The sequence below is a fragment of the Winogradskyella sp. A2 genome (assembly GCF_046762865.1).
GTDB lineage: Bacteria > Bacteroidota > Bacteroidia > Flavobacteriales > Flavobacteriaceae > Winogradskyella.
This window is the reverse complement of record NZ_JBKQXM010000004.1, coordinates 288,357-341,658: the sequence shown is the minus strand read 5'-3', so window position 1 is coordinate 341,658 and position 53,302 is coordinate 288,357. Positions and strand designations below refer to the sequence as shown.

The following is a 53,302-nucleotide window of genomic DNA, read 5'->3' as shown; positions in this document are numbered from 1 at the left end:
ACTGAGAGAACAAAGAGCTAAAGAAGAAGCCGAAGCACAAGCAAAAGCATTGGTAGAACAAAGAGCTAAAGAAGAAGCTGAAGCACAGGCAGCAGTATTGGCTGAACAAAGAGCTAAAGAAGAAGCTGAAGCACAGGCATCAGTATTGGCTGAACAAAGAGTTAAGGAAGAAGCTGATGCAGAAAAGGACTTAATCACAAATCCTCAGGACGAGTTTGGAAAAACCATGCTAGGAATGGATACCATAGTAGAAGCATCCAAAAAAGAACAGGACAAACTTTTAAATGAATATACTTCGATTATAAATATTAAGGATGAAGATTTAAAAGCCTTAAAAGAGGAAAACGATTTAAGCGAACAAGGTATAGCGGTAGTACCAAGACCATTTAAAAGTGTAACTGCAGAAAACAATAAACTAAGAGCTATTAAAGCCGATTTAGATAGAGTTATTGATGAACAAAATGAAAAAATAGAGGAATTAAAAAACCTTTATGAAGAACAAACAATAATTGGAGATACACTTACAAATGAGACGGTATTATTATTTTATAGAAAGAAGATAAAACGATTAGAAGCAGAACAATTACAGGCGCTTCAGGCAAAAGCTCAATTAGAATCTAGATTAGAAACCATTAGAGTTGCAACTGAGTTTGAAAAAAGAAGGCGAATTGTTAGAGCGGCCTATGATAATCAAGAAGAACGCTATCAGCAAGATAGAGCAACACTTCAGTCAATAAAGAAAACAACGTCGTTATCTGACACACCTTATTCTGAAAGTGATTTTGATTTTGGAGAAGAACAAGGAAGCAACATTAAAATACTTAAGAATATAAATAATGTTGATAATGGCTTCTACATGATTCTTGCAGTACATAGTAATATTGCCAAACGTAATGACTTTGTAACAAAAGTAGTTGCTTCAGGAAGACAAGATGTCAATTTCTTTTATGATGTGAGTACGAGTAAATATTACATCTATACCAATAAATTTAATAGCCTTCAAGAAGCAAATGAAGCACTAAATAAAAAAGGAACGAGACCATATAATGTAAAAATGTCCCTCATGAAAATAGAAAACTAAATAGTTAAGCAATGCTTTGAAACATTCTGAGCCCTTAAGAAAGTTGTGAAGCGTAAAAAGAATAACCATGAAAAGACCTACATTTTCAAGAATTATAATTCTAATTACAACGATTGTAATAGGGCTTCAATCATATGCCCAGAATTATGAACCGTTTACACCGAGATTTAACCAAGATTTAAAAGGGGACATTTTATTGATTGGAAATAATATTCTTGGGCCTGATAATAATCCATTTAATGATCTAAATATTTACAACCACAATGTTGATATGCAATATATTGATATTGATGGAGACGCAACGACATTTAGTTCGTCTAGTGCTGACTTAGAAATACCAAATCCAAATTGTTATAGAATTATATATGCGGGACTTTATTGGGGTGCAGTAAACCCTGGAAGTGAACCTATTACAGAAGTTAAATTTATGGGTCCTGAAGGTGGTTATAATGATATTACCGGAACCATAATATATGACGCAAATGGAACAACAGTAGATGGTGGAGATAGTTTTTCTTATGCCTGTTTTGCTGATGTAACTGATATTGTTACTGGTTTTACAAATGATCTAGGAACTTATACTGTAGCTAATGTATCTTCTGCTACTGGAGAAACTGCTACATTCAATCCATATAACGGTACTGGTCAATCTGCAGGTTGGTCATTATTTGTAGTATATGAAGATCCTACATTACCAGGAAAATCAATTACAAGTTTTGATGGTTTTAGTGCCATTAGTGTTCCTGGTGGGAATCCAACATTAGATATACCAGTAGATGGTTTTAGAACTGTCCCTGCTCCTGCTCCTGTTAGAGCAAACTTCGCATTTGCTACACTTGAAGGTGACAGTCCTATTTTAGGTGATCGCTTAAGATTAAATGGTGTTAGTTTATCTACAGCAGATCGTCCTGTTGCAAATTTCTTTAACAGTTCTGTTACTAGATTAGACGCAACACCAGTTACCAATAGAGTACCAAATAGTGCCAATACTTTAGGATTTGATACTGGTACTATCACCATTCCGAATCCAGGGAATTCAGTAATAGCAAATGATGCAACTTCGGGAACCATTAGATTAGAGACTAGTGGTGATACGTATTTTCCTTATTTCTTTGCATTCGCTGTGGAAATTATCGAACCCAATATTGTTCTAACAAAAATTGTTGAGGATGATTTAGGAAATGATATTGGTGGTGAACTCGTTGATTTAGGTGCGCCACTTAATTATGTTATTGGTTTTCAAAATACAGGAAATGATAATGCAACCAATTTTCAAATTAGAGATATACTGCCTATCAATATCATATTTAATTACCCAACCGATTTAATTTTGCCACCAGGTGTTACCGTTGCAAGTTATAATCCTGTAACACGTGAAATCATCTTTAATATTGATAATAGCCTTGTAGAGGAAAATGATCCTGTATATGAAATTAGGATTGAAGTTCAGGTTGTTGATACATGTAGCGACCTTGCTGATGCCTGTTCTAATATTATTAATAATCAGGCTTACGCGACATATAACGGCTTTTTTAACCCAACTTTTCAAATTACAGATGACCCAAGTATAAATAGCAATACAGGTTGTCTATTTACACCACAGGCTACTAATTTCTTAGCTGATTTAGATTGTGAATTTATCGAGGAAGTTATTTTATGTGGTGACACGGTTGAGCTTACGGCAGCAAATGGATATGATTCATATTCTTGGTCAACGAGTTCAACTGGTACACCTGTTATTGGTAACACACAGACAATAACAGTTGATGCTTCAGGAACTTATTATTCATTTAATCTTGCTATTGCACCTTGTCAATCTATTGAGCAACAGTTTCAGGTACAATTGTTTGGTGGAGATGTTGAGAACCCTGTTATTCCTTATGCAGATGAAGTTGTAACCTGTCCTAACGACGGTAAGCTTTTACCAAATATTTTCTTATGTGGTGCAGGTGATTCAAGATTTATAGAGACTAACATTGCAAATACTACCTCAATAATTTGGGAACAATTAGATGAATCTAGTTGTGATGCAGTGACAAATCAAGATTGTGCTAATGAAGATAATTCTTGTGTTTGGAATGAAGTGACTACAGGTCCTGATTTTCTGGCCGATACTGCAGGTCAATTTAGACTTACCATAAATTACCCAGGTGGATGTTTTAATCAGTTTTACTTTAATGTTTATGAAAACATACTTAACCCAACTGTAGAATCTAATGATATTATTTGTGCAACACCAGGTAATATCATAGTTAATGATGTACCTAATGGTTATGAATACAGTTTGGATGGTGTAAACTATCAAACAAGTAACTTATTCTCAGTTAATACTCCTGGAACATATACAGTTTATATAAGACAAGTAGGAATACCAACTAATCCATGTATATTCTCGGTTCCAGATGTATTGATAAGAGATAGAGATTTTTCAGGAAGTACAACTGTTATCCAACCTATATGTAATGGTGAACAAGGAAGTATTTTACTAGCGGCTAACGATATCGATCCTCAATACTCCTATTCTATTTATAATGGCGCAACCTTAGTTAACAGTGTTGGTCCTATTATAGAAAATACCTATAATTTCGAAAACTTAAATGCAGGTACTTATACTGTAACTGTTGAATCTGAGAACGGTTGTTTGTATAGCGAAGATGTAACAATTATAGAGCCTCCATTACTAACAGTTACAGCAGCAATTACTACACCTTTATCTTGTACTGATGGGGAAATTACAGTGTATCCTGTTGGTGGAACACCTCCTTATTTTTATTATGTAAATAGTACTACAGATTTTCAAACTGTACCAGAAATAACTGTTACTGCTGCTGGGACTTTCGATATAACAGTATTAGATTCAAACAACTGTAGTGCAAGCACGACAATTACTGTTGACCCAATTCCAGAACCAGTTTTTAATATTACAACAACAGACATACTTTGTGGTGGCACTGGTGATACAGGGACTATTACTATTAACGTCACAAATCCAAATGGAAATAGTATACAATACAGCATAGATGGTGGTACAACATTCGCAAATTCAAATGTATTTACCGGACTAATTGCCGGTGATTATGATGTTGTCATTCAGTACACATCTGGGTCTGCAATTTGTAATACCAATTCCCAAACAGTAACAATTTCGGAAAATATAGCAATTTCCGCAACTGCAGAACTTTCCACAACATTCTCATGTGTTGGTGACGGATCAATTACAGTTACTTCTGTTACTGGTGGCACACCGCCTTATAGCTATAGTATCGATGGTGTCAATTTTCAAGCAAGTAATGTATTTAACAATTTAACACCTGGTACTTACACAGTAACAATAAGTGATACTAACATTTGTACATATGCAGCAAATACAATTACTATTGATCCTATTGATCCACCTACTGATATGGATTTTGATAGCACACCTATTACATGTCCAACAAATACAAGTACAATAACTATTACAAATACCACTGGCGGAACCGGTCTTCTTGAATATCAAATAGTGGCACCTGCAACATTTGCCACACCTTACCAAAGTTCAAATAGCTTCAGTGGATTAGAAGCAGGAACATATACCTTCCAAGTACGTGATGAAAACGGATGTACATATATTGAATCCTTTACACTAGACCCAATCCCTTCTCCTACTGTGAATGTTATTCTCACACAAGACCTTAATTGTACTGCAAGTCCTGATGCTATATTAACAGGCACAATAACTGGTCCTGCTCCATATACTTATTCAGTTTCAGTTAATGGTGGAGCTTATGCGCCTTTGGGTAGTACAGGTGTTACATTTAATTATTCAACTTCAATGGACGGAACCTACCAATTTGAAATTACTGATGGAAACGGATGTACAGCAGAATCTTCTATAATTACAATAAATCCATTGTCTACACCAGATATTAGCTTTGTCGCACAAAGTCAGGATATTCTTTGTAATGGCGACTCAAATGGTTCATTAGATATTACAATTGATACTTCTGTTGGAACACCACCATTTACACTGAATGTTTTCAATGATACTTTGGGAGCTGATTTTGGTACTCAAACTTCTAGTTTGCCTGCAGGTTCTTACACTGTAACTCTAACTGACGCTAATTCTTGTACAGATACCGAAACTGTTATTATTGGCGAACCAGATGCAATTAATGTTAACTATAGTACTGTAGATATAACGTGTGGCACTGGTGGAATTTCACAAGGTTCTGTGATTATTAATTCTGTATCAGGCGGTACATCACCTTATAATTATTTTGTTACTGGAACAAATGGATACTCAAACTCAGAACTAAATGCTACAGGATCAACTTCAGTTAGTTTTGATGTTGTTGATTTTGGTTTATATGAAATAAATGTCGTTGATGCTAATGGATGTTCTGTACTTGTACAAGATGTACTTGTAGCATCTCCTCCAACCGATTTAGATATTAATATTGATACTTCAGTTAATTGTGCTACAGGCGGAGAAGCAACGGTAAGCATTGGAACGACTTTAGTTAGTAGTGGTCCATTCTTTTTCAGCATTTACCAAGGACCAATTTCAGTATATCCTAATCCACCAGGATCTTGGATTCCTGAGGATGCTCCAGGAAGTCAATCAGCAACGTTTACAGGTTTAACACCTGGTGTTACTTATACATTCATAGTATACGACCAATCAACCAACTGTAGTTACTATGAACCAGCTACAGCTCCAATCCCAACAAGTTCAACACTTACGTTAAGTGCAGTTGGATCTAATAACATTACATGTACAGGAAGTGCAGATGGTAATGTATCCTTCACCATTAATAGTATTTATGGCAGTGCTGTAGATGTTAATTATGAAATATTCGATTCTCTTACACTTGTAAGCGCAGGAATTTCTGGAACTGGCACAGTGAATGCAAACGGATCACTAACAGTTACAGATTTAGGACCATTAGATTTTGGTAATTATTATGTATGGATCAGTGAAACTTCTGGACCAAATGCAGGTTGTGGAGTGGTTACTGTACCTTTTAATATTTCAGAATCTGCATTCCCATTAGAGTTAACTGTTAATATTGATCAAAATGCCAATTGTAATATTAATTCTGGTGTGATCAGTGCATTTGGTGAAAATGGTACGGCACCTTATGAATATCAAATAACAACAACTGCTACTGCACCGCTAGCAACAGATGCTGGGTGGTCTTCTACTAGTACGTTTAATAGAGATGCGGGTAATTATTATGTGCATGTTTTAGATGCATATGGATGTGTCGTTTCAAGTCCTGTTGTTATATTACCTCAAGATGATTCACCTGTTATATCAGCTTTAGTAGTTGATGATTGTTTAATCACAGATGGTAATTTTGAAATAGATGTAAACTTAGATACTGCCGGAATACCACCTTATAGTATTAGTATTGATGGTGGTGCTTTCCAAACACAAACTTTCCCATATACCATTTCAAATATATTTTCAGGAACACATACTATTGAAATTCAAGATTTAAATGGTTGTGGAAACTTAGTAACAGTAGACGTTTATGTACCACTCGAGCTCAATGCATATCTAACGGCGATGCCTTCATGTAATAATGATGATGGAGTTATTACAGTAAATGCTTCTCAAGGCTCTGGAAATTTCAGCTATGTTATAAGTCCAAATCCAGCAACAATAACTTTAGCTGGTAATATATATTCTGGAGTACCAGCAGGACTATACACTATTACAGTTACTGACAATACAACCTTATGTACTGAAGATATTACTATTGCTGTACCAGAAGCCACACCTCCAACGATAACAACTACACCATACTTGGTATCATGTTTTGGAGATAATTCTGGAAGTTTTGATTTACTAGTTAATGGTTATAGTGGTGCATATACCTACGAAGTGTTTGATAGTACCAATACCTCTGTTTTTGGTACTGTAAATGCAAATACAACAACAAACCCTATAACTATTAATGGATTATTAGGTGGCTCATATACAGTGGTTATTACTGAAACGAATGTTCCTTTTTGTGATGCAACTACAGATATTATAATTCCTTCACCATTAGATAATCTTACAGTTACGGCTTCTGAAACTTCAAATGTTACTTGTGATAATAACCAAGGTACCATTGTAGCTGTTGCTGAAGGAGGTTGGGGAGATTATGAATACGAACTTACTGGAGACGCCAATGTGCCATTTTCAAGCAACGGTACTTTTACAGACTTATCAGCTGGAAACTATACTATAAACGTTAGAGATGCTGAAAATTGTATTGCTTCAACAAGTATTGTATTGGTAGAACCAATTCCTATAACAGCAAACTTCACTCCTAATACGTCACTATTATCTTGTTTTGGAGATCAAAACGGAACTATTACAATAGATAACGTAACTGGTGGACAAGGAAGTAATTATACATATACGCTGAATACAATTTTACCAACACCAAGCTTTTCAGGTCCACAAACATCAAATGTATTTACTGATTTAGGAGCTGGTACATATTCGGTTACTATTGAAGATGGTTTTAATTGTACAATGACATCTACAAATATTGTCATATCAGAACCAACACCAATTGATGCTAGTTTGGTCGTTAATTCTACACAGACATGTAGTAATGATACCACACTTACTTTAAGCGCAAATGGCGGAACTGGTGCTTATACATATAGCGATGACGCTAATTTTACCAATATATTAGGCACATTTACAACATCAACAACTTTTACTGTGAATCCTGGCACCTACGCATACTATGTTAGAGATGCTAACAATTGTATTGCTTCAATTTCTAATGAAATTACAATAGACACATTACCAGAACTAACTGTCGTTTTAGATTCAACAAATCCAACTATTAACTGTGCTGGAGATAACAATGGGTCGATTACCGCAACAGCTCAAGGTGGCTTAGGAGATTATCTATACACCTTACAAGATGGAAATGGTAATGACATAGCGGCAACACAAGATTTACCTGGATACTTTACAGGATTGGTTGCTGGTGATTATGTAGTTTATGTTGAAAGTCAGGATTGTTCGGTGACATCGGCTCCAATTTCAATTACTGAACCAACAACAGCTCTTGATGCTACAATAGCCATCACTGATGTTTCTTGTACAGGAACTGAAAATGGCGCTGTAGAAATAACGGCAACAGGCGGTACTGGTATAATTAAATATGCTATTTCACCGCAATTAAACCAATTTTTTGAAACTAATATTTTTGAAAATTTAGCATCTGGAGATTATGATTTAATTGTTCAAGATGAATTAGGATGTTATTTAACATTCAACTTTACGATTTCTGAGCCAGAGCAAGTTATTCTTAGTATAGTACCAGATTCATTTTACCCTGAAGTTTGTCAAGGTGATAGCAATGGTGAATTTAGTATTGATATTACAGGTGGTAATCTGCCATATAGTGTAAGTCTAGACAACTATGATGGTCCTTATACAACTGGACTTCCAACACAAACACAATTTGATTTTAGCGATTTAGGTGGTGGTGATCATGTTGTATTTGTACGTGATGCTGAAGGCTGTGAATCAGAATGGAATATTACCTTCCCTGAACCTGTTGTTATTAATCCGGAATTAGTAGTAGAATATGTTTGTCAAGACAACTCACAAGGAAATATAGTGACTGTATCTATCGATGATTCTAATACAGATCTTACGGAGTTCGATTATTCATTGGATGGTGGACCATACCAAGCAAGTAACATTTTTACAGATGTTCCTGTTGGGCCTGAGCATTTTATTGAGGTAAGACATACAAATGGTTGTATCCAAACCACTCCACTATTTGATATTGAAGGATTTGAACCTGTTGAACTGCAATTGTCAGAAGGTGAAATAAATGAAATTATTGCCAATGCTTCAGGCGGTTCGGGTGAATACACATATTACATGAATGGTGAAGATTATGGAGATGAAACCTCTTTCATCATTACGGAATCTGGTATATATACTATTACTGCTGTTGACGCAAGTGGATGTATGGCAGAAGCACAAATCGAATTAGAATTTATAGATATATGTATTCCAAATTGGTTTACACCAAATGGAGATGGTGAATTCGATACTTGGTCACCAGGTTGTACGGAAAATTATCCAAACCTGTCCTTCGATATTTTTGATCGTTATGGTAGAATGGTTGCGACGTATCAAGTTGGTGAAGTTTGGGACGGTAGATATAACGGACAAGAATTGCCAACAGGTGATTACTGGTTTGTTGTTAAAACTAATGACCCTAATGTCGATAAAGAGTTTGTTGGACATTTTACACTATACAGGTAAGCCCTCTAAAATTATATGATGAATAAGATGAAAAAAATTACACTTTATATATGTTTCTTGATGTTATCCTTTGGGTATGGCCAAGAATTGAATTTACCTGTTTGGACACAATATTTGGCGGATAACGATTTTGTTATTTCACCGACTTATGCAGGTATTGGTGACAATCTAAAAATTAGGGCCAATGGATTAACACAGTGGGTTGGCATTAAAAACGCACCAGATAATCAGTCTATATATGCAGATTTTAGATTTGCTAACCGGTCTGGTATTGGAGTTTCAGCTTATAATGACAAGAATGGAAACACAAGGCAAAAAGGATTTAAAATTTCATATGCGCATCATCTTACATTAGATTATAAGTCAAAGCAGTATTTATCTTTCGGAATCTCATATAACGTAAATAGCTTTAGAATTGATATTGAGAATTTTAATACTACTTACGAAATACCAATTATCGATCCAAGTATTACCGATGATAGGTCTATAAACAATAATAATTTTGATGCCGGTATTTTATATCGCTGGAAAAACTTTTTTGTAAGCCTAAATGCCAACAATTTAATAGAAAAAGATATCGATGATTTTACCGGAGTTGAGCCTAACCAACTTTTAAATTTTCAACTTTATTCTGGTTTGGTACTCAGAAGTAAAACAAACAAAGATGTTGAATTTGAACCTTCAGTATTCTTTCAGTTATTTGATAGTGATAATCGTTCCGCAACAGATATAAACTTTAAATACAGAAAATTCAATAGAGATAGAAATTATTATTGGATTGGTGCTTCATATCGATTCTTAAATGATCAATTTTTAGATCCGCTCAATCTTGGCCCAATGGCTGGTATAATGCACAATGGCTTATACTTTGCCTACAGTTATCAAATTACCATGAATGACTTATCAGGTTTCAATTCAGGTACTCATATGGTGACTATTGGACTAGACTTATTCCAAGGTGCTAGTAATTGTGCCTGTACAAGAGGTACAAGTCAGAGTTATTATAGGTTATAATATCACTAAGCTATTTATGTCTTCCTCTTAGAACTTCAACTACATTCTCTAGTTTGTAGCCTTTTGCTTGTAAGAGCATTAAGTAGTGAAACAACAGATCCGCACTTTCCTCAAGGAATAACCCGTCATTATTGTCTTTAGCTTCAATAACAACTTCCACGGCTTCCTCTCCTACTTTTTGAGCCACTTTGTTTATCCCTTTTGCGAATAAGGATGCTACATAAGACTTTTGTGAATCAGCATTTTCAATTCTTGATGTGATTGTATCTTCCAGTTTTGAAATAAATCCAAAGGATTGCTCATTAGTTTCATTCCAGCAAGTGTCGGTTCCTTTATGGCATGTTGGGCCTTTTGGATTTACTGTAATTAATAAGGAATCACTATCACAATCTAATTTAATATCCACGAGATTTAATACATTTCCACTTTCCTCACCTTTAGTCCAAAGGCGTTGCTTTGTACGACTATAAAATGTTACTGATTTTGATTCAATGGTTTGCTGTAAAGCCTCTGAATTCATGTAACCCAACATGAGCACCTTTTGCGTTATTGCATCTTGTATAATAGCTGGTACTAATCCGTCCGGACTTTTATTGAAATCTACATTCATAATCGTACTTCTATATTCTGTTTTCTTAATTCTTTTTTTAATTCTATAATAGGTATTTCTCCAAAATGAAAAACACTTGCAGCCAAAGCGGCATCAGCCTTTCCAATCGTAAAGGTATCTGCAAAGTGTTGTATGGTACCTGCACCTCCAGATGCAATAATTGGAATATTGACCAAATTTGAAAGTTGAGCTAAAGCCACATTTGCAAATCCTGCTTTTGTCCCATCATGATTCATAGAGGTAAATAAAATTTCACCAGCACCACGTTCTTCAACTTCTTTTGCCCATTCAAATAGTTTTATGTCTGTTGGAATCGTACCTCCAGCTAAATGTACAAACCACTCCTCACCTATTTTTTTTGCATCAATAGCCACGACAACACATTGACTACCAAATTTTTGAGATAATTCATTAATTAATTCAGGACGTTTCACAGCAGACGAATTTATAGATACCTTATCTGCACCACAATGCAATAAATCATCTACATCTTCAACTGAGGAAATTCCACCACCAACAGTAAATGGAATGTTAACGTGTTCAGCAACTTTCAAAACCATATCGTGCATGGTTCTACGTTTCTCTTGAGTTGCAGAAATATCTAAAAACACCAATTCATCTGCACCTAATTCGGCGTATTGTTTCGCCAATTCAACAGGGTCACCTGCATCTCGTAAATCTACAAAGTTGACGCCTTTTACAGTACGACCATCTTTGATATCTAAACAGGGAACAATTCTTTTTGTGAGCATATTATAGCAATTGTTCTAATTCTTTTAAACTAATTCTATTCTCGTAAATGGCTTTGCCTATAATTACACCTTCACAACCAATTCTTTCAAGATCTTCTAAATCCTTAAAGCAAGAAACTCCACCTGAAGCTATAAGTTTAATGGATTGAACACCACTACTATTACTGCATTCTTTTATTATGGTCTTGTACAAATCAATAGATGGTCCTTCTAGCATGCCATCTTTTGAAATATCTGTGCAGATAACGTACTTAATACGTTTTCTCTGATAATCTTTAATAAATGAAATAACTTCTTCTTGGCTATTATCTTGCCAACCATTAATTGCAATTTTTCCTTCATTACTATCTGCCCCTAAAATAATTTTTTGAGGTCCATACTTAGATAACCAACCCTCAAATGTTTCCCTATCATTAACAGCTATACTTCCTCCTGTAATTTGTTTAGCACCACAATTAAAAGCAATATTTAAATCTTCATTAGATTTTAAACCACCACCAAAGTCAATTTTTAATTTTGTCTTAGATGCTATCTGTTCTAAAACCTTGTAATTTACTATATGTTTAGCCTTGGCACCATCTAAATCAACCAAATGCAAGTACTCAATACCTGAAGCTTCAAAAACCTTTGCCACTTCTAGTGGGTTTTCATTGTAGACTTTCTTAGTATCGTAATCACCTTTGGTAAGTCTTACGCACTTTCCTTCTATGATATCTATGGCTGGTATAATTCTCATTTTATAAGTCTAAAAAGTTCTTTAATAATTGCTCTCCAACTTTTCCGCTTTTTTCTGGGTGAAACTGAACTCCAAAAAAATTATCGTTCTCTAGAGCAGAAGCATAAACTATTTCATAATCTGAGGTAGCAATGGTTTCGTCGCAATTCTCTGCATAATAACTATGCACAAGGTACATGTATTCTTGTTCATCAATGCCTTTAAACAAATCTGATTTAAGATTCTCGATTGTATTCCAGCCCATTTGAGGCACTTTTACACCATTAGAAAAGCGTTTTACATTGGTATTAAATATACCAAGTCCTTTTGTATCGCCTTCTTCCGTATAGTTACACATTAATTGCATCCCTAAGCAAATCCCTAATACTGGTTGATTTAATTTTGGAATAAGACTGTCTAAACCACTTTCTTTAAGCATTTTCATAGCAGAACTCGCTTCTCCTACACCAGGAAAAATCACTTTATCAGCCTCTACTAATTCTTCTGGTATATCAGATAATTTGGCTTCATAACCCAAACGCTGAAAAGCAAATTGAATGCTTTTTATATTACCTGCTCCGTAATTAACTATTCTAAGATCCATTATAACATACCTTTGGTTGATGGTAAAATCATTTTATCCACATCCTGTTTTACTGCCATTTTAATAGCCTTAGCGAAAGATTTAAAAATTGCTTCAATTTTGTGGTGCTCATTAGTCCCTTCAACTTTAATGTTTAAGTTACACTTAGCTCCATCTGTAAAGGATTTAAAAAAGTGATAAAACATTTCAGTTGGCATTTTACCTATCATTTCACGTTTAAACTCGGCATCCCAAACTAACCAATTTCGACCACCAAAATCAATAGCTACTTGAGCTAAACAGTCATCCATTGGTAAACAAAATCCGTAACGTTCTATTCCTAGTTTATCCCCTAAAGTTTTAGCAAAAACTTCACCTAAAGCAATAGCTGTGTCTTCAATGGTGTGGTGTTCGTCTACATCTAAATCACCATCAACTTTAATATTTAAATCTATTTGTCCATGACGTGCAATCTGGTCTAACATATGGTCAAAGAAAGCAATTCCTGTATGTATGTTACTCATACCTGTTCCATCCAAGTTAAGATCAATCTTAATCTTGGTTTCATTAGTGTTACGCTCAATTGTGCCAACACGTTCTGTTGTTTTTAGGAATCTATAAATAGCTTTCCAGTCATTAGTTTCAATAGCAATGTAAGCTTCTAGTTCACCATTGCTTAAGGTAACTTCATCTGTACCAAGATTGGTATTATCATTAATGAAAATACCTTTTGATCCTAAGTTTTTAGCTAATTCAATATCTGTAAGCCGATCACCAATAACAAATGAATTTGCTAAGTCATAGTCCTCAGAAAAGTACTTAGTCAATAGACCCGTATTTGGTTTACGTGTTGCAGCATTATCTTTAGCGAATGTTCTGTCGATAAACTGTTCTTTAAATACAATACCTTCTGCTTCAAATGTTTTAATTAAAAAATTGTGAACTGGCCAAAACGTATCTTCAGGATAAACTTCTGTCCCTAAACCATCCTGATTGGTAATCATGACGATTTCAAAATTCAACTCCTTTGCTATTTTGCTTAAGTATTGAAATACTTTTGGATAGAACTCTAGCTTTTCAAATGAATCTATTTGCTCATCAGCTGGTTCTTTTATTAATGTTCCATCTCTATCTATAAATAATACTGGTTTCATGATAGTTGGTTTAATGTCTTAATTAATGTTTCGTTCTCCTCCTGCGTTCCTACTGTGAATCTTAGACAATTTTCACACGATGGTTGTGTCGTTCTATTTCTTACAACAACGCCTTTGTCTATCAATTGCTTATAACGTAAGTTAGCGCTATCTACTTTGACTAAAATAAAATTCGCATCCGAAGGATATATCTTTTTAATAAATGATATTTCTAATACTTGTTTAACAAGTAATTCGCGTTCATTCAATATAGATTCAACTTCTTTCTTCACTTGATCTAAACGTGTCAATCGTTCCAAAGCCTTATCTTGAGTTAATTGATTAACATTATAAGGTGGCTTAATTTTATTTAATACTGATATAATAAATTCCGAAGCATAACAGATTCCTAATCTAATTCCTGCTAAACCATAGGCTTTAGACAAGGTTTGTGTTACAATAAGATTTGGAAATTCATCTAATCTACTCAACCAACTGTCTTGAGATGAAAAATCTATATAAGCTTCATCAATAACAACAATTCCATTAAAACTCTTTATCAGTTCTTCAACTTTGCTAGCGTTAAAACTATTAGCTGTGGGATTGTTTGGTGAACATAAAAACAAGACTTTTGAATTCACGTTTTGAGCTGTAAGAATTTCTGATACTTTTGGCTCAAAATTGGCATCTAATCCAACAGATATTATATCAATCGCATTTAAATCAGCTAATACCTTATACATGCCATATGTTGGTGGCAACGTAATAACATTATCTTGTCTAGGTTCGCAGAAAGCTCTAAACAACAAATCTAAAACTTCATCACTACCATTTCCAAGAAGTATTTTAGATGTCGCAATGCCCTTAATCTCTGCCAATCGTTCTTTTACCTTACTCTGCTGAGGGTCTGGATAGCGATTTACATTAGACTGAAACGGATTCTCATTAGCATCAATAAAAACCATATCTGCTGAAGCATCTTTATACTCATCTCTCGCCGACGAGTATGCTTTTATGGATTTAATATTATCACGTAAAAGATTTTCTATGTTCATGATTCTAAATCTTTTAAACGTAATGTTACTGCATTTTTATGAGCTTGAAGCCCTTCAGCTTCTGCCATTAATTCAATTGCTGGGCCAATATTTTTTATACCTTTTTGAGATATTTTCTGAAAGGTCATACTCTTCTGAAAACTATCAAGATTAACACCAGAATATGCTTTAGAAAAACCGTTTGTTGGTAGAGTATGATTAGTGCCAGATGCATAATCACCTGCGCTTTCAGGTGTGTAATCACCAATAAAAACAGAACCTGCATTACCTATGTTTTTCACAAAAAAGTCATTGTCATTTGTTGCGACGATAAAATGCTCTGGTCCATATTCATCGATTAAATCTAATGCTGTTTTAAAATCCTTTACAACAATTGATTTTGAATTGTTAATGGCATCTGAAGCCATCTCTTTTCTTGGTAATTCCTCAAGTTGTGAAATAACTTCTTCATTAACTTGTTCTGCAAATTTCTTTGAAGTGGTCACTAAAATCACCTGGCTATCAGAACCATGTTCAGCCTGACTCAATAAATCTGACGCTACATAAGCCGGATTAGCAGATTCATCTGCCATAACCAATAATTCACTTGGGCCAGCCGGCATATCTATAGCCACTCCATATTTAGTTGCTAATTGCTTTGCAACAGTAACATATTGATTTCCTGGGCCAAATATTTTATAGACTCGAGGAATACTATCAGTTCCAAACGTCAACCCTGCTATTGCCTGTATACCGCCAACTTTGATAATTTTAGTTACACCACAAAGTTTTGCTGTATATAAAATCTCATCAGCTATTTTGCCTTCACTATTTGGTGGTGAACACAAAACAACTTCATTACAACCAGCTATTTTTGCAGGTACGGCAAGCATTAATACTGTTGAAAATAACGGTGCTGTCCCACCTGGGATATAGAGTCCTACTTTTTGAATAGGTCTTTTTTCTTGCCAACATTTAACTCCACGCATTGTCTTTAAAAAGACTTGTTCAGTCTGCTGAGCTTCATGGAATTTTTTAATATTATTCTGTGCTAGTTTAATGGCTTTTTTGAGTGCTTTTGATACCCTTTTTGATGCCGTTTTGATTTCTTGATCACTAACAATGGAGTTCTCTAATTCAACACCATCAAACTTAAAGGTATAGTCTTTGATAGTATTATCACCATTCGTCTTTATGTTTGTAAATACTTCATTTACAATAGACTCAATTTCTTCTACGGTCTGTGTAGGCCGTTTTAAAATCGTTGCCCAATCTTTTTTCTTTGGATTTTCTATCAATTTCATATTACAAGACCATATTTTCAATTGGACATACCAATATGCCTTCTGCTCCATTGGTTTTGAGTTCATCAATAACATTCCAAAAATCATTCTTGTTGATTACTGAGTGTAACGAACTCCAACCATCTTTAGCTAATGGCAAAATTGTTGGACTGTTCATTCCTGGCAAAATATTTACAATTACATCTAACTTATCATTAGGAGCGTTAAGAAGCACATATTTATTTTCTCTTCCTCTCAGTACAGATTTTAATCTGAATTGTATCTTATTAATTATAGCTTGATTCTCTTCAGAAATTTTTGGTGATGTTGCTAATACAGCTTCTGATTTTAAAAGCACTTCAATCTCTTTTAAACCGTTTTTAAATAATGTACTACCACTTGAAACTATATCGCATATACCATCTGCCAATCCTATATTAGGCGCGATTTCAACTGAACCATTAATAATATGCAGATTAGCATTGACACTTTCTTTGGCTAAGAATTGATTAACAGTATTAGGATAGGAAGTTGCAATACGTTTACCTTCTAGATCCTTCAAAGAAGTTGCATCAGAAGATTTTGGCACAGCTATCGACACTCGGCATTTTGAAAAACCTAGTTTTTCAACAATAGTAATATCTTTTCCTTTTTCAATTAAAACGTTTTCGCCTATTATGGCTGCATCTACTACTCCGTCCTTCAAATATTGAGGGATATCTCCATTTCTAAGATAAAAGACCTCAAGCGGAAAATTACGTGCTGATGCCTTTAATTGATCCTTACCATTATCAATTGAAATACCTATTTGCTTTAATATTTTAAGAGAATCTACATTAAGTCTTCCTGACTTCTGAACCGCAATTTTTAATTTATTCATTTTAAGTTTTGGTTAGTTTAAAAACACCATAAGCTTTAAACAAAAAACCCATTTGATGTTCTCAAACGGGTTTTAAAATTTATGTTGACAATAATCAATACATCTTTACCTCGCTTGAGCGATTATATGTAAATGATGATGTAAATGATTAAAATTCATTTCTTATATATCTGAAGCAAAGTTTGTAAAATTTATTCTAAAATTCCAAAGCTTTAACAAAAATTTTTATTGATTCCCTAATATAATTGGCATACCACTATCACCAGAACCAATTACTATGACTTTACTGTTTGGTGATTCTGATAATTTCACTGTAGCTTCAATACCTTTATCTTGAAGAATCTTATCTGTCAATGAAGCACTTAATATGCGGTTAGCGTCTGCTTTACCTTGGGCTTCAATAATTACTTTCTCAGCCTCTTTTTCTGCAGTAACTAATCTAAATTCATATTCTAAAGATTCTTGTTCTTGCTTTAATTTACGTTCAATCGCTTCTTTGATTGTTGGAGGTAAGGTTACATCCCTTACTAACACTTCATTTAATTGAACATATTGTTTATCAAGTATTTTCTTGGTTTCTTGAAAAATTTCAACTTGAATAGCATCACGTTTAGTTGAATACAAATCGTCTGGTGTATAACGCCCAATAACACTCCTAGCTGCACTACGTATTGCAGGCTGAATAACGCGCTGCAAATAGCCTTGTCCAATAGACTGGTGCAAATTCCCTAACTCGTTATAAACAGGTTCATACCAAGCAGAAGCATCAATTTGAATTTCCAAACCATTTGATGATAATACTTTCATTTTTTCGAACAACTCTTGCTGACGTACTTCGTAAACGTATACTTTATTCCAAGGTGCAACAATATGAAAACCTTCTCCCATTGGTGGTTCATCAACAACAACTCCTTCCCCAAAGGTTTTAAATAATACGCCTGCTTCACCAGAATCAATAGTCACAGCCGATTTAGCTACAACAATTACTAAAATAATTATTCCTATTAAAATCGGTAATCCAATTTTTGGTAATTTTTCCATTTCAAATTATATTTAAATTAAACCGTTATATTTTCTTAAAAACCACTCGGCAAATAAGCATATTGCTATAATACCAAGAAGATATTTCCAATCCACCAAAGGTACGATATTTTTAGTGCTTTTTTGAATTGTGGTATATCTAATATCGTTTAATAATTCCTGAATTAATGAGCTACTTTTTGTTGCAAAAAAAGCTTGTCCTTGACTATTCTCAGCAATTGAATTGAGTTTATTAATATCTGCATTTAAGAATTGTTGTTCTACATTATAGTCCAATATTCTGAATTGACCTGAAGATGATATTGACTCAGAACTATGTTTTATCTTAAAATCATATTCGCCTGCATCGATACCGCTTAGATCTACGGTATAATTTGAACCATTCAACAATAAAGGGATTTCCTTTAACTCATCTGTTTCTTTGTTTTTAAATTCAATATTTAAGGATGCCTTTACATCAAACTCGAAGCTTTCATTAAAATATTGTGCAGATATAATTACATCATCATTACCATTATAAAACGACTCATAATCTACATTTAGTCTATTACGTTTTTTATTTGAGCTCAAATACTGAATCAGCTTTCCAATAAAATTATCAAAATCCGTAAAGCTCTCTGTATCTAAATAAGATTGTGCTCTCCATCGCCAAATACCTTCTCCGACTAAAACAGCGTGTTTCATATTATCAAATGCATATGTTGCTAACATAGCATCGCCAGTATTTATTCCATTTACTTTCTTATATAAAATAACATCTGCTGGCACTAAAAAGTTAAATCCTCCAAATTCAGATTTTAATGGTGGGTAATCCTCAAAAGTTATGTTATCTATTATGAAGGTATTATAATTTCTATTTAATTCTGGCTGAAAATCTTCAGTTTGATTTGATATTTCCCATAACACTTTTAGATGTGTACTATTTATAAATTCATAATCTGTTCCTGATCCTGTAATTATAAAAGTATTTAAATTCTGTTTCTTTATTTCATTAAGAATTGAATTAAAGTTATTATTTGGTTGATACAATATAACTAATTGAAAATCATTGATTTGATTAAAATATTCAATTGGTTTTAAAATGCTTACACTTCGTTGCTCATTGCTTTCAATAGCCTTCTTTAATGCACCTAAATCTGGATGTAATTGATCGTATACTATTGCAATATTTGTCTTTTGATCAATAACTTCAACACCAAAATTTTTATAATTATTTATTTTATTTTTTTCTTGACTTAAAGGAATTAATTCTACACGATAAGTTTTTATACCTACACTACTAGCCAGTAATGTGGTATTAACAATTTCAGAAGATTTAGAATTATCGAATTGGACTTGTTTTCTATAAACAACAGAATTTCCTCTCCATATTTTTAGTTCGGTATTTACAGGTTCCTCACCTGTGTAATTTAAAATGATTTCTACTGGAAATTTATTCTTTAAAAATGTATATCGATTGACGTTTAGTTGTTTTATCCTTAAGTCAGAATAAACCGTTGAATCTCCTAATATTACTGGATAAATGGGCTGATTTAATGATTTTGATAAATAACTATAATCAGTCCCTAAGGTTTGATTTCCATCAGAGATTAGAACTATTGGAGCAGTTTTATTTTTATAAACTTCATCTAGTTGTATGAGAGCACCTGAAATATTTGATTGTCCTTTGGTATATGAGATACTATCTAAACCACTAATTTCTTTACCAAAACTGTATTGGTCTATATTAAAACGTTGTTGAATCTCTGGAGTTTCGATAATCTTATTAAAGATATCTGAGGCTATAGAATCTTGTTCAAGATATTTAATCGATTCTGAGTTGTCCGCAACAATAACCAAAGTTGGTTTTTCATTGAAGTAAGTGACCGCTTCAAATTTTGGATTAATTAATAATAGTAATATACCAAATATTGCAAAAGCTCTTAATCCAAATAATATATTCCTTAGATAGCCCTTTATTTTCGACTTATATAAATACTGAAACAGCGCTAATAAAAGCGCTGCTATCCCAGCAATAATAATATATAAAATCGTTTCTGTTTGCATAGTATTGTAGTCATAACAATCTGACTACTCAAAATATATTATGTTAGCATACCTCCATCTACATTCAGAGTTTGACCTGTTACATAAGAACTAAGGTCACTACCCAAATAAACGCATGCATTTGCTATATCCGCTGGTGTACCTCCTCTTTTTAATGGTATGGCTGCACGCCAACCTTTTACTGTTTCCTCATCAAGTTTAGCAGTCATTTCCGTTTCAATAAAACCTGGTGCAATAACATTACTTCTAATATTACGTGAGCCTAGTTCTAAAGCAACCGATTTTGAAAATCCTATTATACCAGCTTTTGATGCTGCATAATTTGTCTGACCAGCATTTCCTTTTACACCAACAACAGAACTCATATTAATTATCGATCCTTTGCGCTGTTTAAGCATAGTACGTTGCACGGCTTTTGTCATATTAAAAACGGATTTAAGATTAACCTCAATAACCTTATCAAAATCTTCCTCTCCCATACGCATTAATAAATTATCCTTTGTTATACCTGCATTATTTACGAGTATATCAATGGATCCAAATTCTGCTAATACATCTTCAGCCAATTTTTGAGCTTCATCAAAACTTGCGGCATTACTCTGATAACCTTTAGCTTTTATTCCTTTGGCATTTAAATCCATTTCTAATGCCTTTGCGGCATCTACAGACGAACTGTATGTAAATGCTACATTAGCACCATGATCTGCAAAAACTTCTGCAATACCTTTACCAATCCCTCGACTAGCACCAGTGACTATAGCAGTTTTTCCTTCTAATAATTTCATCTTAGTTATATGATTAGTTAGTTTGTTATTGATTAATTGCTTCTCTCAAATATAATAATTACAAATTGCAAGAAATAAAAAAACCTCACAAGATTTTGTAAGGTTTTTAACTTTTATAATTCGTTATAAATTACAGTACTTCTGCTACTTTTTTCCCAATTTCTGCAGGTGAATCAACCACGTGAATCCCACATGCTTTCATAATTTTCTTCTTAGCCTGAGCTGTATCATCACTACCACCAACTATCGCACCAGCATGTCCCATGGTTCTTCCAGCAGGAGCAGTTTCACCAGCAATGAATCCAACCACTGGTTTTTTACTACCACTTTCTTTATACCATTGAGCAGCGTCAGCTTCTAATTGACCTCCAATTTCACCAATCATTACAACTGCTTCAGTTTCAGGATCATTTATCAGTAACTCAACCGCTTCTTTAGTTGTTGTACCAATAATCGGATCTCCACCAATACCTATAGCCGTAGTGATTCCTAGCCCTTGTTTAACAACTTGGTCTGCAGCTTCGTAGGTTAAAGTACCAGATTTTGACACTATACCTACCTTACCTTTTTTGAAAACAAAACCAGGCATAATACCTACTTTTGCTTCTTCTGGTGTAATTACGCCAGGACAATTAGGACCAACTAAACGGCTTCCCTTATCTTTAATATAATCGGCTGCCTTAATCATATCTGCTACTGGAATTCCTTCAGTTATTGTTATAATTACTTTGATACCCGCATCTGCCGCTTCCATTATTGCATCTGCAGCAAATGCTGGAGGTACAAAAATAATTGTCGTATCTGCACCGGCTTTTTCCACTGCTTCTGATACAGTATTAAAAACAGGTCTATCTAAATGCGTTTGTCCTCCTTTACCTGGTGTAACGCCTCCTACAACATTTGTTCCATATTCGATCATTTGACCAGCATGGAAAGTACCTTCACTTCCAGTAAATCCTTGTACAATAATCTTTGAATCTTTATTAACTAATACGCTCATTAGATATTTATTTAGTTTTATTAAATATGGGTGCAAAAATAATTCTTCTTTAGTTAAATATAAAGTGAATCAATTACTATTTTTTTTAATGAATTCTAATATTTCAGGTATCTTTTTAATATAGGCCATTTCCTTAAAAAATGTTCGTGCTTCTTTTGCTGGAGAACCAAAATAAGTCTTGCCGCCTATTGTAGTGTGTCCTAATCCAGACTGAGCATAAAGAACGGTTCCTTCAGAAATAGTAATCCCGCTTTTTACACCCACTTGGCCCCAAATAGTAACATTGTCTTCAACTATAACACAACCTGCTATTCCTGTCTGAGAAGCAATTAAACATTTTTTACCTATCAAGGTGTCATGTCCAATCTGTATTTGGTTGTCTAATTTAGAACCTTCACCTATTGTTGTGTCACCAGTAACACCTCTATCAATAGTACATAAGGCACCAATATCAACATTGTCTTCGATAATTACACGACCACCGGAAATTAATTGATCATATCCTTCCGGTCTGTTTTTGTAATAAAATGCCGATGCACCCAACACAGTACCAGCATGTATTGTTACATTATCACCAATGACAGTATCATCATAAATACTTACATTAGAATGAATCACACAATTTTTGCCAATTGACACATTGTTGCCTATAAAACAATTTGGTTGGATAACAGTACCCTCACCAATATTAGCATCTACGGCAATTGCAACATTTGCCGATTTAAATGGTTTGAAGTGAAGTGTTAATTTATTAAAATCCCTGAAAGGATCATCTGAAATTAAAAGTGCTTTACCTTCTGGACATTCTACTCTTTTATTTATCAAAACTATGGTAGCATCAGATTCTAATGCTTTATTGTAGTATTTTGGATGGTCTACAAATACTATATCTCCTGGTTCTACAACATGTATCTCATTTATTCCATATATAGGAAAATCAGCATCACCTACAAATTTGCAAGAAATTAATTCTGCAATTTGTTCTAAGGTATATACTTTAGGAAATTTCATTTATTCTTTGATACGTTCTTTATAAGTGCCCTTTTCTGTTTCGATTTTAATTTTGTCGCCTTCATTGATAAATAAAGGAACATTTACTGAAGCACCTGTTTCAACAGTTGCAGGTTTTGTAGCGTTTGTTGCTGTATTTCCTTTTACGCCTGGCTCAGTTGCAGTAACTTCTAAAATAACAGTAGCTGGCATATCAACTAATAATGGCATGTTATCTTCCGTGTTAATTAGAATGGTAACAACTTCTCCTTCCTTCATTAAATCAGGTCTATCTAAAGTTGCTTCTAACAAGCGAATTTGAGTATAATCAGCTTCATTCATAAAATGATAAAATTCACCATCATTATATAAATATTGAAATTTATGTGTTTCGACACGTACATCCTCAATCTTATGACCTGCAGAAAATGTATTATCAATTACTTTACCAGTGGTAACACTTTTAAGTTTAGTTCTCACAAAAGCTGGACCTTTTCCTGGTTTAACATGCAAAAACTCAATGATTTTGTATATATCGTGATTGTATTTAATGCATAATCCGTTTCGGATGTCTGATGTACTTGCCATAAATAAATGATCTTATTTCTATTAATTTGATTTAAAATACCCTTTCATAATTCCTCGATGCGAATTCTTTATGAACTGTAGAATTTCATCACGCTCTGTTGTAGCTTCCATTTCAGCTTCAATTATTTCTGATGCTTGAGTATTATTATAATTCTTTTGATAAAGTATTCTATAAATATTTTGAATCTCTCTAATTTTGTCTGTACTAAATCCTCTACGTCTTAATCCTACAGAATTAATACCTACATAAGATAAAGGCTCTCTAGCTGCCTTAACAAAAGGCGGAACATCTTTTCTTACTAAAGATCCGCCTGTAACAAAAGCATGACTGCCAATGGAGCAAAACTGATGCACCGCTGTCATACCTGCTAATACCACATGGTCTCCTACCGTAATGTGTCCAGCTAACGTACTATTATTTGAAAAGATACAATTCTTACCTACCACACAATCATGTGCAATGTGACAATATGCCATAATAAGGCAGTTATCACCAATTACAGTTTTCATTTTATCTGTTGTACCACGATTTATAGTAACACATTCTCTTATCGTTACATTGTTACCTATTTCAACAGTTGTATCTTCATCATTATATTTAAGATCTTGGGGTACTGCAGAAATTACGGCTCCTGGAAAAATATTACAATTTTTGCCAATTCTTGCGCCTTCCATAATGGTAACATTACTTCCAATCCAAGTCCCTTCACCTATTTTTACATTGTTATGTATTGTTGTAAATGGCTCAATTACAACATTCTTTGCAATTTTGGCTCCAGGATGTACGTATGCTAGTGGTTGGTTCATTTTATTTTACTTTAGATATTTGGGCCATTAATTCAGCTTCAGCACACAGTTTGCCATTGGCGTAGGCATAACCTTGCATATGACAAATACCTCTTCTTATAGCCGTTATCAAGGAGCATTTAAAAATTAAAGTGTCTCCTGGTACAACTTTTTGTTTAAACTTAACATTATCCATTTTCATGAAGAAAGTCAAATAGTTTTCAGGATCAGGAACAGTACTTAAAACTAATATTCCACCTGTTTGAGCCATAGCTTCAACTATTAAAACACCCGGCATTACAGGTGCTCCAGGGAAATGACCTTTAAAGAATTCTTCATTCATGGTCACATTCTTCATGCCAATAACATGGTTTTCCGTTAATTCATAAACCTTATCAAGTAATAAAAATGGTTGTCTATGTGGTAACATATTCATAATTTGATTGACATCCATGAGTGGAGGTGCATTCAAATCTACTTGAGGTACATTGTTACGTCTTTCGTTCTTTATTAATTTAGATATTTTTTTTGCAAACTGTGTGTTAACAAAATGCCCAGGCTTATTTGCAATCACCTTACCTCTTATTCTTGTTCCGATAAGTGCCAAATCACCAACAACATCTAATAATTTATGACGCGCTGCTTCGTTAGGGTAATGAAGCGTAAGATTATCTAATATTCCATTAGGTTTTACTGCAATACTATCTTTCTTAAAGGCTATTTTAAGTTTCTCCATTGTTTCTTCAGATAATTCTTTATCCACATAAACAATAGCATTATTAAGGTCACCACCTTTAATTAATCCATGTTCTAAAAGCATTTCTATTTCATGAAGAAAACTAAAAGTTCTTGCATCGGCTATTTCAGTTTTAAACTCGGAAACATCATTCAAAGTCGCATTTTGAGTGCCTAATACTTTTGTACCAAAATCTACCATTGTGGTAACTTGATATGTTTTTGATGGCATTAGGATAATTTCGCTACCAGATTCTTCGTCTGAATATGATACAACTTGCTTTACTTCATACTCTTCTCTAACTGAATCTTGCTCAACAATTCCAGCCTTTTCAATTGCTTCAACAAAAAACTTTGAAGAACCGTCCATTATTGGAGGTTCTGAAGCATTAAGTTCTATAATTGCATTATCAATATCTAGCCCAACTAAAGCTGCTAAAACATGCTCACAAGTCTGGATAGTTACACCATTTTTCTCTAAACATGTACCACGTTGCGTATTAGTAACATAGTTGGCATCTGCTTCTATTTTAGGACAACCCTCTAAATCAACACGCTCAAAAATGAAACCCGAATTTTCGAGACCTGGTTTAAAAACCAATTTTACATCAGTACCTGTATGTAGGCCAACACCCTCAAGTGACACCTTCTCTTTAATGGTCTTTTGCTTCGTTTCAGTTTTAATTATTGCCATCGACTTTCTTTTCTAAATCGTTTATATTTTTTACAATCTTTGGTAAGTTTTTGAAATAGACATATGATTTATTGTAGTCACCATAAGTTAAGGCTGGCGATCCTTGTAATACCTCATTATCTTTTACATGTCTACCAATACCTGATTGTGCTTGAATTTTTACATTATTACCAATAGTGATGTGCCCAACAATACCAACCTGTCCTCCTATTTGACAGTTTTCACCAATTTTAGTAGAGCCTGCTACACCTGTTTGAGCAGCGATTACAGTGTTTTTACCAATTTCAACATTATGAGCAATTTGAATTTGATTATCTAATTTAACACCTCTTCTAATAATTGTAGATCCTAAGGTAGCTCTGTCTATTGTTGTTCCGGCACCAATATCAACGAAATCCTCTAAGATTACATTTCCGATTTGAGGAACCTTTGAATATTCTCCCTTTTCATTTGGCGCAAAACCAAAACCATCAGCTCCAATAATTGCACCGGAGTTAATTACACAACTCTCACCAATAACACACTCAGAATATATTTTTGCACCGGAAAAGACAATGGAATTATCATCAATTGTGACATTATCACCTACATACGTACTAGGATAAATCTTTACATTATTACCTAATTTTACGTTGTCACCTATATATGAAAATGCTCCAACGTAACAATTCTCTCCCAACTTGGCAGAATCCGAAATATAACTTGGTTGTTCTATTCCGGACTTATTAAGCTTGATTTGATTGTAATACTCTAATAACTTGGTAAAAGCGCCATAAGCATCATCTACTTTTATTAAGGTTGTAGTAAGTTCTTCTTCGGGCTCAAAATCCGCATTTACAATGGTAATTGAGGCCTTTGTAGAATATATATACGGTCTATACTTTGGATTTGCTAGAAACGTTAATGATCCTTCTTTACCTTCTTCAATTTTTGCGAGTTCTGAAACCTCTACAGTTGGATCACCAACCACATTTCCTTCTAATATACCTGCTATTTGCTCTGCTGTAAATTTCAATTAATTGATTTTAGTTTGCCGGTTTCCCGCAAAAATAGAAAAAATGTATCACATTTTCTTCTTAGGATAGCACATATAATGTTTAGTAACGGGTTTACTTAGTGCTTTGAGATTAAGCTGATCCGTTGCTTTGACGATATCTTTGATTTTCCCGGTCTTATATAGTATATCTATGTTCTCCTTTTTTTGTTGATATGCTTGGTTAGTTATCTTACCCTTAAACACAAAATAATCTGCCTCCGATTCAGAGATTTTATATTGATTCATTAAATCTTTCTTGTGCTCTACTAACTCAGAAACTTTAATACTTTTATTCTTTATCTGAATTTTCAACAAGTCCCTATTTATAATCATATCACATAGGTTACTGAGCACAAAATCATTATGATATTGCCATTCCTTTATTGCCGAGATAATATCGTAATCATCAAGTTTGGCAAATACCTGCAAGGTAGAATCCTCAAAATTAGATTTATTAATTTCTACACTCAAGAAATGGTTAAGTGCATGACTACAAGACAAATTTTCTCCCTCTATGGCTAATTCTTTAGCACGCTTCAAGATTCTAGTTAATAGTTGTTCTGCTACCAAACCGGTTTTATGCAAGTACACTTGCCAATACATAAATCGTCTGGCAATTAAGAACTTTTCAACACTATAAATACCTTTTTCTTCAATAACCAGATGTTCATCAACTACATTTAACATTGTTATTAAACGTTCGCTATTTATATTTCCTTCGGCTACACCGGTATAAAAACTATCTCGCTTCAAATAATCAGCTCTATCCATATCAATCTGACTAGAAATTAACTGACACATAAATTTTCGTGGATACTCACCTATAAATATAGAGATGGCTAAAGTTAAACTTCCGTTAAACTCTTCATTTAAAGCCTCCATAAAATAGAGCGATATTTCTTCATGTGTAATGTCTGTCACAAGGCTATGTTCCATAGCATGAGAAAACGGTCCATGACCAATATCATGTAATAAAATGGCTATTAACAAACCATTTTCTTCATCTTCAGCAATGCTAACTCCTTTAAAACGAAGCACATTGATAGCTTGTTGCATTAAATGCATGCTACCTAATGCATGATGAAATCTTGTATGATGGGCACCTGGATAAACCAAATAGGACATCCCCATTTGAGTAATTCGTCTTAACCTTTGGAAGTATTTATGCTCTATTAAGTCAAAAATTAAAGAATTCGGAATAGTAATAAATCCGTAAATTGGATCGTTAAATATTTTGAGCTTATTCTTGATAGGCAAAATGTTTAAATTCATTAATTAAGAAACAAATATACACCAACATGATTAATATTCTTTGGGTTGACGATGAAATAGATTTACTTAAACCACATATACTATTTTTAGAGCAAAAGCAATACGAAGTAACTACTTGCCAGAGTGGTACAGAGGCACTAGAAATTATTGACGATACTAACTTTGATATTGTTTTCCTCGATGAAAATATGCCAGGTTTAACAGGCCTTGAAACTCTGAATGAAATTAAAGAGCGTCGTGCCAATCTTCCTGTTGTTATGATTACCAAAAGTGAAGAAGAATATATTATGGAAGAAGCGATTGGTAGTAAAATTGCCGATTATTTAATTAAGCCTGTTAATCCAAATCAAATATTATTGAGTTTAAAAAAGAATTTGGATCATTCGCGCCTAGTTTCAGAAAAGACAACATCCAACTACCAACAGGAATTTAGAAAAATAGCTATGGACCTATCTATGGTGAATTCTTATGAAGAATGGATAGAGTTATATCAAAAACTTATTTATTGGGAAATACAACTCGAAGATATTGAAGATGTGGGAATGACAGATATCTTAGAGTCACAAAAAACCGAAGCAAATTCACAGTTTGGTAAGTTCATTGAAAAAAATTATTCAGATTGGTTTGAACCAAATATTGATGCACCAATAATGTCACACACTTTATTTAAAGAAAAAGTAGTGCCTGAATTAAGTGATAAACAGCCTACGTTGATGGTAGTTATAGATAATTTACGTTATGACCAGTGGAAAGCATTTGAACCTATAGTCAATAATTATTATAAGAAGACTTCAGAACTGCCGTTTTATAGTATTCTGCCAACAGCTACACAATATGCTAGAAATGCAATTTTCTCTGGTTTGATGCCTGCTGATATGGAGAAGTTGTTTCCACAATATTGGAAAAATGATACGGATGAAGGTGGTAAAAATATGCATGAAGCTGATTTTTTAAGGGAACAAATAAAGCGCCTAGGATTAAACCACCTTAAATATGAATACTACAAGATTACAAACCTAAAATTGGGTAAAAAACTAGTTGAAAACTTCAGATCATTAAAAGACAATGACCTCATTGTTGTAGTCTACAACTTTGTTGATATGTTGTCACATTCTAAAACGGAAATGGAAGTGGTTAAGGAATTGGCTTCAAATGATAAAGCCTATCGATCACTTACTGTAAGTTGGTTTAAAAATTCACCTTTATTAGAAATGATTCAATTATCTCAACAACTCGGATTTAAATTGATTTTAACTACAGATCATGGCACCATAAATGTTAATGCGCCAACTAAGGTAATTGGAGATAGAGATACAAGTCTAAACCTACGGTATAAGACTGGTAGGAGTCTTACGTATCAAGATAAAGACGTATTAGCTATCAAAGATCCTAAAAGTATCCATTTACCTGCTCTAACCATGAGCAGTTCTTTTATTTTCGCAAAGGGAGACTTGTTCTTAGCATACCCAAATAACTTTAATCATTATGTAAGTTATTACAGAAACACTTACCAGCATGGTGGCGTTTCCCTCGAGGAAATGATAATTCCATTTGTCGTTTTAGACCCTAAATAAATCCGTAAAAAGCATAAATATCCGATGAAATACACTTTTTCTTAGGTTTTCTCAATAATTATCTCTATTATTGTGCTTGGTAATAAGAGTAAGAACATTGAATAATATTCAATTTAAATATCATTTAGAAAATATTGATTCTGTTGCAAAACAGATTTTAGAGCATTTAGATTCCAAAGTCCTTTTGTTTAATGGTACTATGGGTTCTGGAAAAACAACCTTAATTAATGCAATGCTAAAGGCAATGAACAGTTCTGATGTTGCAACAAGTCCAACATTTTCTATAGTTAATGAATATCAACTACCAGATGACAAAGTTTATCATTTCGACTTTTATAGAGTTGAAAGTATAGAAGAAGCCTATAATTTTGGTATTGAAGATTATCTTACATCCAATCATTGGATTTTTATAGAGTGGCCAGAACGAATTTCTGAAATATTACCTAAAGAATCTCAAACCATTACCATCACTGAATTAGAAGACAGTCAAAGATCCCTCAAATTGACCATAAATAAAAGAAGTTTAACCGAAAATAACGCCATGACAGTACCAAAATTTTAATAGAATTTTGACAATATTTCTAAAAGATTAGCAATCAGGTTACGGAAAAACCGTAACTGAATACGCCATAATTCTTGGATTTTAACATTCTTACATTTTAAACAGGTCCAATCCTAGTTTAACTTTGTAGTAATTAATTAATTAAATCCCTAGAAATTATGAAGACTAAAAAACTAGTTTTAGCGATTGCAATCTTTGGAGGAATGTTATTCACTGTTCAGGCAGCTAACATTATTGACATAGATGAGCAAGTTACAACACAAGTTGACAAAAGAAAACTTAAAGTTCCACCAGCAGGATAAAAAGTCCTACGGTAGGAAAATTTTAACAGGGAGTATCGTTGCAACCATAGTTGCCGCTACTCCCTTTTTATTTTATTTATATGAATATGTACCGGATACTCAGGAATGGGATACAATTTTTGGTAAATATTATAGTATAGAATATGAAAGTGCGAATGTTGCCATGTGGGTTCTGGCAATGAAATTTGTCCCTCTTTTACTTTCTCTCATTTGGTTTTTTACCTGTAAGCATTGGTGGTATCATGCTCTTTTAGTACCAATTGCTATGTTTTCATATCAATGCGTAGTTTCACTAAACTTTGACGCAAGATATTTAGATGTTGCTGATATTATTTGGTTCGTACCTATAATGGCAATCGTTTTCCCATCAATTTATTTAATCAGGGCAAAAATGTTTGATAAAATAAATGACCACGATAAAACCATGGAAGAGCTTGAGGAGGAATTTATGATAAAACCAAAATCAGTTTGGGGGAAAATCAGCCAATACTTTTAGATAAACTTTTTAAATAGAGCGTTTTAATAATTGACGATTCAAAAAATTCATACATTTAAGTGAGTTTCACTATCTTGCAATAAGGATTTAGAAACTTACTTAAATGAGCAAATCATTAACGCCTTTTACCAAGGCTCAATTACTGCCTCAAGAGGAAACCTTAGAGATTTTAAAACAAAAAGGTGAACTATTTATTGGTATACCAAAAGAAACACATTTTCAAGAGAAACGTGTATGCTTAACACCAGATGCAATATCTGCATTAACAGCAAATGGACATCGCGTTTTATTAGAATCCGGTGCTGGTGAAGGTGCAAAATTCAAAGACAAAGATTATAGCGAAGCTGGTGCAGAAGTAACTAAAGACAAATCTAAAGTCTACTCCTGCCCCATTATTCTTAAGGTTGAACCGCCAGCATTAGATGAAATAGAATTGATTAACCCTCAAACTATTTTAATTTCTGCACTTCAAATTAAAACCCAGAGTAAGACATATTTTGAGGCTCTTGCCAAAAAAAGAATCACTGCGCTCGCATTTGAATTTATTAAAGATGAAGATGGAGCATACCCTGCAGTACGATCACTAAGTGAAATAGCAGGAACAGCGTCTATTTTAGTTGCTTCAGAGTTATTATCTAATGTAAATGGTGGTAACGGATTAATGATGGGCAATATAAATGGTGTGCCACCAACAGAAGTTGTCATCCTAGGTGCTGGTACTGTGGGTGAATTTGCTGCTCGTTCTGCTATTGGTTTAGGGGCAAATGTTAAGATTTTTGACAGCTCAATCACCAAGCTTCGATGTATACAGACTAGTCTAGGTCAAAATGTATATACATCTACCATGCAACCTAAAAACCTCATAAAAGCTTTAAAACGATGCGATGTAGCTATTGGTGCGGTAAGAGGAAGTAATAGATCCCCAGTTGTAGTAACTGAGACCATGGTAGAACATATGAAAAATGGATCGGTAATAATTGATGTGAGTATTGATATGGGTGGTTGCTTTGAAACAAGCGAAGTCACAACTCATGATCACCCTACTTTTGAGCATAATGGTGTAATTCATTATTGTGTGCCAAACATACCAGCTCGTTATTCTAGAACAGCTTCAGTTTCAATCAGTAATATTTTTACTCCATATCTTTTACAAATAGGCGAACATGGTGGCATAGAAAATGCCTTGCGTTTTGATAGAGGATTAAAAAATGGGTTGTACCTTTACCACGGAATTTTGACAAACAAATCAGTTGCAGATTGGTACGATTTAGACTATAATGATGCTAATCTCTTAATTTTCTAAACTAAATTATTTAATGAAATTTGTTCAACGCTTAGGATACTACCTTGGTGGTTTTGCTATTGGTTTAATAATTCTAATGTTTTTTTTGAATGGAAAGAAAGCATCTTGTGATTATGGGCCTAACGCTCGCACTGTTAAGAATATTAGTTCTAAAACAATAGTCTATTCTGAAAATGTGCAATTATTCATGAATAATAATGGATTAGACTCCACAATAGTTAAAAACTTAATTAAATTTGGAGATGTTGATTTTGCCAAAAGTAATACCAAATTAGATTCTTGCAATATTTACTATATTGATAATATATATAAAGAAAAACCAATCAAATTGTCTGTAAAAAACTGTAATTCATTTTCTAAAATAATAGACATGAGTTACATTAACGAATAAATTCACATTTTCAAAGTATAATTATCAATCATAAAATTTTAATTTTAATCTTTGAGTTTTAAACTTAAATCTACCTTTTAAATGAAAATTCTCGTAACCGGAGCCGCGGGATTTATTGGCTTTTTTACTTCAAAAGTTTTAGCGGAGAAAGGCCATAATGTTATTGGACTAGATAACATTAATGATTATTATGACATTAACCTAAAATACTCCAGACTAAAAGAATTAGGAATTAAAAGAGAAAGTGCAGAAAAGTTCAATAAATTATCATTAAGTGATAAATTGAATTTTTCTTTTGTAAGAATGAACTTGGAAGATCGTGAAGCTCTTCCTAGACTATTCGAGAATGAAAAATTTGATGTAGTTTGTAACCTTGCGGCCCAAGCAGGAGTTAGATATAGTTTGGAAAACCCAAACACTTATGTCGACTCAAACCTAGTGGGGTTTGTAAATGTTTTAGAATGTTGCAGACATTATGATATTAAGCATTTAGTTTATGCTAGTAGTTCTAGTGTATATGGTCTAAATGAAAAAATACCATTCTCAACAAATGATAATGTAGATCATCCTATAAGTCTATATGCTGCTACTAAAAAGAGCAATGAGTTAATGGCGCATACTTATAGTCATTTGTTCAAAATTCCAACAACAGGACTTCGATTTTTCACAGTATATGGCCCATGGGGAAGACCAGATATGGCCATGTTCTTATTTACTGACGCCATAATAAATGATAGACCAATAAAGGTTTTTAATCATGGTAAAATGGAAAGAGACTTCACTTATATTGATGATATTGTTGAGGGTGTTGTGAGAATATGTGAAAAATCAACTACTGAGAGGAAAAATCAAAAATCAGTTTATAAAATATACAATATTGGTAATAATAACTCAGTAAAATTGATGGATTTTATTGAGGAAATAGAATTGAGTCTAAACAAAGTTGCCAAGAAGGAAATGTTACCAATCCAACCTGGTGACGTTGAAAGAACTTGGGCCGATGTTGATGAACTAATATCAGATTTCGATTATAGGCCCGATACATCAATTAAAGATGGAGTTAGATCTTTTATTGATTGGTTTAAAAATTATTACAATTAAAATTCATTCAACGGTAGAATTGGTTTTTCTATTGTTAAAATTGAATTTAATCGTTAAAACAGTACTTTAATATAGAATATTATAAAAATTAGAATATTTAATTCACATTTGCTTCAATTAAAAATTAACCCAAGTCAAATTAGTCAAAGACTATGAAAATCAATAAAATATGTTGTATCGGTGCTGGTTACGTAGGTGGTCCAACAATGGCTGTAATCGCCAAAAAAAATCCAAATATCCAAGTTACTATTGTAGACATTAATCAAGAAAGAATTGATGCCTGGAATGATGAAGATGTCTCAAAATTACCTATTTATGAGCCTGGTCTAGCAGAAATCATCGAAGAAACGAGAGGTGACAATCTACATTTTTCTACAGAAATTGACAAAGCAATAGATGAATCTGAAATGATTTTTATTTCTGTGAATACTCCGACCAAAACATATGGTAAAGGAAAAGGTATGGCAGCCGATTTGAAATATGTTGAGCTATGTGCAAGAAATATTGCCGATGTTGCTACCACTGACAAGATTGTAGTAGAAAAATCCACATTACCTGTTAGGACAGCACAAGCCATTAAGAGTATTTTAGATAACACAGGTAGTGATGTTAAGTTTGACATACTTTCTAATCCTGAATTTTTGGCAGAAGGTACTGCAATTCAAGATTTATTGAAACCAGACCGCGTTTTAATAGGTGGTGAATCTGAGGAAGCAATTGATGCTTTAGCAAATATTTATGGTAGCTGGGTGCCACAAAAACAAATACTAAGAACAAATGTTTGGTCCTCAGAATTATCAAAATTGACGGCAAACGCATTTTTGGCTCAACGTATTTCTTCTATCAATGCAATATCAGAGCTTTGTGAACATACTGAAGCCAATGTAAATGAAGTGGCAAGAGCAATTGGTATGGATTCTAGAATTGGCCCAAAATTCCTTAATGCTTCAATTGGTTTTGGAGGATCTTGCTTTCAAAAAGATATTTTAAATTTAGTCTATATAGCCAGGAGTTATGGTTTAAACGAGGTAGCTGATTATTGGGAACAAGTAATAGTGTTGAATGATCATCAAAAAAGAAGATTCTCAGACAAATTGATTAGTACTTTATATAATACTGTTTCTGGTAAAAAAATTGCTATGCTCGGTTGGGCTTTTAAAAAGGACACCAACGATACTCGTGAGTCAGCTGCTATTTATGTCGCAGATCATTTACTTAGTGAACTCGCTAATATGGCAGTGTACGACCCAAAAGTAGAAAAGTCAAGGATTTTATCTGATTTAAATTATCTCAATACAAGATCCGAGCAAAAGAACGAAGAGCTTGTAGAAGTTTTTGACAATCCATACGATGCAATTAAAGATGCACACGCAATTGCCATTATGACTGAATGGGATGAATTCAAATCCTATGACTGGTCTAAAATATACGATACTATGAAAAAACCAGCATTTATCTTTGATGGACGCAACATTTTAAATAAAGAGGAAATTGAATCTATCGGTTTTAAATATTATACTATCGGACAATAAGCTTTTTAGTCAATTCATTACCACTTCCATCAATTAATTTAACAAAATAAATGCCATTTGATAATGTTCTTAATTCTATTCTAGAATTAGTTTCTGGAAGTTGATTCTCATTTTCAATTTTAGTCTGTTGCACAATTTTACCAGTAAAATCATAAATAAGAACATCAGAAACTTCCGAAGCTCCGTTTAATCTAACATTAACGTAACTATAGGCAGGATTTGGGTATATATTGAAGGAAACATCGTCAGACAGATCATCGTTTTGATTCTCCGTGCTTTCATCACAATTACCTTGAACAGTTACTCTCACGGTAGCTTCATCAAAATCCAATGCATTAAATACTGTTACGGTATAATCTGTAGTTATAAATGGAGAAACTTGTATTGATTGTGTTATTTCACCAGTACTCCATAAAAACTGATCACCACCAGTTGCCGTTAATGTTACAACTTCATTCAAACAGATATTAACATCTTCTCCGGCGTATGCTTGAACAGGTTCAAATACATTTACTGTCACTTGTTGTTCATCAAAACAATCATTTATGTAACCGCGTACCTCATATGTAGTGGTTACCGATGGACTCACGGCTATATTTGGCTGTGTTGCGCCATTATTCCATTCGTATGAATTTGCACCTGACGCAGATAATGTAATAAAATCACCATTTAGTATATCGACAGAATCGCCATTTAATATCACGACATTTGGATTAGGGTCTACAAATACAGTAACTTCATCCGAGTCTTCATATACACCACTACTTACTGTAACAGTGTATGTTGTAGTAGAAATTGGGCTCACCGATATACTTTGAGAGGTCTCACCAGTACTCCATAAATAGGAATCTCCGCTATTAGCTGATAATGTAACAACATCTCCACTACCATCACAAATTCGCTCATCATCACCTGCAAATGCTTCAAACAATTCCTCCACAGTAACTGTAACTTGAACTTGTACCTCACAAGCACCATTTGTTCCTGTTACCGTATAAGTAGTTGTAACATCGGGACTGACAGTAATTGTATTGGTTGTTTGACCAGTATTCCAAAGGTATTCATTGGCACCTTCAACTGTAAGTGTCACACTTTCTCCTTCTATTATTTCTACATCGTCTGAAATCGTTAAATCTGGCAAATTATCAACAAAAACAGTTACGCTATCTTCCAGAGAATTACCATTATTATCCGAAACTGTAACTGTATAGGTTGTTGTAATTTGAGGTGCCACAGTAATTACAGATGTAGTTTCACCAGTGCTCCACAAATAATTAGGTCCACCTGAGGCAGTCAACTGAACGGTTTCTCCTTCACAAATTGACTGATCGTCTCCAGCATTTGCAATTAACTCTGAGTAAAATGTAATAGAAAAAGTGTCACTAGCAATTATATTACCTTGAGCTGCATTTTGAGCATAGTAAATTATTTCAAAATCGTATGTTCCCTCTTGTACGACATATCCAACTAAATCAGGACCGTCATTTTGGTGAGGTAATCCCCAATAAATAGCTTCATTTTCATAGTAGGTTCCTGATGTTGGGCCTGACCAATTTGTTTGTATACTTCCAACAATCTGATTGCCATCGCCTCCTTCGGGTATGCTTCTGAAATTAATTTCAGTACTAGAATTTTCTAAATTAATACTTGTATCACCAACGATATTTTGTAGCATTTCATCCGAAATTGTATTATAGAATTCATAAGTTCCAAAAAAGGTATCTACTACTGTTACGTCTATAGAATCTGAAAGTCCAGAAATATCGGCTACAAATTGTATTTGTGCTGTCCCGACAGAAATAGGATTTACATTTCCATTTTCATCAACCATTGCAATAGATGTGTCACTACTACTCCAAATTCCAGATGTTTGTGTAGAATTTGATGGTATGAAATTCAAGAATAACTGAGCTTCATCTTCTAGTTCCAAAGTCAAATCTTGTGGGGAAATAGCTACCGATTCTAACGGAATAATTATATTGGTTACAGTTATTTCCGTTGTATCTGTAAAACTTCCATCATTTGATACAAATCTAATTTCGACTACACCTTCTGAAACTGAGGTCACTAGACCATTAGAATCAACAGTTGCAATAGATTCATTTTCTGAAGTCCAAACACCAGATTGATTGGTAGTATTTGCAGGTGTAAATTGCACGTCCAAATCTATAGTTTCCGGAACATTTAAAGTAGCCATGTCTGGTGTTATGTTTAATCCTGTGGCTTCTACGTTTCCCGCTGCACCAATATCTACCATATTTAAATATTCTTCCAACCATGTATAGCCACTTGGAGCTAAATCATTATGATCCTGTCCTTGTGGAACATTTGCTTGAAACCAATCTTCAGGTATATGAGGATTCGTAATATAAAAACCTGCTAATCTTGTGTTATTTGGTACTCCAACTGCTTGAGTGCCATATTCAGATTGATAATTAAGCATACTTACATTACTGTCATTTTCAAAATATCCAATGTATGTTGATTGTAAATTATCTAAATATTCTCCTACTGAACCATCTGCATTTAAATAGTGTCTAGCGCCAACATTATCTATTAAATACGGCTTCACTTCATTACTTGATAAAATTGGAACAGCAACACCATTAAGAGTAAAAGCACCATTTACAAATACAGATGGGTTTATAGAACCATTTTCAACATAACCAGACCATCCTAATGTATTATCGTTGTCATAATTTGTTATTCCTAATGCTGATGCATGACTGCTTTCTAAATAATTTCCACTTGTATAAATTCTATACGTATTGGTACTAAGTCTAACCTTGTTTAAACCATCGGCAGTATTTATGTTTGTTGTAGAATTTGTACCACTTTGATAATAATTACCAATTTCATTTAGTTCAAAAGCAAATCCATCAAATCGCATTGCTCTCCATTTCCAATTGTGAAGTCCATTGTTAATAACATCAACCCTACCTTCACCTGCATATTTTGGGAACCGGTGAGAAACATTAACAAACATATTTCTAAGTACAGAAACAGGTTGGTAACTTGGGTTACTACCGTCGTTTTCAGCTATTCCCATTATAAGGCCAGTCTTGTTTTCGCAAAATAAGCTATTTTGAACTGTTACATTGCCGTCGTTTGGGTCTGTTTTATCACTAGTATCCAATCCCTCGTCTGTACCATACCAAAATTCACAATGGTCTATAATATAATTATCCGACTGAAATACCCTTAAAGAATCCCATTCACCACCTGCTGAACCACCCCGAGCTTTTATATATCGAATTATGATATTACTCATGTTCTGTAATATAAACGTTCCGTTAGCAAGTGTAATACCACCTTCTGGTGCAGTTTGACCTGCAATTGTTAAATCTCCATATTGAGGGCCATTGATAAATTCTCTCGTACCACCTAAATCGATAGTTCCAGATACATCAAATACAATTGTTCTAGGATAAGCTTGTTTTAGAGCCCATCTCAATGAACCAGGACTATTGCTATTAGAAAGATTAGTTACATGAATAACCGTACCTCCCCTACCTCCACTGACATTAGCACCTGCGCCATAGGCATTTGGAAAAGCTTTTATCTGCGCATTAGTATCGGTTGATACAAAAAATAAAATTATTAGTATATAAAGACAATGATAGCAATTTGCTATTGTTTTTTCTAAGGGGGCCATAATAAGTAGGTATTATTTAAATCAAATAAATTCAGCGGCAAATTAATAAACAACAAAATAAAATCGGATTAATATCTTATTTTTTCGATATAATGCATTTAATTGTAGTATTATTCTTAACGACTGTAAACAATTTTATTTAAATACGCAGTTAATAACTGTTTAGACGTCCATTAAAAAATATTTAACATATCAAAGAAAACTCTGATAAGATTTATATTAATTCAGTAATTTTTGACCAAAACAAACTTGTAATCAGAATAATATATTTGTTTTATCGTAAAATTGAGCATTTAGAAAGATATATTAGTGTTTTAAATCTATTTAATACATTTTTGTTTCTAATAATTAACCAAATCAATAAAACCAAATCTATATACTCTTATTAGGACTTATTACATAAATTAGACCTTTAAGAAAAACTAAACCTAATGCTATTATTTCTTTATAACGCTGAATCCTCAGCGCAAGATAAAACCTAGTCAGAATAATGGACCGTTTAAAAAACGACATAATAAGTATAGTTGTGCCTGTATATAATGCAGAAAGGTATTTAAGGCGTTGTTTGAATAGCATTATAAACCAATCTTATGATAACCTTGAAATAATTTTAGTAAATGATGGTAGTACAGATAACAGTTTAATAATCTGTAATGAATATGCCAAGAAGGACCAACGTATTCAAGTTTTAAATATTTCTAACAGTGGCTCAAGTGTTGCAAGAAATAAAGGCTTGGATATGGTTAAAGGAAAGTATTTGTCTTTTGTTGATGCAGACGATTATCTATATTTAGATATGTATAAAATACTCATGCAATATATGCATGATAACGATTTAGATTTTATAGAAATAGAGCCTCATGATCAAGTTAAAAACTTTCAATATGATGGATTATTTTCAGTTGAAAGCCCAATTGAATGTACAAAAAGAATACTAAGAAGAACTAGTTTTGCAGTATGGAGGCGACTTTACAGAACGTCATTGATAGAAGACATGCGCTTCATTCCCGGAATAATACATCAAGACGTATTTTATACAATGGATTTGCTTAAAAGATCTACTAGAAATGGCTATTTAAATAAACCGTTATACTTTTATAATACCGATAGTATTGGAATAATTAGGGGTAAATATTCATTGAATAAAATAGAAACTGCAATTAAAGCTACAGAATACATTATTAATAATGTTATTGATAATAAGCTGCTGAAAAAGGACATAGATCAATACGTTCTTTACTATTACACTGATCATTTTTACCTATTGAATAAAAATTCAACAGTAGATCCTAATAGATTATTTCGTAAAAAACTCAAGAAAATAATCAAAGAGAAAATTAATATATCTAATTTAAAATTAAGATTTTTAGTAGTTCTAATGGTCCCAATTTTTTTAATAGAGAAACTATTCTCAATTTTTAATAAAAATAATAATTAAATTATAATGGATGTCTAGAGTCTCAATGACATTAAGAAATGCATGGGTAGCAGCTTTATTCTTCCTTGTTTATATAATAGTACAATTCTATTCTAGAAATATTTTTTTGGATAAACTCGGAGATGAATTTATTGGCATTGTGGGAACACTTAAGAGCATCCTCCAATTCCTAAATCTATCTGAATTAGGCATTGGAGTAGCTGTTGGATTTAGTCTTTACAAACCAATTTATGATGATAATAAGGAGAAAATAATTGAAATAATTGGTTATCTAGGTTTTCTTTACAAAAGAATTGGACTTTTTGTTCTGATTGCTTCACTTCTATTACTCACATTTTTTCCTCATATATTCGATGATGTAGAAACAAATATTGGTGTTATAATTTTTTTATTTGCATCCTTGGTAGTTAGTAATTTATTAAGTTATTTTTTCGCTTATCATGCATTTCTTTTAGATGCTGACCAGAAGTCATATGTAAATATTACTATAAATCAATCAATATTTATTCTAAGACTCATATTGCAATGTCTTGTTCTAATCTATTTCGAAAACTTGATATATTGGATTTTGTTAGAATTACTTACCCCTTTTCTTTATATCTATATATTAAGAAAACGTATAAGAGTCATGTATCCATGGTTAGTTTTTAAATTCAAAATCTCAAAAGAGATTCGACTTAAACACAAAAATTTACTTAAAAAAATTAAACAAATTAGTTTTCATAAACTTGGAACATTCATTACAAATGGAACTGACAACATAATAATTTTTTCCTTTATTAATCCTACAATGGTTGCCTTTGTTGGTAATTATCAACTAATAATGAATAATGTAAACACTTTGGTTAACCAGTTTTTTAACGGAACAAATGCGAGTGTTGGAAATTTGGTTGCTGAAAATGACCAACAAAATATTCACAAGGTTTTTTGGGAGATGATGGCCTTAAGATTTTTCTTTGCTGGTTGTGGGACTGTATTATTATTCATAGGATTTGATGACCTAATAACAATTTGGATTGGTACGAAATATATTATGGATGGTAATATCCTTATTGCTCTTATTTTAATATTTTTTATTCTTCAAGTTAGACAACCTGTAGATAGTTACATTCAAGCATATGGATTGTATTCAGATATTTGGGCACCTGTTGTACAAAGTTCAATTAATCTTGTTTTTTCCATAGTTTTTGTAAAAATGTATGGTGTAATAGGAGTATTTATTGGAACAATAATAAGTCAAGTGTCTATTGTAATGCTATGGCGGCCCTATTTCCTGTTTAGTAGTGGGTTCAGATCTTCGATTTTGAAATACATAAGTGGATTTTTCAGCCATTTGCTGTATTTACTTATATCATACTTGATTTTTTATTGCATTTTTGATTGGTTTAATAATAAGCCAAGTTCAAATTTGTTCTTGTTAATTTTAAGTTTGTTTAAAAATGGAGTGGTTTTTTCAGGTATTTATTTCACTGTTTTAATTGTCCTGAGTAATGGCTTTAAAGATTTATTCAAACGAGTTAAAAATTTAATAAAAGAAAAAATATCTAAGAAAGGTAAAACTAATTAACATTTAATTCATGAAATATATTTTGGGTATTCTAATCATATTATTTGCAACTTATGCAGATATATTCTTGTTTAGAATTGGTATAGTCCCTTTGGAGCCAGCTTTATTTCTGATACCATTATTTATTGTGGTATCTGTAATTAAATATCCTGTAATAGATTACTTGAGTGTTTTTAAATCACATAGTTTTAAATTATTGGCTTTCGTTCTTTTTATGTCCATGATTTATTCAGCTTTTTCAAATGCTAGTTCAGAGGTGATAATTCAAAAAATATCATTGAATTTAATTACTTTGTTACTCTACTTGTATATCGTTCACTTTTTCCGAACTGAAAATAAACAATTAGTTGTTGCTGTGGCCGTAATAGGTACATTTGTTTTAGGTGGAAGTATATTATACGATTTCTTTTATGGACTGCCCAAGCATAATATTGATTTGGCTATGAGTGTCAGAAAAGGAGGATTCGGTGAAAACCCAAACCAAGCTGCTTCTGGAGTAAAGTTTTTAGCCTTGGCTTCTTTAGTCTATTTGACTAAATCCAAAACTTTGAAATACATTGTAATAGCATTTATGTGCCTTACTGTATTCATGACTTTTTCAAGAAGCGGTCTTGTATCCATAATTCTGATTCTAGCCTTTGGTGCGTTAAATAATTGGAACTTTAATTTTCAACAAGAAATCTCAGTATTATTTCAACGATTTTTTAAATTGTTTTTACTATTTGCCATTTTATATGTGTCTTTAATTGCACTTGCAGACGTTATCCGAGAAAACTTTCCCGAATTTACCAGAGGTGAAGCTGGAGAAAGACTTGATTTATTAACTGGTAAATCTAAATCTAGAAATATGCATCAAGGAGCAATTGAAGGAGGTCGTGCAGAACTTTTAATTGATTACATAGACAAATTTGTTAAGAATCCTCTTGGCTATGGAACAGGTTATAGTTCTGATAAGAGAGTAAATGGAGGCATGCTTAATACTCACAACTATTATATTTACTTAGCAGTGAATCTGAGTTTTTTGACATTAGTGGCATTCTTAGTTTATGTTTATTACAATTTTAAACTAGCCTTTCAATACAACCAGTTTTACTACTTTTTATTTGCAGTAATGTTTTTTCTAGAAGGCTTTTTTACCCATAACTTATTTTATGAAAGGTCAGTTTTGGTATGTGTTGCTTTTTTTGATAGTTGTATTTATAAAAAATCAGCCTAGTTGAAAGATATTTAAAACCAGAGCAAAATGTGTGGAATATACGGAAGTACAAAAATATATAGAGAACAACAAGTTAAAGATAAATTAGAAAGAACTGGATATAGAGGCCCTGATATGATGGGTTGGCAATATTACGAATATGATGATTGTCATCTTGTATTTGGGCACAACAGACTTGCTATAATTGACTTAGATTCTAGGTCAAATCAACCATTCACATACCATAATAAAGTTGAGATTGTATTTAACGGTGAGATTTATAATTTTCGGAATATACGGTCAGCACTATCTAAAAAAGGATACACCTTTCATACTTTAAGTGATACTGAAGTTATATGTGCAGCATACCTAGAATACGGCACAGACTGCGTCAAGCACTTTAACGGTATGTTTGCCTTTGTGATTTTTGATATAGAAAACAGAAAATTGTTTGGTGCAAGAGACCGATTGGGTCAAAAACCCTTTTACTATTACCATAACGGTCTACATTTTGAATTTGCTAGCCAAATTTCTTCAATTCAATTACATAACCAAAACCTCAGTGTATCAAGAAGATCAATCGAAGCCTACCTCACCTGGGACTATATTCCTGACCCCTATTCAATTTTTAATGAAATAAAAAAATTAAAACCTGGTCATACTTTTACATATAATATTGCCAATGGCCAAATGCATTCCGAGTGTTACTGGGATATAGACTTTAAAAATGAAAGACCATTTTTAGGGGATTACAACCAAGCTAAATCTGAACTTAAGTCATTACTAAGTGATGCTGTTAAAATGAGATTATTTGCAGATGTTCCAGTGGGTGTTTTTCTCTCTGGAGGTGTAGATTCTTCTTTGATAGCTGCATTGGCAACCCAAACCTCTGATGTAATGGTAAAAACATTTTCTGTGAAGTTTAATGAGGCTGGTTTTGATGAAAGCTCTTATGCCCAAAAGGTTGCTGATCATCTAGGAACCGATCATAATGTAATTGAATGTAATTATGACGAAGGGTTAAGCCTAATTGAGAATTTCCACCATTATTATGATGAACCATTTGCTGATTCATCTGCAATTCCTTCAATGCTACTCTCTAAACATACAAAAGATTATGTTACCGTCGCTTTGTCTGGTGATGCTGGTGATGAAAGCTTCCTAGGATATGGAAGATATCATTGGGCAAATACTCAAAGCAGAATATATAAAATCCCACTTCCCTTGAGACGTGCTCTTTCAAAACTCCTTATGTTGTCTAAAAATTACAAAGCCAATGTGATTTCGAAGGCATTAGAAATTAAGGACGTAAATAGTGGTTATATGAGCGTTTTAAACGGTGTTGATCAATCATGGATAAATTCGCAATCCAATCACAATTTAGTTGAAGAGCTAAAATACCTTGATCATAATAACAAAAACCTATTAGAAAGAATAAGCGATTTTGATATTAAAACATATCTAAATTGGGATATAAACACTAAGGTAGATAGAGCTTCAATGGCTTTTTCTCTTGAAGTTAGAGCACCATTAATGGACTATAGAGTTGTTGATTTTGCTAGATCGATTCCGACAGATTTTAAATTTAATGGCAATAATCAAAAAAGAATTCTTAAAGATGTGCTTTATGATTATGTTCCTTCTCAAATATTTGATAGGCCAAAAGCTGGATTTACAATGCCATTTTCGGTTTGGTTTAGAACAAATCTTAAAGATTATGTAATGTCTGAATTAGATGATAAAGGCCTTGAAAAAATACCCGGAATAGATATAGAAAAGGTGAAATTTAGAATCAAACAGCATATGGATGGTGATTGGGATAGATATCCGCTAATATGGAAATTATTAGTGCTAAAACAATGGCTAAATCACAATGCAAAACATTTATCTGTAAAATAATATAAAATGTGCGGGATATACGGTAGTACAATAAAATATAGAGACTCTGAAATTAATGCCAAATTAAAGAGGACATCTTTCAGAGGGCCTGACAAATTGGGTATTAAAAGATTTGAATGGGATAATAATACAATTATTTTTGGTCATAACAGACTAGCAATTATAGATTTGGACTCTAGATCAAATCAACCATTTTCGTATTTCAATTCTGTTGAAATTGTTTTTAATGGAGAAATATATAATTTCCAAGAAATTAAAAATAATTTAAGCAAGAAAGGATATAACTTCATTACAACAAGTGACACTGAAGTCATATGTGCGGCGTATTTAGAATATGGAGAAAATTGTGTGAATCATCTTAATGGTATGTTTGCGTTCGTGATCTATGACAAAGACAAACAAATTCTTTTTGGTGCAAGAGATCGTCTTGGGCAAAAACCTTTTTACTATTACCATAATGGAAGAAATTTTGAATTTGCAAGCCAGATATCTTCAATTCAACTTCATAATGATAATCTTAGCATTTCAGAATACGCCATCAGGTCTTATTTAACATGGGAAACAATTCCGGATCCAATATCGATTTTCAATGAAGTTAAAAAATTACTTCCAGGACACAGTTTCAGTTTTAATTTAATTAATGGTACTCTAGAAACTAAAGAATATTGGAATATTGATTATCATAATAGTGATCAGTTTAAAGGATGTTATACGGATGCAAAATCAGAACTTAAAAATTTATTGTCCGATGCTGTAAAAATTAGGCTATTTGCAGATGTTCCAGTAGGAGTTTTTCTTTCTGGTGGTATTGACTCTTCTTTAGTTGCATCTATGGCTTCAAATACTAATAATAAAATAAGAACATTTTCAGTCAAGTTTAACGAAAAAGGATTTGATGAAAGTATCTATGCCAATAAAGTAGCCAAACATCTAGGAACAGATCATAATATTATAGAATGTGATTACAATGAAGGCTTAGATTTGATAGACAATTTCTGCTACTATTATGATGAGCCATTTGCAGATTCTTCTGCAATTCCTTCAATGCTACTAGCAAAACACACCAAAAAGCAAGTTACAGTGGCTGTTTCTGGAGATGCTGGAGATGAAAGTTTTTTAGGATATCATCGCTACAGATGGATAGATCAAGGACGGAAGTTTATGATGATCCCCTATCCGATGAGGAAAATCTTATCAAAATTAGTAGGCTTGTCACCTTATTATAAATTGAAAATAATTTCTAAATACATGGCATTTGAATCTATAAATGACATCTATTTAGACTCAAAAGTAGATAAGAGCTATTACAGAAAATCCGACGTACTTGATCCTGTAGAAGTTGACGAGCTCAAGTATTTATATCACAATAATAAAAATCTACTAGAAAGAGCATCAGACTTCGATCTTAAAACCTATCTAAATTGGGATATTAACACAAAAGTAGACAGAGCAACAATGGCATATTCACTTGAGGCAAGGTCTCCCTTAATGGATTATCGTGTTGTAGAATTTGCGAGATCTCTTCCTACATCATTTAAATATAAGGGATCAAATCAGAAACGTATTCTTAAGGATATTTTATATGATTATGTTCCAAGTGAATATTTTAATAGACCCAAAGCAGGATTTACTATACCGTTTAAAAAATGGTTTAGAGATGAATTGAAAGATTATGTACTTTCAGAATTAGACGACAATGGGCTGAGTCAAATACCAAGTATAAACCCAGAACAGGTAAAAGCCAAAATTAAACAGCACATGGATGGGACATGGAATCACTACCCTTTAATATGGAAACTTTTAGTACTAAAGCAATGGCTAAATAAAAACAAAGGCTATGAAATCAAATAGAATTAAAATAGTATTCATATTGCCAAACCTATTGCCTGGAGGTGCTGAAAGGGTTGTATCCTTCGTTGCTGATAATTTAAATCGTGATTTATTTGAATCTAAATTATTGATAGTTGGAAAATCGGAAGATGCTTCATATGATTTAAAAAATATAGATGTCACCTATCTCGAAAAAGAGCGTGTATTAAAAGGCATACTAGCAATTTTTAAATTTCTTATAAAATCCAAGCCCAATGTTGTATTAACAGCAAATACGCATTTAAGTACTGCAGTTGCCTGTTTATCTGTGTTTTTTCGTTCAACTAAATTTATCTCAAGAGAGGTAACCTTATTAAGCTTAGATAGTAAATTCTTTGACAAGAAGAAAAAGCGCTTTAATTATATGTCATTTTTAAACAATATAAGCTTCAATCTTTTTGATAAAGTAATTAGTCAATCAGAGGACATGAAACAGGACCTAATTAAGAACTATAATATAAAAAAAGAGAATATAACGGTAATTAATAATCCAATTTCAGATTCGTTTTCCCTTAAGCCAACTTCAAATAAAAACGGTCTGTTAAAATTAATTACAATAGGCAGACTTTCTAAGGAAAAAGGAATACCACGATTATTAAAAATCCTTTCAAAACTAGATATGCCATTCCATTATACTCTAATCGGCGATGGTCCAGAAAAAGACACAATATTTCAACTCATAGATGAGTATGGCCTAAGCGAAAAAATAACGCATATCAATTTTACTAAAAATGTGTCAAAATATTTGTCTGAAAATGATATTTTTCTTCAAGGATCCTATTTTGAAGGTTTTCCTAATTGTTTAATTGAATCTTGCTCTGTAGGCACACCGGTAATAGCTTTTGATGTACCAGGTGGAACTAAAGAAATTGTCATTAATAAGGTAAATGGATATTTGGTTGATACCGAAGAAGAATTCTTGGTTAAGATAAAAAGTAAAATCATTTGGAATTCATCAGAAATTAGAGAAAGTGTTTTAAAAAAATTTAACCAAAGTATTATTCTAAAAAAATATGAGAATCTTTTTATGGAGGTCATAAATCAATAATGCATATGAAACTAGGGATTCTAATATATTCACTTGCCGGAGGAGGTGCAGAAAGGGTAGTCTCGCATTTGGTTAGTTATTGCCATGACAACAACATCAATGTGCAACTTATCTTAATGAATACAAATATGGAATTCAAAGTACCCGATGGTATTAAAATTCATTATATAGAACGCTCTAGATATAACGAAAGCGGGATATTAAAAGCATTAAAAATACCTTTATTGGCTTATAAATATGCGAAATTAGTCAAAAAGCTACAATTAACTCATAGTTTAAGTTTTCTTACAAGACCATGCTTAATCAATATATTATCTCGTAAGTTTACCACCCACAATTTTAAGCTAATTGCTAATGAACGTGCTTATCCAAGCCTCCAATATAGTTATAAAGGATTGCAATCTACTTTTAATAAAATAATGATTAAAGCCCTTTATAACAGAGCAGATTTACTGATTGCAAATTCAAATGGCAATGCAAAGGATTTAGTTGATAATTTTGGGGTACTTTCAGAAAAAATGAGAGTTATCCATAATCCAATTGATCTTGATAAACTTGAAGAAATTAAACCAATAAGTGACTTTTTTGACAATACGAAATTTAATGTCATCACAATTGGAAGACTAGATGAGGGCAAAAACCACAAAATGCTTATTGAAGCGATTAATAAATTAAAAAATCCTGACATTAAACTTTATATATTTGGTGAGGGATTTATGAGAAATGAGCTAGAAGATGACATAAACAGATTAAACTTAAAAGATCAAGTTTTTTTAATGGGTTTTGACCCTAATCCATATAGGTATTTAAAATCTGCTAATCTCTTCATTTTTGGATCTAATCATGAGGGATTCCCTAATGTTTTACTTGAGGCTATGGCTTGTCAACTGCCCATTTTATCAACTAATTGCAAGTCTGGCCCAAATGAAATAATGAAGCTAAAGTCTCACGAGGAAGATATAATGATAACAGATTATGGAATCTTAGTTCCTATTAAGAATGCTACACTAATGGCGAAAGGTATTAAGTATTTTTTGAAAAGTAATAGCTATAGAGAAAATTGCATAACCAACGGCAAAATTCGAATAAATGATTTTGACAAGAATCATATTTTAAGTAAATATATAGAAACCATAAAAATTTGATAGTAAATCAATGTGCGGAATTAACGGATTTATAGATTTTAATTGTTCAAATACAGATACTGTGACCTCTGATTTGAATTTTATGAATGAGTTAATCATTCATCGTGGCCCTGATGAAGACGGGATTTTTGCTGAACAATCTAAGTCTTATTCTATTGGCATGGGAATGAGGAGATTATCTATTATTGATTTATCTTCTGGTCAACAACCTATATACTCTGATAATAAACAAATTGTTATTGTTTTTAATGGTGAGATATATAACTATAGATTATTGAAGTCTAAACTTGAATCTGAAGGAGTAAAATTTAACACATCAAGTGATACGGAGGTAATACTAAAAGCTTATGAAAAGTACGGAACAGAGTCATTCAAATGGCTTGACGGAATGTATGGTTTTAGCATCTACGACAAAAACTTAAATAAAATTTTTATAGCTCGCGACTATTTTGGAGAAAAACCACTGTATTATGCCACAATAGATAATAAATTTATTTGGGCTTCAGAATTAAAGTCTATCATCAAATCTATTAAATCAAAACCAAAAATATCAAAAAAGGGTTTAAACCTATACTTTAGATTAACCTATATTCCCGCACCACATACCATTTACGAAAACATACATAAATTACAAGCCAATCATTTTATTAGCTACGATTTAGAAGTGCAAAGTTTCCATGTTGAGCAAATTAATTACGAACCAAAGCCACAAGTATCAAATATTTCATTTAAGGATGCTAAAGATAGAACGAGAGAGCTAGTTTATCACAGTGTTGACAGCAGATCTATTGCAGATGTTGGGCTTGGTACGTTTTTGTCAGGTGGTGTAGATTCTTCAATTATATCATTGTGTTTATCTCAGGCTACCAAGAAAAAGATTGATACCTTTTCTATTGGTTTTAAAAAGGCTTCTTACGATGAAACAGACAAATCGAGAGTAGTTGCAAAAATGATAGATAGTAACCATCATGAATTCATTATTGATGAAGACGATCTAAAAAATAACATTCATGAGATACTTATAAATTTTGATGAACCCTTCTCTGACTCCGCCTCCTTACCTACCCACCTTCTATCAGAAAAAACACGAGAACATGTTACTGTTGCCCTAACTGGTGACGGTGGCGATGAGGTATTTGGTGGATACAATAAATATTATGTTGGTAAAATGAATAGAAAATATACTAGTGTAATACCCAAAAGGTTACATAATATTATCTTAAATATTTGTAACAAAATACTTGTTGACAAGGATGATAAACGGGGTAAAAAATTTCAAATTAATAAGCTTTTAAACGCCATTAACTACGAAGGTGAGTTTTACTGGGATATTATATCCTTAGCAAATACCAGTAAGCAATTGTCAGAGTTAATGTTACCAGAGTACTTTGAAAGTGACTTGTTTAGAGAATATAAAGAAGTATTAAATAATGAAAAAATTGATTCATTAACAGACTTTAGACTAGTTGATAAAGTTTTGAGTCTTGAAGGAGGAATGCTAGCAAAAGTTGACAGAACAAGTATGCTAACGAGTTTAGAATGTAGAGCACCATTTTTAAATAGAGAAATTTGGGAATTTACAAATACATTACCAGAAAATTATTTGATGAACGGATGGAACAAAAAATACATCTTAAAGGAAGCATTTAGAGATCAATTTCCTAAAGATTTTCTCGAAAAGAGCAAAAGTGGTTTTGGGTCACCAACTGGTGATTGGCTAAGACAAAGCCTTAGATCAGAACTTGAAGCTTACATTGACCAAAAAATGCTACAAGAACAAGGGATATTTCAAATAGATGCTGTTACAAAAATTGTTAAGGATCATTTATCAAGTAAAAAGGATAGTACGTTTAGAGTTTGGTCTTACTATTGTTTCCAGAAGTGGTACAAGTTTAATTACTTAAATTCTAAAGAATAAAATGGAAAAGAAAAAAATTTTAATTGTTGCATCATTATCCCACTCACTTATAAACTTTAGAGGTGATTTTATTAAAAGTCTTATCAAATCAGATTACAAGGTTTATGCGCTTGCACCTGGTCATCCCGATAAATTCAAAACCAAATTAATTGAATATGGAGCAATACCAATAGAGTTTAATCTCAATAGAACTGGATTAAATCCTGTAATGGATTTTAAAACAATAAGAGAATTAAAGTCAATAATGAAAAAATATAAAATAGACTTGGTATTCCCTTACACGGTTAAACCTGTAATCTATAGTTCAATCGCGGCAAATCAATGCAATATACCTGTTATTTCTCTTATAACTGGATTAGGTTTTGCTTTTACAGGTCTAACATTCAAAGCAAGAGTGTTACAAAGATTGAATGAAACTTTATATAAACTTTCCATTCGAAAAAATAAGGTTGTTGTTTTTCAAAACAAAGATGATTATCAATTATTTCTGGATAGGAAAATCTTAAAAGAAGATAATAAAGTTGCTTTTGTTAGTGGGTCTGGCGTAAATCTTGATCAATTTCAGTACAGAATAAATAAAATTGAATCAAATAAAATAAGTTTTCTATTAGTTTCTCGTTTAATCAAAGAAAAAGGTATTTCTCTATTTCTTGAAGCTGCCAAAAAACTCAAAGAAAAATATCCTGAATCTGAGTATCATATAATTGGGGCTACAGACAATTCACCATCTTCTATCAAAGAAGAAGACCTTAAGCATTTGCACAATTTAGGAATAATTTTTTATTACGGTAAGCAAACTAATATACCTGAACATTTATATAGAAGAGATATATTTGTTTTACCAACTTATTACAGAGAAGGCGTACCAAGGTCTATACTCGAAGCCCTATCCGTTGGTTTACCTATAATCACAACAGACACCCCTGGATGTAAAGAAACTGTGAAAAAAGATTACAATGGTATTTTAATCAAACCACAAAATTTAGGCGAATTAGTAAATGCCATGGAGTATTTTTTAATTAATAAGGAGAAAATTGAGGGCATGGGCATAAACAGTAGGAAATATGCTGAGGAACGTTTTGATGTGAAAATTATTAATAAAGACCTCATTGATTTGATTTCTAAAGTAATATAAAGTTTAAAATGAAGATATATGCAAATTTTATAAAGAGATTATTAGATTTTTTTATCGCGCTTTTTGGGATTATTCTAGCGTCACCATTAATAATTGTATTGATACTACTATTATCTATTTATAATAATGGTAAACCATTTTTCTATCAAAATCGGGCAGGTAAAAACGCTCATGATTTTACAATTATTAAATTTAAAAGTATGAACGATAAAAAAGATAAAGACGGGAATTTATTACCAGATGAAGTACGGCTAACTCCTATTGGCAATTTCTGCAGAAAGTACTCTTTAGATGAATTACCACAGTTATTTAATATTATAAAGGGTGACATGAGCCTTATTGGTCCGCGACCACTTCCGCAAAGATACGTACCATACTATAATGAAGAACAAAGAAAAAGGCTAAATGTATTGCCTGGTATTACAGGGTTGGCGCAAATCAATGGGCGTAACTCAATTTCTTGGGAAGAACGTTTTGAGCATGACGTTTATTACGTAAAAAATCAGTCCTTTAGATTTGATTTGAAAATATTTATACTTACGATTTTACACGTTCTTAAGAGAAAAGATGTTAATACAGAAGACGGCAAACAAATGCCTGGATTTTTTGGTACTAAAAAATGAATGAGTAATAATGCGTAATAGATATATTTTTTAATTGATACCTCAAGATAAATTGAATTTAATCTATAATTGCTGTTTTTTTAACTTATATATCGTTTAAAATTAACATTTTATCGTATTATTTAATTTTGTTTTAATGTTTACCCCAATAGAAACTATATTAGCATTAAATGGCTATTGATTTATTAGGTCCCAAACACCTTTAATTTA

General features: G+C 32.8%; 39 protein-coding genes and 1 pseudogene. 21 read left to right on the top strand and 19 right to left on the bottom strand.

The genetic code is table 11. From position 1 onward, the window contains the following. The 3 genes and pseudogenes from ACFWV9_RS10070 to ACFWV9_RS10060 form a co-directional block, all read left to right on the top strand. Nucleotides 1–1,081: pseudogene (locus ACFWV9_RS10070) on the top strand (hypothetical protein); the annotation flags it as partial. A 67-nt stretch (nt 1,082–1,148) separates the two neighbouring features. Further along, nucleotides 1,149–9,362, top strand: coding sequence for a T9SS type B sorting domain-containing protein (locus tag ACFWV9_RS10065; RefSeq protein WP_411895085.1), 8,214 nt, complete (start codon nt 1,149–1,151; stop codon nt 9,360–9,362). Nucleotides 9,363–9,389: 27 nt separating this feature from the next. Continuing rightward, on the top strand, nt 9,390–10,376 hold the full coding sequence (locus ACFWV9_RS10060; RefSeq protein ID WP_411895084.1) for a type IX secretion system membrane protein PorP/SprF: 987 nt from the start codon (nt 9,390–9,392) through the stop codon (nt 10,374–10,376). A 10-nt stretch (nt 10,377–10,386) separates the two neighbouring features. Here ACFWV9_RS10060 and hisIE read toward each other — a convergent pair whose 3' ends face one another. The 18 genes from hisIE to ACFWV9_RS09970 form a co-directional block, all read right to left on the bottom strand. After that, nucleotides 10,387–10,986 carry a bifunctional phosphoribosyl-AMP cyclohydrolase/phosphoribosyl-ATP diphosphatase HisIE gene (hisIE, locus tag ACFWV9_RS10055; RefSeq protein WP_411895083.1) on the bottom strand — a complete coding sequence of 200 codons (600 nt, stop codon included), beginning with the start codon at nt 10,984–10,986 and terminating at the stop codon, nt 10,387–10,389. Then, a complete protein-coding gene (gene hisF, locus ACFWV9_RS10050) occupies nt 10,983–11,738 on the bottom strand; it encodes an imidazole glycerol phosphate synthase subunit HisF (RefSeq protein ID WP_411895082.1) in 756 nt (251 codons plus the stop codon). The genes hisIE and hisF overlap by 4 nt, the downstream gene beginning before the upstream one ends. 1 nt (nt 11,739) lies before the next feature. Continuing rightward, complete coding sequence (hisA, locus tag ACFWV9_RS10045; RefSeq protein WP_411895081.1) at nt 11,740–12,474, bottom strand: 1-(5-phosphoribosyl)-5-[(5-phosphoribosylamino)methylideneamino]imidazole-4-carboxamide isomerase; 735 nt, start codon at nt 12,472–12,474, stop codon at nt 11,740–11,742. Between the two features lies 1 nt (nt 12,475). After that, nucleotides 12,476–13,057, bottom strand: coding sequence for an imidazole glycerol phosphate synthase subunit HisH (gene hisH, locus ACFWV9_RS10040; protein WP_411895080.1), 582 nt, complete (start codon nt 13,055–13,057; stop codon nt 12,476–12,478). Further along, a complete protein-coding gene (gene hisB / locus ACFWV9_RS10035) occupies nt 13,057–14,190 on the bottom strand; it encodes a bifunctional histidinol-phosphatase/imidazoleglycerol-phosphate dehydratase HisB (RefSeq protein WP_411895079.1) in 1,134 nt (377 codons plus the stop codon). Before hisB ends, hisH begins: the two co-directional genes overlap by 1 nt. After that, nucleotides 14,187–15,224, bottom strand: coding sequence for a histidinol-phosphate transaminase (gene hisC / locus ACFWV9_RS10030; RefSeq protein ID WP_411895078.1), 1,038 nt, complete (start codon nt 15,222–15,224; stop codon nt 14,187–14,189). Before hisC ends, hisB begins: the two co-directional genes overlap by 4 nt. Further along, the gene (hisD, locus tag ACFWV9_RS10025) at nt 15,221–16,507 is read right to left on the bottom strand and encodes a histidinol dehydrogenase (protein WP_411895077.1); all 1,287 of its coding nucleotides are present in this window, start codon (nt 16,505–16,507) and stop codon (nt 15,221–15,223) included. Before hisD ends, hisC begins: the two co-directional genes overlap by 4 nt. Nucleotide 16,508: 1 nt before the next feature. After that, a complete protein-coding gene (hisG, locus tag ACFWV9_RS10020) occupies nt 16,509–17,366 on the bottom strand; it encodes an ATP phosphoribosyltransferase (protein WP_411895076.1) in 858 nt (285 codons plus the stop codon). 225 nt (nt 17,367–17,591) lie between these two features. Then, entirely contained in the window at nt 17,592–18,407 is an 816-nt protein-coding gene (locus ACFWV9_RS10015) for a prohibitin family protein (protein ID WP_411895075.1), read from the bottom strand. A 12-nt stretch (nt 18,408–18,419) separates the two neighbouring features. Next, entirely contained in the window at nt 18,420–20,453 is a 2,034-nt protein-coding gene (locus tag ACFWV9_RS10010) for a VWA domain-containing protein (RefSeq protein WP_411895074.1), read from the bottom strand. A 38-nt stretch (nt 20,454–20,491) separates the two neighbouring features. Continuing rightward, the gene (gene fabG / locus ACFWV9_RS10005; protein ID WP_411895073.1) at nt 20,492–21,238 is read right to left on the bottom strand and encodes a 3-oxoacyl-[acyl-carrier-protein] reductase; all 747 of its coding nucleotides are present in this window, start codon (nt 21,236–21,238) and stop codon (nt 20,492–20,494) included. A gap of 130 nt (nt 21,239–21,368) precedes the next feature. After that, the gene (gene sucD, locus ACFWV9_RS10000; protein ID WP_411895072.1) at nt 21,369–22,238 is read right to left on the bottom strand and encodes a succinate--CoA ligase subunit alpha; all 870 of its coding nucleotides are present in this window, start codon (nt 22,236–22,238) and stop codon (nt 21,369–21,371) included. 69 nt (nt 22,239–22,307) lie between these two features. Beyond that, nucleotides 22,308–23,249 (bottom strand): UDP-3-O-(3-hydroxymyristoyl)glucosamine N-acyltransferase, encoded by a 942-nt coding sequence (locus ACFWV9_RS09995; protein ID WP_411895071.1) that lies wholly within the window; start codon nt 23,247–23,249, stop codon nt 22,308–22,310. Further along, nucleotides 23,250–23,816, bottom strand: a complete 567-nt coding sequence (gene efp / locus ACFWV9_RS09990) for an elongation factor P (RefSeq protein ID WP_411895070.1) — start codon at nt 23,814–23,816, stop codon at nt 23,250–23,252. A gap of 21 nt (nt 23,817–23,837) precedes the next feature. Beyond that, complete coding sequence (gene lpxA / locus ACFWV9_RS09985; RefSeq protein WP_411895069.1) at nt 23,838–24,623, bottom strand: acyl-ACP--UDP-N-acetylglucosamine O-acyltransferase; 786 nt, start codon at nt 24,621–24,623, stop codon at nt 23,838–23,840. 1 nt (nt 24,624) lies between these two features. Continuing rightward, nucleotides 24,625–26,031 (bottom strand): bifunctional UDP-3-O-[3-hydroxymyristoyl] N-acetylglucosamine deacetylase/3-hydroxyacyl-ACP dehydratase, encoded by a 1,407-nt coding sequence (locus tag ACFWV9_RS09980; RefSeq protein ID WP_411895068.1) that lies wholly within the window; start codon nt 26,029–26,031, stop codon nt 24,625–24,627. After that, nucleotides 26,018–27,046: a UDP-3-O-(3-hydroxymyristoyl)glucosamine N-acyltransferase gene (gene lpxD, locus ACFWV9_RS09975; RefSeq protein WP_411895067.1), complete on the bottom strand. Its 1,029-nt coding sequence runs from the start codon at nt 27,044–27,046 to the stop codon at nt 26,018–26,020. The genes ACFWV9_RS09980 and lpxD overlap by 14 nt, the downstream gene beginning before the upstream one ends. A gap of 48 nt (nt 27,047–27,094) precedes the next feature. Then, a complete protein-coding gene (locus ACFWV9_RS09970; protein WP_411895066.1) occupies nt 27,095–28,339 on the bottom strand; it encodes an HD domain-containing protein in 1,245 nt (414 codons plus the stop codon). A gap of 26 nt (nt 28,340–28,365) precedes the next feature. On the opposite strand from ACFWV9_RS09970, the gene ACFWV9_RS09965 reads away from it, so the two are divergent. From ACFWV9_RS09965 to ACFWV9_RS09930, 8 genes are all read left to right on the top strand, one after another. Then, complete coding sequence (locus ACFWV9_RS09965; protein ID WP_411895065.1) at nt 28,366–29,913, top strand: PglZ domain-containing protein; 1,548 nt, start codon at nt 28,366–28,368, stop codon at nt 29,911–29,913. Between the two features lie 70 nt (nt 29,914–29,983). Next, the gene (tsaE, locus tag ACFWV9_RS09960; RefSeq protein WP_411895064.1) at nt 29,984–30,475 is read left to right on the top strand and encodes a tRNA (adenosine(37)-N6)-threonylcarbamoyltransferase complex ATPase subunit type 1 TsaE; all 492 of its coding nucleotides are present in this window, start codon (nt 29,984–29,986) and stop codon (nt 30,473–30,475) included. A gap of 158 nt (nt 30,476–30,633) precedes the next feature. After that, on the top strand, nt 30,634–30,777 hold the full coding sequence (locus ACFWV9_RS09955; protein ID WP_411895063.1) for a hypothetical protein: 144 nt from the start codon (nt 30,634–30,636) through the stop codon (nt 30,775–30,777). After that, on the top strand, nt 30,740–31,273 hold the full coding sequence (locus tag ACFWV9_RS09950) for a hypothetical protein (protein ID WP_411895062.1): 534 nt from the start codon (nt 30,740–30,742) through the stop codon (nt 31,271–31,273). The genes ACFWV9_RS09955 and ACFWV9_RS09950 overlap by 38 nt, the downstream gene beginning before the upstream one ends. Before the next feature lie 103 nt (nt 31,274–31,376). Further along, nucleotides 31,377–32,576 (top strand): alanine dehydrogenase, encoded by a 1,200-nt coding sequence (locus tag ACFWV9_RS09945; protein ID WP_411895061.1) that lies wholly within the window; start codon nt 31,377–31,379, stop codon nt 32,574–32,576. 13 nt (nt 32,577–32,589) lie between these two features. Then, a complete protein-coding gene (locus tag ACFWV9_RS09940) occupies nt 32,590–32,967 on the top strand; it encodes a hypothetical protein (protein ID WP_411895060.1) in 378 nt (125 codons plus the stop codon). Nucleotides 32,968–33,048: 81 nt separating this feature from the next. Further along, nucleotides 33,049–34,068: an NAD-dependent epimerase gene (locus tag ACFWV9_RS09935; protein WP_411895059.1), complete on the top strand. Its 1,020-nt coding sequence runs from the start codon at nt 33,049–33,051 to the stop codon at nt 34,066–34,068. A 152-nt stretch (nt 34,069–34,220) separates the two neighbouring features. Further along, a complete protein-coding gene (locus tag ACFWV9_RS09930) occupies nt 34,221–35,600 on the top strand; it encodes a nucleotide sugar dehydrogenase (protein WP_411895058.1) in 1,380 nt (459 codons plus the stop codon). Here ACFWV9_RS09930 and ACFWV9_RS09925 read toward each other — a convergent pair. Then, nucleotides 35,587–39,255, bottom strand: a complete 3,669-nt coding sequence (locus ACFWV9_RS09925) for an Ig-like domain-containing protein (protein ID WP_411895057.1) — start codon at nt 39,253–39,255, stop codon at nt 35,587–35,589. The genes ACFWV9_RS09930 and ACFWV9_RS09925 overlap by 14 nt on opposite strands. A 490-nt stretch (nt 39,256–39,745) precedes the next feature. Between ACFWV9_RS09925 and ACFWV9_RS09920 the strand changes: the two genes are divergently transcribed. The 10 genes from ACFWV9_RS09920 to ACFWV9_RS09875 are packed head-to-tail and all read left to right on the top strand — an operon-like array spanning nt 39,746 to nt 53,092. Then, nucleotides 39,746–40,693, top strand: coding sequence for a glycosyltransferase (locus tag ACFWV9_RS09920; RefSeq protein ID WP_411895056.1), 948 nt, complete (start codon nt 39,746–39,748; stop codon nt 40,691–40,693). 10 nt (nt 40,694–40,703) lie between these two features. Further along, nucleotides 40,704–42,260: a lipopolysaccharide biosynthesis protein gene (locus ACFWV9_RS09915; RefSeq protein WP_411895055.1), complete on the top strand. Its 1,557-nt coding sequence runs from the start codon at nt 40,704–40,706 to the stop codon at nt 42,258–42,260. Nucleotides 42,261–42,270: 10 nt separating this feature from the next. After that, nucleotides 42,271–43,476, top strand: coding sequence for an O-antigen ligase family protein (locus ACFWV9_RS09910; RefSeq protein ID WP_411895054.1), 1,206 nt, complete (start codon nt 42,271–42,273; stop codon nt 43,474–43,476). Nucleotides 43,477–43,503: 27 nt separating this feature from the next. Beyond that, the gene (asnB, locus tag ACFWV9_RS09905; RefSeq protein ID WP_411895053.1) at nt 43,504–45,354 is read left to right on the top strand and encodes an asparagine synthase (glutamine-hydrolyzing); all 1,851 of its coding nucleotides are present in this window, start codon (nt 43,504–43,506) and stop codon (nt 45,352–45,354) included. Nucleotides 45,355–45,360: 6 nt separating this feature from the next. Further along, complete coding sequence (asnB, locus tag ACFWV9_RS09900) at nt 45,361–47,205, top strand: asparagine synthase (glutamine-hydrolyzing) (protein ID WP_411895052.1); 1,845 nt, start codon at nt 45,361–45,363, stop codon at nt 47,203–47,205. Next, nucleotides 47,192–48,271 (top strand): glycosyltransferase, encoded by a 1,080-nt coding sequence (locus ACFWV9_RS09895; RefSeq protein WP_411895051.1) that lies wholly within the window; start codon nt 47,192–47,194, stop codon nt 48,269–48,271. Before asnB (ACFWV9_RS09900) ends, ACFWV9_RS09895 begins: the two co-directional genes overlap by 14 nt. 5 nt (nt 48,272–48,276) lie before the next feature. Next, nucleotides 48,277–49,416 carry a glycosyltransferase gene (locus tag ACFWV9_RS09890; RefSeq protein ID WP_411895050.1) on the top strand — a complete coding sequence of 380 codons (1,140 nt, stop codon included), beginning with the start codon at nt 48,277–48,279 and terminating at the stop codon, nt 49,414–49,416. A gap of 10 nt (nt 49,417–49,426) precedes the next feature. Beyond that, complete coding sequence (gene asnB, locus ACFWV9_RS09885; protein ID WP_411895049.1) at nt 49,427–51,334, top strand: asparagine synthase (glutamine-hydrolyzing); 1,908 nt, start codon at nt 49,427–49,429, stop codon at nt 51,332–51,334. Between the two features lies 1 nt (nt 51,335). Then, a complete protein-coding gene (locus ACFWV9_RS09880) occupies nt 51,336–52,469 on the top strand; it encodes a glycosyltransferase family 4 protein (protein WP_411895048.1) in 1,134 nt (377 codons plus the stop codon). Nucleotides 52,470–52,477: 8 nt separating this feature from the next. Further along, nucleotides 52,478–53,092: a sugar transferase gene (locus tag ACFWV9_RS09875; RefSeq protein WP_411895047.1), complete on the top strand. Its 615-nt coding sequence runs from the start codon at nt 52,478–52,480 to the stop codon at nt 53,090–53,092. Nucleotides 53,093–53,302: the final 210 nt, after the last annotated feature.

Excerpts from the sequence above, each read along its gene's own strand:
- ACFWV9_RS10065 (WP_411895085.1), top strand. The coding sequence starts at position 1,149 with ATGAAAAGACCTACATTTTCAAGAATTATAATTCTAATTACAACGATT.
- ACFWV9_RS10060 (WP_411895084.1), top strand. The coding sequence starts at position 9,390 with ATGAAAAAAATTACACTTTATATATGTTTCTTGATGTTATCCTTTGGG.
- hisIE (WP_411895083.1), bottom strand. The coding sequence starts at position 10,986 with ATGAATGTAGATTTCAATAAAAGTCCGGACGGATTAGTACCAGCTATT.
- hisF (WP_411895082.1), bottom strand. The coding sequence starts at position 11,738 with ATGCTCACAAAAAGAATTGTTCCCTGTTTAGATATCAAAGATGGTCGT.
- hisA (WP_411895081.1), bottom strand. The coding sequence starts at position 12,474 with ATGAGAATTATACCAGCCATAGATATCATAGAAGGAAAGTGCGTAAGA.
- hisH (WP_411895080.1), bottom strand. The coding sequence starts at position 13,057 with ATGGATCTTAGAATAGTTAATTACGGAGCAGGTAATATAAAAAGCATT.
- hisB (WP_411895079.1), bottom strand. The coding sequence starts at position 14,190 with ATGAAACCAGTATTATTTATAGATAGAGATGGAACATTAATAAAAGAA.
- hisC (WP_411895078.1), bottom strand. The coding sequence starts at position 15,224 with ATGAACATAGAAAATCTTTTACGTGATAATATTAAATCCATAAAAGCA.
- hisD (WP_411895077.1), bottom strand. The coding sequence starts at position 16,507 with ATGAAATTGATAGAAAATCCAAAGAAAAAAGATTGGGCAACGATTTTA.
- hisG (WP_411895076.1), bottom strand. The coding sequence starts at position 17,366 with ATGAATAAATTAAAAATTGCGGTTCAGAAGTCAGGAAGACTTAATGTA.
- ACFWV9_RS10015 (WP_411895075.1), bottom strand. The coding sequence starts at position 18,407 with ATGGAAAAATTACCAAAAATTGGATTACCGATTTTAATAGGAATAATT.
- ACFWV9_RS10010 (WP_411895074.1), bottom strand. The coding sequence starts at position 20,453 with ATGCAAACAGAAACGATTTTATATATTATTATTGCTGGGATAGCAGCG.
- fabG (WP_411895073.1), bottom strand. The coding sequence starts at position 21,238 with ATGAAATTATTAGAAGGAAAAACTGCTATAGTCACTGGTGCTAGTCGA.
- sucD (WP_411895072.1), bottom strand. The coding sequence starts at position 22,238 with ATGAGCGTATTAGTTAATAAAGATTCAAAGATTATTGTACAAGGATTT.
- ACFWV9_RS09995 (WP_411895071.1), bottom strand. The coding sequence starts at position 23,249 with ATGAAATTTCCTAAAGTATATACCTTAGAACAAATTGCAGAATTAATT.
- efp (WP_411895070.1), bottom strand. The coding sequence starts at position 23,816 with ATGGCAAGTACATCAGACATCCGAAACGGATTATGCATTAAATACAAT.
- lpxA (WP_411895069.1), bottom strand. The coding sequence starts at position 24,623 with ATGAACCAACCACTAGCATACGTACATCCTGGAGCCAAAATTGCAAAG.
- ACFWV9_RS09980 (WP_411895068.1), bottom strand. The coding sequence starts at position 26,031 with ATGGCAATAATTAAAACTGAAACGAAGCAAAAGACCATTAAAGAGAAG.
- ACFWV9_RS09970 (WP_411895066.1), bottom strand. The coding sequence starts at position 28,339 with ATGAATTTAAACATTTTGCCTATCAAGAATAAGCTCAAAATATTTAAC.
- ACFWV9_RS09965 (WP_411895065.1), top strand. The coding sequence starts at position 28,366 with ATGATTAATATTCTTTGGGTTGACGATGAAATAGATTTACTTAAACCA.
- ACFWV9_RS09955 (WP_411895063.1), top strand. The coding sequence starts at position 30,634 with ATGAAGACTAAAAAACTAGTTTTAGCGATTGCAATCTTTGGAGGAATG.
- ACFWV9_RS09945 (WP_411895061.1), top strand. The coding sequence starts at position 31,377 with ATGAGCAAATCATTAACGCCTTTTACCAAGGCTCAATTACTGCCTCAA.
- ACFWV9_RS09940 (WP_411895060.1), top strand. The coding sequence starts at position 32,590 with ATGAAATTTGTTCAACGCTTAGGATACTACCTTGGTGGTTTTGCTATT.
- ACFWV9_RS09935 (WP_411895059.1), top strand. The coding sequence starts at position 33,049 with ATGAAAATTCTCGTAACCGGAGCCGCGGGATTTATTGGCTTTTTTACT.
- ACFWV9_RS09930 (WP_411895058.1), top strand. The coding sequence starts at position 34,221 with ATGAAAATCAATAAAATATGTTGTATCGGTGCTGGTTACGTAGGTGGT.
- ACFWV9_RS09925 (WP_411895057.1), bottom strand. The coding sequence starts at position 39,255 with ATGGCCCCCTTAGAAAAAACAATAGCAAATTGCTATCATTGTCTTTAT.
- ACFWV9_RS09920 (WP_411895056.1), top strand. The coding sequence starts at position 39,746 with ATGGACCGTTTAAAAAACGACATAATAAGTATAGTTGTGCCTGTATAT.
- ACFWV9_RS09915 (WP_411895055.1), top strand. The coding sequence starts at position 40,704 with ATGTCTAGAGTCTCAATGACATTAAGAAATGCATGGGTAGCAGCTTTA.
- ACFWV9_RS09910 (WP_411895054.1), top strand. The coding sequence starts at position 42,271 with ATGAAATATATTTTGGGTATTCTAATCATATTATTTGCAACTTATGCA.
- asnB (WP_411895053.1), top strand. The coding sequence starts at position 43,504 with ATGTGTGGAATATACGGAAGTACAAAAATATATAGAGAACAACAAGTT.
- asnB (WP_411895052.1), top strand. The coding sequence starts at position 45,361 with ATGTGCGGGATATACGGTAGTACAATAAAATATAGAGACTCTGAAATT.
- ACFWV9_RS09895 (WP_411895051.1), top strand. The coding sequence starts at position 47,192 with ATGAAATCAAATAGAATTAAAATAGTATTCATATTGCCAAACCTATTG.
- ACFWV9_RS09890 (WP_411895050.1), top strand. The coding sequence starts at position 48,277 with ATGAAACTAGGGATTCTAATATATTCACTTGCCGGAGGAGGTGCAGAA.
- asnB (WP_411895049.1), top strand. The coding sequence starts at position 49,427 with ATGTGCGGAATTAACGGATTTATAGATTTTAATTGTTCAAATACAGAT.
- ACFWV9_RS09880 (WP_411895048.1), top strand. The coding sequence starts at position 51,336 with ATGGAAAAGAAAAAAATTTTAATTGTTGCATCATTATCCCACTCACTT.
- ACFWV9_RS09875 (WP_411895047.1), top strand. The coding sequence starts at position 52,478 with ATGAAGATATATGCAAATTTTATAAAGAGATTATTAGATTTTTTTATC.